The organism is Rhodococcus sp. NPDC079359 (genome assembly GCF_040702585.1).
Lineage (GTDB): Bacteria > Actinomycetota > Actinomycetes > Mycobacteriales > Mycobacteriaceae > Rhodococcoides.
Genome location: NZ_JBFBLH010000005.1, coordinates 173015 through 229495, shown reverse-complemented (window position 1 = coordinate 229495; position 56481 = coordinate 173015). Strand labels below are relative to the sequence as shown.

Sequence of the window (56481 nt, the reverse complement as noted above, 5' to 3'; positions counted from 1 at the left end):
AGGCCGGCGTCGACCACGTCTCGGCCTACGCGCTGATCGTCGAGGACGGCACCGCCATGGCCCGCAAGGTTCGCCGCGGTGAGTTGCCTGCACCCGACGACGACGTGCTGGCGAGCCGATACGAACGCATCGACACGGCGATGAACGCCGCAGGGCTGTCCTGGTACGAGGTGTCGAACTGGGCCACCGACGCCGACGCGCAGTGCCGCCACAACATCGGCTACTGGGACGGCGGCGACTGGTGGGGCGCTGGGCCCGGTGCACACAGCCACATCGGCGGCACCCGGTTCTGGAACGTCAAACACCCGGCCGCGTACGCCGATCGCCTTGCCGCAGGACACCTACCGGTGCACGGCAGCGAATTGCTCAGCGCCGAGGATCGACACCTGGAAGAGCTGATGTTGACCGTCCGTCTCCGCTCGGGAGTGCCGATGAGGTTGCTCGGGCCGGCCGAGCGCGCCGCTGCCGAACAGACCGTCGCAGACGGGTTGATGGTGCGCCGCGGAGAACGACTCGTGCTCACCGACCGGGGCCGATTGCTGGCCGACGCGGTGGTGCGCACCATCGCTGCCGCCTGAACAGTCTGTTTCAGGCTCCGAGGGCGTCGTAGTCGAACACCCTGGCGTGCAACACCGTTCGATTGCGCAGTGCCGCACGCACTGCGCGGTGCAAGCCGTCTTCGAGGTAGATGACGCCGCGGAACTGCACCGCGTGGGGGAACAGATCGCCGTAGAAGGTGGAGTCCTCGGACAGCAATCTGTCCAGCTCGAGCACCTTGGTGGTGGTGACGATCTCGTCCAGACGCAGCTGGCGTGGCGGGATTCTCGACCAGTCTCTGATGGACAGACCGTGCTCGGGGTACGGCTTTCCGTCACGAACACCCTTGAAGATCATCGCGAGCCTCGAGCCGCTGGACCGAATCGAAAGAACGTTTCCACTCGGACCACAGTAAGGCCTTGCACGAGCATGCGTTCGCCGGCTACTAGACTCGAGCGACGATTGGAAACGAGAACGGAGGTGGGCACCGATGTCGAGCACCGACGACAGGCGGTTCGAGGTTCTACGAGCGATCGTGGCGGACTACGTGTCCACCCAGGAACCCGTCGGTTCACGTGCCCTGGTCGAACGCCACAACCTGGGGGTGTCCAGTGCAACGGTGCGCAACGACATGGCCGTGCTCGAGGCCGAGGGATACATCGCGCAGCCGCACACCAGTTCCGGTCGGGTGCCGACCGACAAGGGCTATCGGCAGTTCGTCGACCGAATAGCGGACGTCAAGCCGCTGTCCGCGGCCGAACGCCGCGCCATCCTCGAGTTCCTCGAGAACGGCGTCGACCTGGACGACGTGCTGCGACGCGGCGTCCGCTTGTTGGCCCAGTTGACCCGGCAGGTTGCCGTGGTGCAGTACCCCACGCTGTCGGCGTCCTCGGTTCGCCACCTGGAAGTGGTGGCGCTCACTCCGGCCCGGCTGCTGCTGGTGCTCATCACCGACTCCGGGCGAGTCGATCAGCGCATCGTCGAACTCGGTGACGTCATCGACGACGAGAATCTTGCGCAGCTGCGGCGTCTTCTCGGCGGTGCACTCGAGGGCAAGCGTCTGGCGGCGGCATCGGCTGCGGTGGCCGAACTCGCCGAGAACGCTCCACCTGCGCTACGCGACGCGATGATTCGATCGGCCACGGTGCTGGTGGAATCGCTGGTGGAGCATCCCGAGGAACGCCTGGTTCTCGGCGGTACGGCGAACCTGACGCGCAATGCCGCCGATTTCGCCGGCGACGCGGGGTTTCCCGGATCGCTCAGGGCGGTACTCGAGGCGCTGGAAGAGCAAGTGGTCGTCCTCAAGCTGCTCGCAGTGACGCAGGACACCCGCACCGTCACGGTGCGGATCGGCGAGGAGACGCAGGTCGAGGAAATGCGCGGGACATCGGTGATTTCCACCGGGTACGGGTCGGCTGGCATGGTCCTCGGAGGAATGGGTGTTCTCGGGCCGACCCGAATGGACTACCCAGGAACAATTGCGTCGGTCGCCGCGGTTGCCAGGTACATCGGCGAGGTCCTGGCCGAGCGCTGAGACGAGCGAGAATCGATCGAACGCCGGCGGCGGGGGCACGGACGGCCGGCACACAGCTTCACCGAACGAGATTCATCTTCTAGGACGAAAGAGACGACGTGGCACGGGATTATTACGGGACTTTGGGCGTCGGCCAGCAGGCGACGGACCAGGAGATCAAGCGCGCCTACCGCAAGCTGGCGCGAGAGCTGCACCCGGACGTCAACCCGGACGAGGCCGCGCAGGCTCGGTTCAAGGACATCTCGACCGCATACGAGGTGCTCTCCGATCCGGAGAAGCGTCGCATCGTCGACCTCGGCGGCGACCCGCTGCAGCAGGGCGGCGGCGGAGGCGGCGGCGGTGGTGGATTCGGTGGAGCCGGATTCGGCGGCGGCCTGGGAGATGTGTTCGAGGCGTTCTTCGGCGGCGGCGCGGGCGGATCCCAGCGCGGGCCCAAGGGGCGCGTCCAGCCGGGAGCGGATTCGCTGTTGCGTACCAAGCTCACCCTCGACGAGTGCGCCACGGGCGTGACCAAGCACATCACCGTCGACACGGCGATTCTCTGCGACCTGTGCACGGGCTCGGGCACCAACGGTGACTCCAAGCCGGTTCGCTGCGATACCTGCGGCGGTGCCGGTGAAGTGCAGTCGGTGCAGCGCTCGTTCCTCGGCCAGGTCATGACCAGCCGTCCGTGTCCCACCTGCCGCGGCGCAGGCGAGACCATTCCCGACCCCTGCCGCAAGTGTGGCGGCGACGGTCGCGTCCGGTCGCGTCGCGACATCTCGGTCAAGGTGCCGGTCGGCGTGAGCAACGGCATGCGCATTCGACTGGCCTCTCAGGGCGAGGTCGGTCCCGGCGGCGGACCCGCGGGAGACCTGTACGTGGAGATCGTCGAACAGCAGCACGAGGTGTTCGTTCGCGACGGTGACGACCTGCACTGCACCGTCCGTGTTCCGATGGTCGACGCCGCTCTCGGCACCGCGGTCAACATCGACGCGATCATCGACGGACCCACCGAGATCTCGATCGAGCAAGGCACACAACCGAATTCGACGACGGTGCTGCGCGGTCACGGTATGCCCAAGCTGCGGTCCGGTATTCGCGGCGATCTGCACGCGCACCTCGAGGTCATCGTGCCGACCAAGCTCGACAGCAAGCAGACCCATCTGCTCGAACAGCTCAGGTCGATGCGCGACCGTGACTCGGCGGAGGTCGTCACCACCGGTTCGGCGCACAGCGGCGGCCTGTTCTCGCGGTTGCGGGAAGCGTTCAGCGGTCGCTGATCGATGGCCCCGACGGTCTTCTACCTCTCGCCTCTACCGAACGTCGGCGAGCTCGCGGTGCTCGACGGCAAGGAAGGGCACCACGCCGCGACGGTGAGGCGCATCCGGGTGGGCGAGCGGGTGTTGCTCGGTGACGGAGCGGGCGGCCTGGCCGACACGGTCGTGGCCGCAGCGGAGAAGAATCGGCTCGAACTGACCGTGCAATCGCGCAGTGAGATGCCGCGTCCCACTCCGGTGGTGACGCTGGTGCAGGCATTGCCGAAGGCGGACCGATCGGAGCTCGCCGTCGAGCTGGCCACGGAAGCGGGCGTCGATGCTGTGGTGCCCTGGCAGTCCGCGCGATGCGTCGCACGGTGGGAGGGCCCGAAGGCAGCCAAGGGCGTCGCGAAGTGGCGCAGCACCGCGGCGGAAGCCGCCAAGCAGTCGCGTCGGGCATTCATCCCCGAGGTGTCCGAGCTGCACGATTCGCGGGAGGTCGACACTTTCGTACGCGGCGTCGTGGAGCGCGGCGGAATCGTCGCCGTGCTGCACGAGGCGGCTACTTCGGCGTTCCGGGACCTGCCGTTCGACTCGGTTCCCGAGGTCGTGATCGTGGTCGGACCCGAGGGCGGTCTCGACGACAGGGAGGTCGCCGCTCTCACCGAGGCGGGTGCGACGCCGGTGGTGCTGGGCCCGACGGTGCTGCGGACCTCGACGGCAGGAGCTGTGGCTCTGGGCGCGCTGGGCGTCCTGACCTCGCGGTGGACCCAACTCCCGCCCGACTTCCAGAACGCATGAGCGCGCGGATCAAGATCGCGTACGGCGATCATCCGGAGCAGTTCGGCCACCTCTACCTGCCGGCGGAGCCGATGGATCACCGGACGCCGGTGGTCGTGGTGGTGCACGGCGGGTTCTGGAGCGGACAATACGGATCGAACCTGGGCACCCAGTTCGCTCGCGCAGTCGCCGGAGCCGGAGCGGTGGCGTGGAACATCGAGTACCGACGCGTCGGCGCAGGTGGGCACTGGCCGGAGATGCAGTCCGATGTGACTGCGGCACTCGACGTGGTTGCCGGGGAACTGCAGCAGCACGCCCCGGTCGGGATCGACGACGTCCGCGTCATCGGCCACTCCGCCGGCGGCCACCTGGCCGTGTGGCTCGGCGGCGAGACCGGCACGAAGGTCCGCCCGTCGCGCATCGTCTCGCAGGCCGGTGTACTCGATCTAGAGCCGCGCGGTGCGTCGGGACGGACGAATCCGGCGGTCGAGGCGCTGTTGCAGGCCCGATACGAGGACGACCCCGAGCTGTACCGGTCGGCCTCGCCTGCGGCACGCGCGCCCATCGGCATCCCGACGATCGCCCTGCACGGATCCGAGGACATCCAGGTGCCCGCGGCGCAGAGCGAGAGGTACGTAGCGCTGGCGCGCGCTGCCGGAGACGACGCCCGACTGACGACCGTGCCGGGGGAAGACCACTTCGCTTTCCTGAATCCCGATTCCCGGTGTTGGGCGCTCTCGCTCGACGCCGTGCTCGGTGCCACCAGCGAGTAATGGGAATGCGCATCGTTGCTGCGGCGTTAAACTCGATCCATACCAATTGCACGTCCGAGAAGCCGACACCAGAGAGCAGGCCATAGCCACCACGTGAGTGAACACAGCGAATTTCCCGCCGAGCGTGACGTTCGGTCCACCCTGGAACTCGCCCCCGAAGCAGTGATGCCACTGCTGGGACAGTCCGACGAGAACCTGCGGGCGCTCGAGCAGATGCTGACGGCAGATATCCACGTACGAGGAAACGCCGTGACGCTCACCGGAAAAGTGGCCGATGTGGCGCTGGCCGAACGGGTGATCTCCGAGTTGGCCGCGCTGGCCAAGCGCGCTCAGCCACTGACTCCCGATGCAGTGCGCCGATCGATCGCCATGCTCACCGAGGGCGTGTCGGATTCACCGGCCGAGGTGCTGAGCCTGGACATCCTCTCGCGCCGCGGCAAGACGATTCGGCCCAAGACGCTGAACCAGAAGCGCTATGTGGACGCGATCGACGCCAACACCATCGTGTTCGGCATCGGCCCGGCCGGTACCGGCAAGACGTACCTGGCGATGGCGAAGGCCGTGCAGGCATTGCAGACCAAGCAGGTCAGCCGCATCATCCTGACGCGTCCGGCAGTGGAGGCGGGGGAACGGCTCGGTTTCCTTCCCGGAACGCTGCACGAGAAGATCGACCCGTACCTGCGGCCGCTGCACGATGCGTTGCACGACATGATGGACGACGAGGCGATTCCGAAGCTGATGCAGGCCGGGGTCATCGAGGTCGCCCCACTCGCCTACATGCGCGGACGCACTCTCAACGATGCATTCATCATTCTCGACGAGGCGCAGAACACCACCGCCGAGCAGATGAAGATGTTCCTGACCCGACTCGGGTTCGGGTCGAAGATCGTCGTCACCGGCGACGTGACCCAGGTCGATCTTCCCGGAGGTGCGCGATCGGGGTTGCGGGCAGCCTCGGAGATCCTCACCGACGTGGACGACATCCACTTCGCGCAGCTCACCAGCAGCGACGTGGTGCGCCACCGCTTGGTCTCGGAGATCGTCGACGCGTACGAGCGGTTCGAGTCGACATCGGAAGGCGTCATTCCCAACAGGGCGCAACGCCGCACCGGTGGACCGCGTTCGGCGAGAAGATGATTCAGACATACGGACCGACAGATGCAGGCAACGAGAGCGTGGGTAGTGGCTAGATGAGTATCGAAGTGTCCAACGAGTCGGGGATGGACATCTCCGAACCCGAGCTGGTCTCGGTCGCGCGGTTCGCGATCGCCGGCATGGACGTGCATCCCGCTGCGGAACTGTCGATGGTGCTGGTGGATTCGGCAACGATGGCAGATCTGCACATGCGGTGGATGGATCTGCCCGGCCCGACCGACGTGATGTCGTTTCCGATGGACGAGCTCGAGCCGGGCGGTCGTCCCGATGCGCCCGAGCCCGGGCCGGCGATGCTCGGCGACATCGTGTTGTGCCCGTCGTTCGCCGCGGATCAGGCTGCCGCAGCGGGGCATTCGCTCGAACACGAGCTCGCGCTGCTGACCGTGCACGGTGTGCTGCACCTGCTGGGTTACGACCACGCCGAGCCGGACGAAGAGAAGGAAATGTTCGAGCTGCAGAACCGGCTGCTTGCCGAATGGTACGAGGACGCCAGGCGTGCGGAGGAGGCCGCCGAACAGGCCGCCCGCGACGCCAGGCTACTCGGCAAGGCCGGTTTCGTGGACGGACTCGACCGATGATCTGCGTCGTCGAACAGGTGCAAGTGTGGGGTCCTAGCGCGTGAGCAGTGCTGTTGCGCTCATCGTGTTCGCTGTCCTTCTCGTGCCTCTCGGCGGCCTGTTCGCTGCCGTCGATTCTGCGCTGAACACGGTCTCGCGTGCGCGAATCGACGACATGGTCAAGGACGAGCGCCCCGGTGCCACCGGCCTCGTCGTCGTGGTCGGTGACCGCCCGCGATACGTCAATCTGATGGTGCTGCTGCGCATTCTGTGCGAGATCGGCGGCACCGTGTTGCTCGCGGGTGGCCTGACGCAGTTGATCGACTCGACCACCGCATTGGTGATCAGCGCGGTGGCCATGGTGTTGGTCAGTTACGTCGTGATCGGTGTCGGTCCGCGAACCCTCGGTCGGCAGAACGCGTACTCGATCGCGTTGGCGGCCGCATTGCCCCTGCGTGCACTCGGGTGGCTCCTCGGACCGATCAGCAGACTGCTCATCCTCATCGGCAACGCGATCACCCCCGGTAAGGGATTTCGCAACGGCCCCTTCGCCTCCGAGATCGAACTCCGGGAACTGGTGGACATGGCCCGCGAGCGCGGCGTCGTGGCCGACGACGAACGGCGAATGATCCAATCGGTGTTCGAGCTGGGTGACACCTCCGCCCGCGAGGTCATGGTCCCGCGCCCCGAGATGGTGTGGATCGAGTCCGACAAATCAGCAGGACAGGCCACCTCGTTGGCTGTGCGCAGCGGCCACTCCCGCATTCCGGTGATCGGCGAGAACGTGGACGACATCGTCGGCGTCGTGTACCTCAAAGACCTTGTGCAGCAGACGTATTACTCCACCGACGGCGGCCGCGGAGTGCAGGTGTCCGACCTGATGCGTCCGGCCGTCTTCGTTCCCGACTCCAAGGCACTCGACAGTCTGCTCGCCGAGATGCAGCGCGATCGCAACCACATGGCCCTGCTCGTCGACGAGTACGGGGGCATCGCCGGGCTGGTGACCATCGAGGACGTGATCGAGGAGATCGTCGGCGAGATCGCCGACGAATACGATTCCGACGAAGTCGCGCCCATCGAGGAACTCGACGACGGACGCTATCGGCTGTCCTCGCGGGTACCGCTCGAGGACCTCGGCGAGATCTTCGGCATCGACATCGAATCCGAGGAAGTCGACACCGTCGGCGGACTCCTCGGTTACGAACTCGGCCGAGTACCGTTGCCCGGCTCGCAGGTGATCACCCACGGCCTGCTGCTGCGTGGAGAAGGTGGCGCAGATCCCAAGGGGCGCGTCCGCATCGCCACGGTCCTGGTCGAAAAGCTCGAACCCGAAGAAGATTCCACCGAGGACGACGACTCGTCCGAGGCCACTCGTCAACACTGAAATCTGGAGGTGCTCTTGTCCGAGCAGAACAACGGTGAGTTCCGATCCGGATTCGTCTGTTTCGTGGGCCGACCCAACACCGGCAAGTCCACGTTGACCAATGCGTTGGTGGGATCGAAGATCGCCATCACGTCTTCGCGTCCCCAGACGACGCGGCACACCATTCGCGGCATCGTGCACCGAGAGCACGCCCAGCTGATCCTGGTCGACACCCCCGGCCTGCACCGACCCAGAACGCTACTGGGGCAACGCCTCAACGACCTGGTGCAGGACACCTACTCCGAGGTCGACGTCATCGGACTCTGCATCCCTGCGGACGAGAAGATCGGGCCCGGCGACCGGTGGATCCTCGAACAGGTGCGGCACATCGCGCCCAAGACGACGCTCATCGGAATCATCACCAAGATCGACAAGGTCAAGAAGGAACGCGTCGTGCAGCAGTTGATGTCGCTGTCGAAGCTGCTCAGCGAGAATTCGCATGTCATCCCGGTGTCCGCCGAATCGGGCGAGCAGATCGAGAAGCTCGTCGACCTGTTGGCGTCGGAACTGCCACCGGGCCCGGCGTTCTACCCCGACGGTGAGCTCACCGACGAGCCCGAGGAAGTCCTCATGGCCGAACTCATCCGTGAGGCCGCGCTCGAAGGTGTCCGCGACGAGCTGCCGCACTCCCTTGCCGTCGTCATCGACGAGGTCTTGCCCCGTGAAGGCCACGACAACATGCTCGACGTGCACGCAATCCTCTACGTCGAGCGGTCGAGTCAGAAGGCCATCATCATCGGCAAGGGTGGCTCGCGACTCAAAGAGGTCGGCACCGCGTCGCGACTGCAGATCGAGAAGCTACTCGGTACCAGGATCTACCTGGACCTGCACGTCAAAATCGCCAAGGACTGGCAGACCGACCCGAAGCAAATGGGCAAGCTCGGGTTCTGACGTCACTGCTCTCACGTCACCGTGAGCGCGCTTGCAACCTCGGTTTAACACGAACGAAAGCGTCGGCCTGTTTACTGGAGTCAGTCCTCGACCTGCCCTGCGCAGGAGAACTTCAGCGGAAGGACGTGATTCATGTCTTTCGACATTGCTTCCATGGCGGCGGATCTGTCGTCACCGGTCGCCAAGCGTCGAATGGACGGGGCGATCGATTTCCTGAGATTCGAGGGCAAGTGCGACGGTTTTCTTTTTGCCTACAAGGATGACGTCGCCGGAAGGTTCGTCACCGTCGGACAGCGTGGATATGGAGACACCGTTGCTGATTTTCTGACCGGCAGCATCGATACGCGACCCGAATTCGAGAAGCAGTTCTCGAACCACGAGTTCATCTTCGATTGGACCGAGGTCCCCGGTTTCGCCACTTCGTACAGCGGGAGCCAAATACTGCGGCCTCAGGGCTTCAACAACGGCGTGCTGATGTTGCTGCACGACAACGCCGGCGACATCATCGGTATGTGCCACGGGAATGTGGAGAAAACGGACTTCCCCGGCACCGGCAAGGAACTACTCGAACGGATGCGGCCGGCATTCACCGGATACGCGCTGGACCGCCGCTCTGCGGCGCGCTTCCGGCTCACTCATCGTGAGTTGCAGATTCTCGACTGTGTTCGACGAGGAATGTCGAACTCCGAGATCGGCGAACAACTCTTCCTGTCGCCGCGAACGGTCACCACCCACGTCGAGAAGATTCTGCGCAAACTGGGCGTACCCAATCGCGTCCTCGCAGCTGTGTACGCCACCGAACTCGGTCTCGGTTCCGACGATCGGTCCGTCGATTCGCAGCACGCTTTCCTGCGCTGATCTGAAGCGCGACACAATCTGAAGCGCGACACAATCTGCAGCACAAAATGATTCGCAGTGCCATGGCGGCGTCGGTGACACCGACGCCGCTTTCGTGTTGCCGATCGACTCCGCACCGTAACAGCATCGAAACATGTTGTGCTGCAACGTAGATTCATGTGACTCAGCGGGCAAAGTATACGTATTTCGACGTATATGAAGTACAGGCCTGCACTGTCTACCGTTGATCATCCGCACAAGTTCGCCGTCGCACTACGCGGAATCCTCGACCCGTACTTCGCTTTCGGAGCCCGAATACGCGTCCCCACAGGCCGGTCAATCCTCAGATCGAAGGAACATGTCCCATGAAACTGGCTGTCAGAACGGCCACCGCATGAGCCCGCGCACGTCGTACCGGCGACGTCCGATATCGATCGTCGCCGCCATCGCTGTCGCGGCCCTCGCCATGAGCGCATTCACGGCGTGCGGTGCCAGCAGTGCCGCAGATGTCGAGACCGGCAACACATTTGTCGTGGCCATCGAATCCGAGGCCGACGTTCTCGACCCCCAAGTCGCCGGAGGTTGGGTCAGTTGGCGAATCAACCAGCAGATCTTCGAGCCCCTGGTGACCGAAGATCTCCGCACGCCGTCTTCGGAAGCGGCTGTACCCGCTCTCGAGCCCGGGCTGGCCGAGTCCTGGGACGTGTCCGAGGATGGACTGACGTACACGTTCGACATTCGTCGAGGGGTCTCGTTCCACGACGGAACGCCGCTCGATGCCGAGGCAGTCGAATACAACTTTCGTCGCATGTGGGACAAGAGCGCTCCGCAGTACTCCGCCAAGGCCGCGGGCCAGACGAACTTCATCTGGCAGAACACGGCCGATGTCCAGGCCGTCGACCAGTACACGCTCGTCGTGACCGAGTCCCAACCGTTCTCGCCCTTCCTTCGCATGCTCGCCCAGGGCGGAAACGGTTCGACGGCGATCATGAGCCCGGCCTCGATCGAAACCTACGGCGACGATGTCGGCGACCATCCTGTCGGTACCGGGCCGTTCGTCTTCGACGAGAGAATTCGCGGTGAGCGGATCAGCCTGGTGCGCAACGACAATTACTGGGGCACGAAACCCTCGATCTCGGGCGTGGTGTTCCGGCCTCTTCCCGACGCGTCGGCGCGGGTAGCCGCATTGCGCAGTGGTGACGTCGACATGATCGCGGTACCGAGCCCGGACAGTATCGACAACTTGGTGAGTGAGGGCTACCAGCTGTCGGAGGGGACGCCGCCGCACGTGTGGTACCTCTCGTTCAACATGCAGGACCCGAACATGGCGATCAAAGAAGTGCGGCAAGCGATCAATCTGGCCATCGATCGAGACGGGATGGCAGATGATCTTCTTCGCGGAAGTGTCAACCCCGCCTACGGTGTTCAAGCCCCGGCGAACGGCGCGTACGTCGAGAGGACCGATGCATACACGCGGGACATCGCCAAGGCGAAGGAGCTGCTGGCCTCGGTCGGCCTGCAGGGCGGCTTCACGACGACCTTGATCACCTCCGTGGACGGTTCGGGCCAGATCATTCCGACGCAGATGGCGGAATATCTGCAGCAGAATCTCGCCGAGATCGGAATCGACATGCAAATCCAGACGCAGGAATGGATTTCGTATCTCGGCACGTGGGCGCAGGGTATGAAGCCCGGTGTCGGTATGGCCCAGATGTCGTGGGGAATGACCACCCCGTACTGGCTTTACATCGTCACGTCCTCGAAGTTGCAGTCTCCCAACGGAGTCAACGTGGGGTACTACTCCAATCCCGACCTCGACTCGGTGATGGATCAGGCGATCCGAGCGACGGACGAAGACGTTGCGAACGACTACTGGCGTCAGGCGAACGACATCGTCACCGAGGACGCCGCGCTGGCACCTGTGGTCAACGACAAGGCTCCGTACGTGTTGGCCCCGTACGTATCCGGATTCGTTTCGCCCAGCGAGGAGTGGTACGACCTGAAAGAAGTGAGGCTCGAACAATGATACGTACGGTGGCACATCGCCTGCTGTCCACGATCCTGGTTCTGTTCGGAGTCAGCCTGATCGTCTTCATGTTGCTGCAGTTGGTCCCGGGAGATCCGGCACTGACCATTCTCGGATCCGGTGCGACCGCTGAGTCGGTTGCTGCCGTGCGAACCGAACTGGGTCTCGATCGCTCACTGCCGATCCAGTACCTCGACTACATGGGTGGCCTGCTGCAAGGTGATTTCGGTCGGTCGTTGACGGTGAACAAGCCGGTGTCGGAGATCATGCTGCCTCGGCTGTGGAACACGATCATTCTCACGTTCGCTGCTCTGCTGCTGTGTGTCGTCATCGGAGTTCCGCTCGGAATTGCGGCGGCCCGCAAGCAGAACAGTGTGTTCGACCGGATCGCGATGTTCGCCTCGCTCGCCGGAGCGAGTGTGCCCGTCTACTGGTTCGGGCTCGTGTTGATCGGCTTCTTCTCGATACGTCTCGGGGTGTTCCCGACCTCGGGAATGTACAACAGTCGGAGCCCGGGAGGTCTGGGGGACATGCTCATCCACCTCGTACTACCTGCGGTCGCGGCGGCACTGGTGCCGTTGGCGGTGATCGCCCGCATGTCACGTTCGGTGATGGTGGATGTGTTGCAGCAGGACTACATTCGCACACTCAGGGCGTCGGGACTGTCGGAGCAGTCGGTGCTGTGGCGACACGGACTTCGCAATGCGCTGCCGCCGATCGTCACCGTCATCGGTCTGCAGGTGGGCTACTTGCTCGGCGGGGTTGTCTTCGTCGAGGTCGTGTTCGGGTGGCCGGGCCTGGGGCAACAGCTCTACACATCCATCACGCAGCGAGACATCCCTGTTGTGCAAGCCGGGGTGCTCTTCATCGCGCTCGCATTCGTCGTCATCAATCTCGTCGCCGACACGGCGGTCGGGCTTCTCGATCCACGCTCACGGAAGAAGGTTTCGGCATGAACGTATCGGTCGGTGTCGATACTCGGTCGCGTCGCCGAGTGGCTCGAAGGCGATCGACAGCTCCGCCGACCACCGAGGCTGCAGTTCAGGCTTCGGCCCTGCGCCTCGGTCTGCGGGCATTCGGACGCGACAAGGTAGCGGTGGCGTCAGCGGTGTTCCTACTGCTGGTCGTCCTCGCATCGATCTGTGCGCCGCTGCTCACCCCGTACAGCCCGACCATGGGAGATCCGGTGAACAGGCTTGCCGGGATCGGCACCGAGGGACACCCACTGGGCCTCGACGGCCAGGGGCGGGACATTCTCTCCCGCCTGCTCTACGGCGGACGCAACTCCCTCGTCGTGGCAGTGGTGCCGGTGCTGGTGGTCTTTCCGATCGCGTTGATGATCGGACTGTTCGCCGGCTACAAGCGCAGCAGGGCAGGCGAACTGCTGATGCGCATCCTCGACGTCCTGTTCGCTTTCCCCCTCGTTCTGTTGGCAATTGCACTGTCGGCAGTGCTCGGGGCAGGACTGGGCAATGTGATGCTGTCCATCGGAATCACCCTTGTGCCGTACATGGCTCGGGTGGCGTACACCGCGACGGTGCAGGAATCGGGCAAGGAGTACATCGAGGCGGCGCGGGCATACGGCGCCAACGTCGGCCATCTCATGTTCAGAGAGCTTGCTCCCAACGTCATGGCCAACCTCACGGTGTACGCAACTACGTTGTGTGGCTTGATGATCGTCGTAGCGGCCGGCCTCAGCTTCCTCGGTGTCGGCGTCGTGCCACCCACCGCAGACTGGGGCATCATGACCTCCGACGGCTCCAGCGTGCTCCTCGAAGGTATCTATCACATCGCCACCATCCCAGGCATCGTCATCCTTCTCGTTGCCCTGTCGTTCAACCTCGTCGGCGACGGAATCCGTGACGCCCTCGATCCGAGAAAGCAGACGAGCTGATGACCGCACTGTTGAGCATCGAAGACCTCAGCGTCGACTTCCATACCGACGGTGGTGTGGTGCAGGCGGTCAAGAACGTCGACCTGTCGGTCGAACCGGGGGAGATCCGAGGGCTGGTCGGTGAGTCCGGATCCGGCAAGAGTGTCACCTCGCTCAGCGTCCTCGGCCTTCTCGGGTCAGGGCGAGCCCGAATCAGCAGTGGCCGCACCCTCTTTCGTGGGGAGAACGTGCTCGAGAAAGACGAGCGAGCCATGCGTGAGATTCGCGGTGGCCACATCGGATTGGTGTCGCAGAATGCGCTCAGCGCGCTCGACCCGTCGTTCACGATCGGTGCTCAACTGGTCGAGGTCATTCGCTTGCATCAGAAAGTCGATGCCAGGACAGCGCGCAGAACTGCGTTGGAAGCCCTGGAGCTGGTGGCACTGCCTGATGCGGTGAGAAGAATGAAGGCGTACCCGCACGAGCTCAGCGGTGGACAACGTCAGAGAGTCGTCATCGCAATAGCGCTGGCGTGCCGGCCCGAACTGCTGCTGGCGGACGAGCCGACCACTGCACTCGACGCCACGGTGCAGAAGCAGATCCTCGACCTACTTCTCGACATCAACCGTGAACTCGGTACGGCAATCCTGATCGTCACCCACGACTTCGGCGTCGTCGCCCATGTGTGTTCCGAGGTCACCGTCATGCGGCACGGACGAATCGTCGAAACCGGGACGCGTGCAGACATTCTCGAGCGACCCCAACATCCGTACACCCAGGGACTGATGAATGCCGTTCCCAAATTGCGCTTGTCGGCCGCAGAGCGAGCGATTCCGCGCTCGAGCCGTCGATTGTTCGAGTTCTCACACGATTCGATCTCCGAAGGGGGGAAGAACAATGTCTCAGCTTGATCATTCGACGTCGTCGGCAACCGCATCGGTTGGCAAACTGCCGCTGGTTTCACTGCGTGATCTGCGAAAGGTCTACCGCGTTCGAGGCGACGGCCGATCCATGACAGATTTCGTGGCCGTCGACGACGTCAGCTTCGATATCGGACGGGGTGAAACGTTCGGATTGATCGGTGAATCCGGCTCGGGCAAGACAACGACAGGCCGCATGGTGCTCGCCCTGGAGACGGTGAGCTCGGGCTCGGTGCTGTTCGACGGCAACGACATCGCAGCGCTCAGCCCGTTGGACATGCGTCGCTACCGCAAGAACATGCAGATCGTCTTCCAGGATTCGGGCTCCGCGTTCAATCCGCGTCGTAGCGTCGGCTCACAGGTCGGATATGCCCTCGAACGCTTTCAGCTCGCCGCCAAGAAGGACATCCGCGGCGCAGTGCTCGAGATGTTCGATCGAGTCGGCATGGAGCCATCGCACTACGACCGCTACATTCACGAATTCTCGGGCGGCCAGCGGCAACGTCTCGGAATCGCACGCGCTCTGATCACCGACCCCGACTTCGTCGTTCTCGACGAGCCGACCGCAGCTCTCGACGTGTCGGTCCAGGCTCAGATTCTGAACCTGCTCAAAGACTTACAGGCCGAACGCGGACTCACTCTGTTGCTCATCACACACAATCTTGCTCTGGTGGAGCACATGTGTGACCGCGCAGGAGTGCTCGACCGCGGACAGCTGGTCGAATCCGGACCCGTGGACGAGTTGCTGACGAATCCGCGGACCGACATCACCCGCACCCTCGTCGAGGCCGTACTGGAGCCCAAGATCGGGGTCACGCGATGACCGAGCATCGCTGGGCAGCAGCAGCCTTGGCAGCTCGCTCGGTGTCTGCGGAGCTCGCTGGCGGAACTCTGGCCGACGTCGCGGCATCGGCGGCGATCGAGTCGGCACATCGTCTCGCGACCGCACTGACCGTGGACACACCGCTACCGCTGCAGTTGACCATGGACAGGAGCTGTGATGAGTGCTGACAGTGCCCACGGCGATTTCGACCCACTCGCCGCGTCGGTGACCGCCATTCACCGCCGAGTCGAGTCCGGAGTTCTGGACCCGGTTGCCGTCGTCGATGCATACCTCGCCCGAATCGACGAGATGGACGACGAGCTGGAGTCGTTCGTCGTGGTGAACGCCTCGCAGGCCCGGGCGGTGGCCGAACGTCAACGCGATTCCATTCGGCGCGGGGAACCCGGAGGCCCGATGCGAGGCGTGCCCTTCGCCGTCAAGGATCTGTACGACGTCGAGGGAATCCCTACCCGATCGGGTTCGCTCGCCTCGTCGGATGCTCCGGCGCAGAAAGATTCGGAGACCGTTGCGCGTCTGCGTGCCGCCGATGGCATCGTGCTCGGCAAGACCACCACCCACGAATACGCGTACGGGGTCAACACTCCGCCGACGCGGAACCCGTGGGCGCTCGACCGGGTGCCCGGAGGGTCGAGCGGTGGCTCGGGTGCATCCGTTGCGGCTCGGCTCGTCCCGGCTGCGATGGGGACCGACACCGGTGGGTCGATTCGGATACCAGCAGCTCTGTGTGGGGTCACCGGAATGAAGGCCACCTACGGACGGATCAGCAAGCGCGGAGTCACGGTGTTGAGCTGGACACTCGATCATGCCGGTCCGCTGACGACGACGGTCGCCGACTGCGCGACGATGCTCGGTGTGTTGGCAGGGCATGACCCACTCGACCCGTACAGCACCGCGATCGAAGTGCCGGATTTCACCGCACAGCTCGACAGGGGAGTACGCGGCCTGCGGCTGGGGGTCAGCGAACGCTACTTCACCGACCGTCTCGATCCCGACGTGGCAGCGGCGTTCGACACTGCTGTGCGGGTACTCGAAATTGCCGGTGCCACCATCGTTCCGGTGCGCTTCGACGGCGTCGAGCTCTGCCCCGACATCGTCGGCGTCATCGCGTCCGTGGAGGCCGCATCGCTGCACCAGGCCCGTGCGAACGAACGCCCGGATCTGTTCGGGTCCGATGTGGTCGATGCTCTTCGGGTGGGTCACCTTCACAGCGGTGTCGCCTACGTCGACGCACAACGAGCACGGTCGGTCGTACTCGACGGAATGCATCGGATGTTCGGATCGGTGGACGCGTTGCTCTCACCGACCATCGCCACCACAGCACCACTGTTTGGCGCATCGCGAATGGCGTTGGCAGGCAGCGATATCGACATACTCAACGGCCTGAACGCCCTGACGGTCCCGGCGAACGTGACCGGGATGCCGGCGCTGACGGTACCGGCCGGGTTCGATTCCGCAGGATTGCCGATCGGACTGCAGATCATGACGCCACCGTTCGAGGAAGCACTCGCACTGGCTGTGGGCAACTCGTACCAGTCCCTGACCGACAGTGCCGCAGCGGTACCTGTCATCACCTCGAGAGAAAGAGTCGAACCATGAGCACACAGGATTTCGATCCCACCCGCGAACAATTGGCAGCAGTTTTCGAGTACGCGGGACTAGACATCGAGCCGGAGCGCCTCGAGGACAAATTCGAGGTCTATCGAAGCACGCTGGGACTCATTCGGAAGGCAAGCGTCACGGGCATCGGAGAGACCGTCCCTGCTGCGGCGTTCAAGGCCTCCTGGACCTGATCACCGCCACATCGGCATTCACTCGTCGTATGAAAGGACCACCGACATGCAGTTGTACGAACTCTCTCTCACCGAGGTAGCCGAGAAGATCCGCACCCGGGAAGTATCGCCAGTCGAAGTCACCCAGTCGTCCCTCGACCGTCTGGCCGAGGTGGAGCCTGCAATCACGGCCTTCGTCACGGTTACTGGCGACCAAGCGTTGGCGCGAGCAGCCGAGGCCGAGCGAGAGATCGCAGCCGGCCGGTACCGCGGTGCCCTACACGGCATTCCGCTCGGCGTCAAAGATCTGTACGACACCGCAGGGATCCTGACGACGTCCAGTTCCCAGCAGCGTGCCGCGAACGTGCCGACAGCCGACAGTGCGTCGGTAGCCAAGCTGAACGACGCAGGAATGATCGTGGTCGGCAAGACCCAGACACACGAATTCGCCTATGGAGCAACGACTCCGACCGCAGGGAATCCGTGGGACGTCACCCGCACACCCGGTGGCTCCAGCGGCGGTTCCGGTGCAGCGGTCGGCGCGGGAGTCGTGCACGTCGCGTTGGGAAGCGATACCGGTGGATCCATCAGAATCCCCGCGGGTGTCTGCGGGGTGGTCGGACTCAAGCCCACGTTCGGACGGGCATCCCGCGCTGGTGTCGCATCGCTGTCCTGGTCTTTGGATCACGTCGGACCGTTGACACGCAACGTCTCCGACGCGGGACTGGTGCTGGGCGCGATGTCGGGCTACGACCGACGCGACCCGGCGTCCGTCGACATGCCGGTTCCCGATTTTCTCGCGGGCATCACGGACGGAGTCGCCGGGACTCGAATCGGCATACCGTCGAACTTCTACACTCACAACGTTCAGCCGGAAGTCACCGAAGTTGCGCATCGCGCCGCAGAAGCGCTCGAACGACTCGGCGCGATCCTGGTGGAGGTCGAGGTACCGCTCGCAGAGTACGTCCTGCCGGTGGAGTGGGCGATTCTGACCGCCGAAGCCAGTGCCTATCACATGGATTCGACGCGGCAGTCGCCGGAGTTGTTCACCGACGAAGTGCGAACGTTGGTCGAAGCGGGCGAAGCAATTCTCGCGACCGATTACATCAATGCGGTCCGCCTGCGTACGCGAATTCAGGAGGCGTGGAGGAACATGTACTCGACGATCGACGTGTTGCTGGCCCCGACCGTTCCCGGTGTCGCATCGCTACGCAGCGATCCTTTCTTCCATTGGGAGGATGGAACAGTGGAGGGTTCGACCAGTGCGTATTCGCGAATGTCCGCCCCGGCGAACGTTACCGGTCTTCCCGCGCTGCAGGTACCCGCCGAGTTCTCGGCCGGGGGCTTGCCGATCGGCGTTCAGATCATCGGGAAGCCGTTCTGCGAGGCGGAGATACTGAGGGTGGGCTACGCGCTCGAGCAGTCAGCCGATGTGGTCGGGCGCATCGCGCCCGTCGTCACCGCAGGCAGCGCGGCTCTCTGACGTGTCGTCCCACGACATCGAGGGTCCGGTGATCGCGTCGATCGTCGGGCACGAGTCCGATCCGTCCCTGGCGGATCGGATTCACCGGCTACGGCACGACGGTTTAGTCGAATACGTACACATCCCGGCGGAGGACATGGATCGGACCCGACTTCGCGTGAGCTCCGATGCCGGGCGTGACTATCGCATCGCACTCGGTCGCGAGCATCGGGTGCAGGATGGCTCGGTGCTGCTGCTCGAGTCCGAGCGTGCCGTGGTGGTTCGCGCAAGCGAACCCCGAGTACTGGTGTTGCGCGCAACCTCCGTATCGGCGGCACTACGGCTCGGATTTCTCGCCGGCCACCTGCATTGGAAATCCTCCATGACCGACGATGTCGTCGAGGTGTCCATGGAAGGTGAGGTGGACGACTACCTGAACCGGATCGCGGAGCTCGTCGCCGACAGGTCGGTGGAAGTGCAGTCGCAGTGACGGTCTCCGAGATGCTGATGACGTTGCGGCTGGGCGACAGTGCATTTCCCTCGGGTGGATTCGCATTCTCGTCGGGACTCGAAGGTTCGTATCGCGACGGATTCGTGACCGACGAGTCGGGAATGAAGGAATTCACGCGTGAGCAGGTGATCGGGCGCTGGAACACCGTCGATCGCCGAGTGTTGAGTGCGGCGTGGCCTCACGGGGCTGCCGAGGTCGCCGACCGCCGATGCGAGGCGCACAGCATCATGTCGGTGCTGCGCGGAGCCTCGCGTCGGGCGGGGGCCGCTTTACTGGGAACGTTCGCCGCTCTCGGTCACGAGGAGGCGGCCGACTACCGTCGGTCCGTTCTCTCCGGGGCCGTTCCAGGTCATCTCCCGGTGGCCCAGGCGCTGTGCTTCCGCGCGGCGGGACTGTCGCAGACGTCGGCGGAAACGGTCAGTGTCTGGCAGGCCGTCTCGGGAATCGCCGGTGCGGGCTTGAGGCTGGGCATCGTGGGCCACCTCGGGGCCCAGCGCGTTCTGGCAGACCTCGAGCCGACGATTGCCGACGTGCTGAGCGACCGACCTCCCACCGACGCGGCGAATCTGCATTCCTTCAGTGCTTTCGCAGACATCTCGGCTCAGCGTCGCAGCGATGGCGCGCGGCTGTTCGCCAGTTGAGTCCGATACCCCTACACGAGAACGGAATTCGAACGTGTTCCTCACTCCTACCGAGAGCGAGCGGCTGACCATCTTCACTGCGGCCGAGTTCGCCCGGCGAAATCTCCGCGACGGTGTTCGGCTCTCGCATCCTGAGGCGGTGGCGTATCTGACCGACGAAATCCTGCTCGCTGCCCGCAAGGATCTGAGCTTCGAGGAGGTGATCGATCACGCCGGTCACCTGCTCACCGCGGCGCAGGTTCAGGACGGAGTTGCGGCCATGGTGGACATGATCATGGTGGACGCGCCGTTCGCCGAAGGCACGAAGCTGATCACCGTGGTCGACCCGATCGCGCCCACGGCGGACGATATCGTTCCCGGCGAGATCATCGTGGCCGAACAGGCCGTCGTACTGTTCAGCGGTTCCGAGATCACCAGGGTCACCGTCGTCAACAGAGGAGATCGCGACGTTCAAGTACGCAGTCAGACACACTTCTTCGAAGCCAACGAGTCCCTGGAATTCGATCGGCGCGCGGCATGGGGACGCAGGCTGGCAGTTGCCTCGGGCGCGGGTGTCAGATTCGAGCCCGGAATGTCCGTCGTCGCAAGCCTGGTTCCGATCTCGGGCGACCGAGTGGTGCACGGCTTCCGTGGTCTGGTCGACGGTCCGCTGGACTCGAACGAGGATGCGACGACGGGAGCTCCCTCGTGAACAACGACGACATCGCGATCGACCGGGCCTCGTATGTGCGGATGTTCGGCCCGACGGTCGGAGACAGGATACGGCTCGCAGATTCCTCTCTGTTCGTGGAGATCGAGCGTGATCTGACCACGCCCGGTTACGAGCTGCTGGCGGGGGCAGGAAAGAACGTGCGGGACGGGGAGGGGTACCGGCCTACGTCGACGGCATCGGACGGCGCACTCGATTACGTGTTCATCGGGGCTACGGTGATCGATGCGGTGCAGGGAGTCATCAAGGCCGACATCGGTATTCGCGGTGGCCTCATCGCCGGTATAGGCAAAGCCGGCAATCCAGATGTGATGCCCGATGTCACCGAGGGCATGGTCGTCGGACACATGACGACGCCGATACCGGCCGCGGGGATGATCGTTACGGCCGGAGCCATCGAAACCCACGCCCACTTGATCTCTCCCCAGCAGAGCGAACACGCGCTGGCTACCGGTACGACCACCCTGATCGGAGGTTCTCCCGGCCCGGCGTTCGAGGTGGGAACCGGAAGTGCGCGCAATCTCGGACTGTTTCTCCGAGGTGGTGAGCACACCCCGATGAACTTCGTCGCGTTCGGCAGAGGTGCGTCCGACGAGCGAGCGGTACTGGAATCGGTGGCAGCAGGTGCAGGTGCGGTCAAGATTCACGAAGACTTCGGCGCATCACCCGCAGTGATCGACAAGACCCTTCGCGCAGCAGATTCCGCGGACTTCGCCGTCCATTTGCATACCGACTCGATCAACGAGTTCGGGTTTGCCGAGACGACCATGAACACCATCGGCGACCGGACGATTCACATGTATCACGTCGAAGGTGCAGGTGGTGGACACGCGCCCGATCTCATCCGATGCGTCGGATACGACAACGTCATACCGGCATCGACGAATCCCACGAATCCTTACACCGCGTACGCCCTCGACGAGGGAATACCGATGACGATGGCCGCGCACAACATGAACTGGCAGGCACCGGAGGACGTGGCATTCGCCGAAGCGCGCATTCGTCCGCAGACGATGATCGCCGAGGACTTCTTGCACGACATGGGCGCGATCTCCATCTTCGGAAGCGACACTCAGGGAATGGGGCGCGTGGCCGAGAACATCGCCAACTGTTGGCAATTGGCGGATGTGATGAAGCAGCGGGTAGGGCGATTGCCGGAAGAGACGACCGAGGCGGCCGACAACGAGCGAGTCAAACGGTATATCGCGAAATTGACTGTCAATCCAGCTATCTCAATCGGCGCCGCCGGGTCCATCGGGTCCGTCGAAGTGGGAAAGGTTGCCGATCTGGTCCTGTGGTCACCGGCCTTCTTCGGCGTCAAACCCGAGGTGGTCATGAAGAACGGATTCGTCGCATGGGCCTCCCTCGGCGACGCGGCAGGTAGCATTTCGCGTTCACAACCGGTGGTGAGTCGGCCCAATTGGGGTGCGCTCGGGGCAGCATCCGCCGAACTCGGCATGGTCTTCATGTCCTCGCTCGCCGTCGACGCCGGCGTCGCGGAACAGCTGGGTCTGCGAAAACGCGTCGTCCCCATCGCGTCGGTCCGGGGCTTGCGCAAATCCGACATGGTGCGCAACTCGGCGCTTCCGCTGGTGGAGGTCGATCCACGAACCTTCGAGGTCAGGGCAGACGGAGTGCTGTTGACCGGCGAACCTGCGACCAGCGTCCCCTTCTCGAGGAGGTACCTGCTCCGATGAACAACCGTCGTGCAGCACGTATCGGGATAGGCGGGCCCGTCGGATCGGGAAAGACCGCCCTCGTCGAGCAGCTCGTAGCCGTCTTCGGCGCGGCAGATCGATCGGTCTCGGTCATCACGAACGATCTCGTCACGGCCGAGGACGCCGAACGAGTCAAGCGCAGCGGCCTGATCGACCCCGCGCGGGTACGTGCGGTGGAGGCGGGTGGATGTCCGCACACCGTGATTCGAGAGGACCCATCGCTCAACATCGCAGCCGCCGACGAGTTGGAGGCGCAGTTTCCGAACACCGAGGTGATCTTGCTCGAAAGTGGCGGTGACAATTTGGCGTCCACCTTCTCTCGGGATCTGGTCGACTACTGGATCTTCGTGATCGATGTGGCCGGCGGAGACGACATCCCCCGCAAACGAGGCCCCGGTGTGGTTCGGTGTGATCTGTTGGTGGTCAACAAGATCGATCTCGCCCCGTACGTCGGCGTGAATCTCGAGTTGCTACTGCACGAAGCGGATCTCGTGCGCAGCGGCAAGCCGATCGTGTCCACCAATGCTCGCACGGGCGATGGCATTGCCGCTGTAGTGGCGCAGCTCGATCGCGACGTGTTGTTCGTGTGATCTCGCGGTCTCTGGATCTGTCGTTCGAAGCGGTGCGCGGACAGACGGTGTTCGACAGGAAACGCTACCGCTGGCCGCAGTCGGTGGGGCGCATGTTTCCCGGTCCGCATCCCCGTTCAGGTTCGGTGATCGTTCAGAACTCGGGGGCATCGATCCACCCCGGCGACGTGATCGAGCAACGCGTGCACGTCGGCACGGGCGCGTACGTACAAATTCTCGGCCAGGGCGCGATGTTGGTGACGGGCAAGCCGGGCTGTGCAGCGGCGACCGAGTCGACGGTTCTGCGGTTGCGGGGCGACGGTCGGTTGATTCATTGCCCCGAGCCCAGAATCCTCACGAGGCATGCGCATTTCGTGCAACTGACCGACGTGGAGATCGGCGACGGTTCCGCCGTCGTCGTGGACGCTTTCGTGTTGCATCCCGAGCTGACCGCGAACGACGTCGGCAGTATCAGCTCCACCGTTCGGGTTCGGTGCGTCGAGGGTCAGGAACCCCTGATGGTCGATGCCCAGCTGCTCGACTCGAGCCTGTGGCCGCGCTCGCTTCGCGCGTTCGGCACCGTCTACGTCCTGGGTTCGGCCGCGACCGTGCCCGCGCTGTCGGACGTCGACGGTGTGCACCTGGCGGTCACGGAGCTTCCGAACGGCGTCGGTCATGCCGTGCGAATGGCCGCGGAGGAGGGTGGTGCGTTGCGGACGGCTCTCGAAAGGACGGTGCGGCTCGTCCGCTGATGATGTGCCCCGGCCGCTGTGCACGAAAGTTCGTAGTGGGCTACGAGGTTTCGCTCACCTGGGTCCACCAGGGATCGGGGCGCTTGCGATGCCACTGCAGCACGTTCTCGAGTTGAGCGGCAACCGAAACGAGCAGTGGCTCGGAGGATTCGTGGCCCATCAACTGCAGGCCGATGGGTAGGCCGGCGGCGGTGAATCCTGCGGGCACGTTGACGCTCGGCCACCCCAGCACGTTCCACGGCCAGGTGTAGGGGCAGTGCTCGGTGATGACCCGATCGGTGTCGGCGTTGGAGATGCCGTCGATGGCCTCGATCCGGGGCGGCGGGGTGGCGGTCGTCGGGGCGAGCACGATGTCGTACTCGTCGAAGAACCGGCCGACACGACGCCCGATGCGAGGTTCGGCGGCGCGTGCTGCGCGCAGCGGCGCTCCGGCCAGAGCCCGGCCGGTCTTGGCGTTGGCTCGGGTGCGTGGGTCGGCGAGAGACGGATCGGGGAGACGGTCGAGCCAGGTGGCCACACCCGCCAGCGAGCGGGGTAAGAAGTTGAGCCCCAACAACATTCCGTATGCCGGATCGTCGACGACCACTCGGTGCCCGAGTAGCCGCAGTACCGCGGCCATCCGATAAGCGGCACCGGCGATCTCCGGGTCCAGCGGGGCAGGCGTCGGAATGAACGGCTTACGCAGGCTCAGCGCGATCCGCAGCGAACCGGGGTTGCGTCCGACGGCGTCCGAGACCGTCAGCGGCGTCGGACGATGCAGATCTCCGTCGTGACTGCCCGAGACCACATCGAGGAGGAGTGCCGCGTCGGCCACGGTTCGCGCGAGCGGGCCGATGACGGTGATGCCGTTGAACGCCTCGGGCTCCGGCCACGACGATATGCGTCCGCGTTGCGGCTTGATCCCCACGAGATTGGTCCACGAGGCCGGAATCCGCACCGAGCCGGCACCGTCGGAACCCAGAGCGGCAGAAACCAATTCGGCAGCCACCGCGGCAGAACTGCCACCCGAGGAGCCGCCCGGGGTGCGCTCGCGGTCCCATGGGTTGCGGGTGTGCCCGAAGGTACCGCCGGTGAACGGCCACTGGCCGAGCTCCGGGCTGTTGGTCTTTCCGACGATGACGGCTCCGGCTGCACGCAGTCTGCGTACCACCTCCGAATCCGTGGTGGCAGATGGAAAGTTGCCCGCGCATCCGAAGGCGGTCGGTTCCCCGGTGACGTCCACGTCGTCCTTGACGGCGACGGGAACGCCGAGCAGGGGAGCGGTGGTGCCGGCGGCGCGCAGACGATCCGCTTCGGCCGCCTCGGCGAGGGCGGAGTCGCGGCGCACGATGCGGAACGCGTTGAGCGTGGGTTGGCTCTTCTCGATGCGATCGAGTGATTCGGAAACCGCCTGTACCGACGTGATGCGACCCGACGCGAGAGCGGCAGCCTGAGCAACGAGAGTCGACCGATGGAAATCCACGCCTGCACAGTATCGACTCCTCGTCAGCGCGGGAACGGTCACCGCCGCAGCCCGCGTGGGACACTGGATGACGTGAGGCCATACCGTGACAACGCAGTCGTCCTGCGCCAGCACAAGCTGGGTGAGGCCGATCGCATCGTCACGTTGTTGACCAGGGAGAACGGAATCGTGCGGGCCGTTGCCAAGGGAGTTCGCCGCACCAAATCCAAGTTCGGTGCGCGGCTGGAACCGTTTGCGCACATCGACGTTCTGCTCTATCCGGGACGCAACCTCGACATCGTCACCCAGGTGCACACGGTCGACGCGTTCGGCGGAGACATCGTGGCCGACTACGGTCGCTACACCACCGGTTGCGCGGTTCTCGAAACTGCCGAACGGCTGGCGGGTGAGGAGCATGCACCCGCACAGCGGCTGCATCAGTTGACCGTCGGTGCCCTGCGTGCCCTCGCGCAGCACGTCAGGCCCCCCGAGCTGGTGCTCGACGCGTACCTGCTGCGCGCGATGGGTTTCGCCGGATGGGCTCCCGCACTGACCGACTGCGCGCGGTGCGCAGCGGTGGGCCCACATCGAGCGTTCCATGTCGCGGCCGGTGGAGCCGTGTGTGTGCATTGCCGACCGCCGGGTTCGGCGACGCCGTCGACCGGAGTTCTCGATCTGATGGTTGCGCTCGAGCGGGGGGAGTGGGATTACACCGTCACCACTTCCGATGCGGTCCGCAAGCAGGCCAGTGGACTGGTGGCGGCTCATCTGCAATGGCATCTGGAACGACAGCTGCGCACGCTTCCGCTCATCGAACGCTCGCACCCGCATCAGGTACCGCTGGCGCAACCTGACTCCGTGTTCGCCGACACCGTCGGGCAGGATGGGGACCGTGATTCGACGACGAGAGCAGGGGCCTCGGCCTGACGAACAGTCGACGGTGCGCCCTCCCGATCCGCATCCGTCGGGCGCTCGTCCGCCGATCCTGCAGCCGGAACTGATTCCTCGCCATGTTGCGCTGGTGATGGACGGCAACGGTCGGTGGGCACAGGATCGCGGTCTGCCGCGCACCGCCGGGCACGAGCAGGGTGAAGCGGTGCTCATGGACACCGTGTGCGGGTGCATCGAGATCGGGGTGCAGTGGCTGTCCGCATATGCATTCTCGACGGAGAACTGGAAGCGCAGTCCCGACGAGGTCAAGTTCCTGATGGGCTTCAATCGTGACGTCATTCGTCGTCGACGCGACGAGATGAACGAGATGGGCGTCCGGGTTCGCTGGGCCGGCCGTCGACCGAGGTTGTGGGGCAGTGTCATCAAGGAACTCGAAGTCGCCGAGGAGTTGACCAAGCACAACACCGTGATGACATTGACGATGTGCGTCAACTACGGTGGCCGAGCCGAGATTGCCGATGCCACAAGGGAAATTGCTCGACAGGTGGCTGCGGGCAAGCTGAACCCCGAGAAGATCACCGAGGCCACCGTCGCCAAGTACCTCGACGAATCGGATATGCCCGACGTGGATCTGTTCCTGCGTCCGTCGGGGGAGCAGCGGACGTCGAACTTTCTGCTCTGGCAGTCGGCCTATGCGGAGTTCGTGTTCCAGAAGAAGCTCTTCCCGGATTTCGACCGACGGGATCTGTGGGAGGCGTGTATCGAATACGCCTCGCGGGACCGACGATTCGGTGGAGTCAAGTATGAGTGACAACGCGAACGGGACGCCGGACGAGGGGCTTTCGTTGCAGGCCCGTGCCCAGTTGGCGCTCTCGCAGTTCGCGACGGTCACACTCGGTGACGAGGGTTCTCTCGGTTTCGACTATGCGGGTGCTCTGTGCTCGCTGCGTGCCGTGCGACTCTCGCCCGAGCTCGAGGTGCTCTCGCTCACCGCGGTGTTGGCGTGGGACCGGCCGTTGAAGCCGGCTCTGCACAAGAAAGTCGCCGACCGCAATGCGGATTCGCAGTTCGGCGCGATCTCGGTCAATACTCACGACAAGCTCGCGGATGTGTTGCTGCGCTACACCTTTCCTGCGAACGGTCTGGACGACGAGGCGATGCTGACGATGCTCATCCTGGTGCTCGCCGGAGTCGAGAAGGCGCGCGAGGGTCTACTGCCCTGATCGGTCAGCTAAGGTTTGCCTGTACTTACTTCCCAGTAGAGGCGGATGCGATGACTGTGCGGTGGACCCGAATGCTCACGGCGGTGGTGGCGGTGATCGCCCTCGGTGTCGCCCTGACGGCTTGCTCGACTGCCGACACCGGCGACACGGCGACGCAATCGGCGGACGGGGTATTCCCGGTCGTCATCGATCACATCTACGGCAGCACGACCATCGCCGAGAAGCCCACGCGCATCGTCACGCTCGGGGTGTCCGACGCCGATGCCGTCATCGCGCTCGGCACAGTTCCCGTCGGCAACGCCGGGTACACGTTCTACGAGACCGGACTGGGTCCGTGGACCTACGAGTTGGTCGGTGATGCACCGTTGACGTTGCTGGGCTCCGAGTCCGAGCCGAACTTCGAGCTGATCGCCTCGCTGGCACCGGATCTGATCACCGGGCTCAACGCGGGCTTCGACGAGGCCACGTACACCAGGCTCAGTGACATCGCCCCGACGGTCGCTCGACCGGCCGGATCGGCCGCGTACGCCGTCAATCGTGAGGTGGCCACCGACACGATCGCTCGCGCGATGGGTGAGCGCGAACGCGGCGAGGAGCTGAACGCGCAGACCACCGCTGCGCTCGAACAGGTGCGAGCCGCACATCCCGAATTCGCGGGTAAGACTGCAGCCGTGGTGCTTCCGTACGACGGCCAATTCGGTGCATATCTGCCCGGTGATGCCCGCGGCACGTTCGTCACCTCGCTGGGCTTCGAGATTCCGGAACCGATTCTGGCCCAGGACGACGGGACCAACTTCTTCGTTCCGGTCTCGGCAGAGAACATCTCGCAGCTCGACGCCGACGTGGTGCTCTACCTCGGTACCGGCGACGACATCGACGTCGTGGCCGAGAACCCGATCTTCGGAACGCTGACAGCCGCCCGAAACGATGCCATCGTTCCGTTGTCCATCGATCAGCGTGGAGCGATCACGTACAACTCGGTGCTGTCGATTCCGTTCGCCATCGACGCGGTGGTGCCTCGCGTGGCAGAAGCCGTCGCCTGAGCGGATTCAGCGAGCGGCAGCGCTGCACTGACTGCAGGTGCCGAAAATCTCGATCGTGTGGCTGACGTCGCTGAAACCGTTGGATTCGGCGACGCTCTGCGACCACTTCTCGACAGTGGGACCTTCCACCTCGACGGTGAAACCGCACGAGCGGCACACCAGGTGATGGTGATGTCCCGAGGAGCAGCGCCGGTAGACCGACTCCCCGTTGTCGGTGCGCAGTACGTCGACCGTCCCGGCGTCCGCCAGGGTCTGAAGTGTGCGATACACCGTGGTGAGGCCGATACCCTCACCGCGCTTGCGTAATTCGTCGTGCAGATCCTGTGCGGACTTGAACTCTTCGATGGTGTCGAGCAGGTCCGAGATCGCGCTGCGCTGCTTGGTGGCTCGCACCCCGACGACGACGGGTCGTCTGGGGGTGGCGGTGTCGGTGGACTTGTCGGTCACAGGTTCCGGCCTTCCTCGGCGTGGGCCACGGCGTCGACGACGATGTGGGAGAGGTGATCGTCGACCAACCGGTACAGGACCTCGCGTCCGTTGCGTTCTCCGCGCACCACACCCGCTGCCTTCAGTACCCGAAGGTGCTGGCTGATCAACGGTTGCGTGACACCGAGGGCGACGACGAGTTCGTGGACGCACCGCTCGGACTCGCGCAGCTGCAGCACGATGGCGATGCGTACCGGGGCGGCCAGTGCCCGCAGGATGTCGCCCGCCGCAGCCAGAGTTTCCTTCGGCGGAATGTGAGCCGGGGGAGCGTCGGCGAACGGATCGCCGGAGTGCAACGGATGCTCGGGGTCTTGCCGGTGGGGCGAACTTGCTTCCACTGTCGAGTCCGTGGACACGGTTGCGGCTCCTTCGGCCGCCGGTTCGTTGCCGGCGGACTCTCCCTGCACGATCGACGTCATGGCACCAGGTTAGTGCAGTAGTTGTTATTGCAAATCGTATTCATTGTGATATGCACAAGTGCGCATGTCAACTTCCGCACCTGACCGCTGTTCGGATTCGACCGCCGAGCCAGATAGTCTGATCAGGGCGAAAACGCCCACGTCACCTCTTACACGATGTAACCGAAGATGGAGAGCTCCGCCAGTGGCACCCAAGTCCAAAGTCGAAACCGTCGCCAACCTCGCCAAGCGCAGAGGCCTCGTCTACCCGTGCGGCGAGATCTACGGCGGTACCAGGTCGGCCTGGGATTACGGTCCGTTGGGCGTCGAGCTCAAGGAGAACATCAAGAAGCAGTGGTGGCGCAACATGATCACCAGCCGTGACGACACCGTCGGGCTGGACTCCTCGGTGATCCTGCCGCGTGAGGTGTGGGAGGCGTCGGGCCACGTCGAGACGTTCTCCGACCCGCTGGTGGAGTCGCTGCACACGCACAAGCGGTACCGCGCCGACCACCTCATCGAGGCCTACGAGGAAAAGCACGGCCACCCGCCGGAGAACGGCCTCGCCGACATTCGCGATCCCGAAACCGGTGAGCCCGGCTCCTGGACCGAACCGCGTGCCTTCTCGGGCCTGCTCAAGACCTTCCTCGGCCCGGTCGACAACGAAGAGGGCCTGCACTACCTGCGTCCCGAGACCGCACAGGGCATCTTCGTCAACTTCGCCAACGTGCTGACCACCTCACGCAAGAAGCCGCCGTTCGGCATCGGCCAGATCGGCAAGAGCTTTCGTAACGAGATCACTCCCGGAAACTTCATCTTCCGCACCCGTGAGTTCGAGCAGATGGAGATGGAGTTCTTCGTCAAGCCCGGCGAGGACGACGAGTGGCATCAGTACTGGATCGACTACCGCATGAAGTGGTACACCGACCTCGGTATCGACCCGGAGAACCTGCGGCTCTACGAGCACGCCAAGGAAAAGCTGTCGCACTACTCCAAGCGCACCGTGGACATCGAGTACAAGTTCGGCTTCCAGGGCAGCGCGTGGGGTGAGCTCGAGGGCGTCGCGAACCGCACGGATTACGACCTCTCGGTGCATTCGAAGGCGTCGGGCCAGGATCTGAGCTACTACGAGCAGGCCACCGACACCCGCTACACCCCGTACGTCATCGAGCCTGCGGCCGGTCTGACGCGTTCGCTGATGGCGTTCCTCGTCGACGCGTACACCGAGGACGAGGCACCCAACGCCAAGGGTGGCGTCGACAAGCGCGTCGTGCTCAAGCTCGACCGTCGTCTGGCCCCGGTGAAGGTCGCGGTGCTCCCGCTCTCGCGTAACGCCGATCTGACGCCCAAGGCGAAAGATCTCGCGCAGCAACTGCGTCAGTACTGGAACGTCGAATTCGACGACGCCGGAGCAATCGGTCGCCGCTACCGTCGTCAGGACGAGATCGGCACCCCGTTCTGCATCACCGTCGACTTCGAGACTCTCGACGATCACGCCGTCACCATCCGCGAGCGCGACACCATGGCGCAGGAGCGTGTGGCACTCGATCAGGTCGAGGGCTACATCGCGTCTCGTCTGATCGGCGCGTAGGAACCTCACACACACGACAGGGCCCGATCTCGCGATGAGATCGGGCCCTGTCGTATGTCTGTCGAGAAACTAGAAGCGGCCGCCGCCACCGCCGAATCCGCCGCCACCACCGCCGCCGCCGAAGCCCCCGCCACCGCCGAATCCGCCACCGAATCCTCCGCCACCCCCACCACGCAGCACACTGTTGATCAGGATGCCGCCGAGGACTGCACCGGCGATGTTGCCGCCGCTACTGCCGCCGCGCGGACCGTGGCGATTCTCCCAGTTCTGCACGTCGGACTGGGCGATCTGCGATGCGCGCGAGGCCAATTGGCTCGCAGCGTGCGCGTGCTTGAGGGCCTCGTCCGGGTTCTCGGGTTCGAGCTGACGCGCCGCACCGAGGTGTCGTTCGGCCTCGGACAGGCGCGTTCTGGCGTCGGCACCCACTCCGCCGCGGCGCGTCGAGATGTAGTCCGCAGCGGCGGTGATCTGCGCCTGAGCGGCCGCGATGTCGCGATCCAGGCGGGCCCGAAGTTGGTCCTCGGCGGCCTTGTCCGCCGACGCCTCGTCGACGATCTTCTCGAGTTCGGCATCGGCTTCGGCGAGGGCGGTGTAGCTGCCGAGAGGGTCCGAGGACTGCGCCGTCTCCGCGTTCTTCAATGCCGTCTGTGCGGCTGTCATGGCTGCCTGCAGTTCGGCCCCGCCGTGTTCGGCCAATCCACGAGCCTGCTCGATGTCGCGTCTCACGTCCGCGATGGCGTCGGGCAGGGTTGCGATGGCATGCCTGATGTCGTCACGGGCATGGTCGACGCCGTCGAGCAGGGTCTTGGCCTGGTCGACGGCTCGCTCGGCCGTGCGAATCGCGGTGACCGCCGGCCCCTGCTTGCCGGGCGGGAGTGCCGCCGCCGAGCGTCCGGCCTCGATGTTCTCCTCGGCCAGCGCCATCCGCTCCTTGGCCATCGTGACGTTGTCGGCAATCGAGTTCAGCGCCGATTCGGAGAAGTCCGAATGCAGCTGAGCAAGAACCGATTCGGACTGCGGAATTCTCACCGTCAAGCCGACGACCGCCTGGGTCAGTTCGTCGAGGTGGGCGTCGGCGTTCATCACGAGATCGCGGAACCCGTCGAATTCCTCCACCCGCGAATCGAGTTCGCGATCGGCCTGGCCACAGGAGGAGATGATCTCGACGAGCATCGCCCGTCGCTGCTCGGGAGTTTCCGGAATGGCGTCGTCGAGGCGTTGACGGATCTCGAAGGCGGTTGCGAGAGCCTTCTTGGCGTTGTCGTGAGCAGTGATGAACGGCGCGGCGGCGGAATCTCCGAATTCTCCACGGGCGAGGTTCAATTCCTCTTCGCTGGCGCGCACCGCGTTGTCGGTCTCGATCAGGATTTCCTTGGCCCGCGTGTCGAGGACGTCGATGGGGAAGGCGGCCAGTGCGGCCGGGTCGCTCGGATCGATCTTCGCCACGGCCTCGACCTCTGCGGCGACTCGGGCCTTCTTGCGGCGCGACGAGTAGACGACGGCTCCGCCGCCTGCCACGGCCAGTGCGCCGACGCCGATCAGCAGCGGTGCCGACGAGCCACCGCTGCCGCTCGAGGCGTACGCGTCGCCGAGTGCACCGGCGGCCGCAATGGCCGCACCGGACCAATCTTCTTCGCGCAGTGCAGGTTCGACATCGTCGACACGGATCGAATCTTGTTCGGAGGTGGTGATCTGAGACAGGCCGGTGTTCACCGCGAGGTAGTACGAACGGTCCACGGTGGCCACGGCGAGCAGAACGTCGCGCTGGCCGAGGTCACTTCTCTGGTACGTCTGCTCGGCCCAGTTCGCCGCCGACATGTTGTCGAAGTCCGCGACATAGGTGACCCACAACCGAACCTGGCTGCTGCCGTAGAGATCGTCGATCGAGGTCTGCACCTCGGCGAGTGCATCCGGGTCGAGTGCCTGGACGTTGTCGGTGATCTGTGTGGCCAGCCGCGACGGAGCCTCGGCGGATGCAACTCCCGGCGCGAGCAGGACCGCGGCGAAGAGGGTCAGAGCACCCACGGCGGCGAGACGACGAAATCGGTGGATTGCTTCTCGAACGACTGGGGCGCTGGTGTGCCGCCGGTGCTGGACTGCCATGGCCTGAAATCTACCGGCTGCGCGCCCGTGAGATCGAGCAGGTCGATTCGGATGCATGACAGTTGTCACCTCGCAATCGTGACGCCCGAACGAGGTCGGAGTCGCTCGGCCGCAGCAGAGTGATTCCCATGACCACAACGAAAGCAGTCGAACTGCGCAGCGTCACCAAGACCTACGGCTCGGTCCGGGCGGTCGACGGGCTGAGCCTGTCCATCGAACCGGGCGAGGTCGTCGCATTTCTCGGGCCGAACGGAGCGGGAAAGACGACCACCATCGACATGATGCTCGGCCTGGCGACACCCACAACAGGTTCGGTGTCGGTGTTCGGTGGAACTCCCGCCGACGCGATCGCCCAGGGGCGCATCTCGGCCGTCATGCAGACCGGCGGTCTGCTTCGCGATCTGACCGTCCGCGAAACCGTCGAGCTGACCTCGGCACTGTTCGCCCACACCCGGTCGGTGAAGGAGGTACTGACCCGGGCCGGCATCGCCGATATCGGAGACCGTCGAGTGGCGAAATGCTCCGGCGGTCAGCAGCAAAGGCTTCGATTCGCGCTCGCTCTGCTGCCGGATCCGGATCTGCTGGTGCTGGACGAGCCGACCACCGGCATGGACGTCGAGGGGCGCCGCGACTTCTGGAACGCCATTCGCCAGGACGCCAGCACCGGCCGCACGGTGCTGTTCGCAACGCACTATCTGGACGAGGCCGACGCCTACGCGGACCGCATCGTGCTGGTGCGGCACGGCAAGATCGTCGCCGACGGCAGCGCCGCCGAGGTGAAGAACCTGGCCGCTGGGCGCACCGTCACCGCCACGCTGCCCGGCGTCGACCAGTCGGTGTTGCTGGCTCTGCCGGGGGTGGACCGCGTCGACACACGTGGCGATCGGGTGATCGTGCACGGACGCGACTCCGACGCCGTGGCCCGGTACCTACTCAACGATGCACACGCGACCGATCTGGAAATCGTCTCGCGCAACCTCGAAGACGCATTCCTCGCCCTGACCACCGATTCCGAAAACGACACAGCCGAAAACGACCTCGCCGGGAGCATTCGATGACCACGACCGCACACTCCGCAGCCACCCGTACCTCTGCCAGAGCCGTTGCCTGGGGCGGGTTTTCGCCGACCTTCCTCGGACTCGAGATCCGCAGGCTCTTCCGGAACAAGCGAACTCTGATCTTCACGTTGGTGATGCCGCCGGTGTTCTTCGTCATCTTCGGCACGCAGTCCGACTACCGGACCAACTACCCGTTCGCGCACGGCAACGTCACCGGTTACATCGCCATCAGCATGGCCGTCTACGGCGCGATGCTCGCGACCACGAGCGGGGGAGCGATGGTGTCGGTCGAACGGGCGCAGGGGTGGAGTAGGCAGCTCCGCCTGACGCCGTTGAAGCCCGTGGCCTACATCATCACCAAGGTTCTGGTGGCCATGACGATGGGTGCCGCTGCGATCGTCGTGGTGTTCGTCGTCGCGAAATTCTTCGGGGCGGACATGCCGATCTGGGTGTGGATCAGCTGCGGAGTGATCGCGTGGCTCGGCTCTGCAGTGTTCGCCGCGTTCGGGCTGTTCATGGGCTACCTGCTGCCCTCGGAGAACGTCATGCAGATCCTCGGACCGGTGCTGGCTTTCCTGGCGTTGGCCGGCGGACTGTTCGTCCCGCTCGGTGACAGCGGCTGGTTTCCGATGCTGGCCCAGTTCACCCCGCTCTACGGCCTGGCGACCGTATCCCGGGCACCGTTCACCTCCGCCGATGCGGGCACTCTGATGATCGCCGTGGTGAACCTGGTGGTGTGGGCGACGGTGTTCGTCGCCGGAGCGGCGCTGCTGTTCCGGAAAGACACCAAGCGTGCGTGAGACCGAAACCGCTGATCATGTCGTCCACAGAGATACCGTGGGCGACATGACCACGTTCACCGCCGACCTTCCCGAGGGACGGATCTGGCGGTTCGGCTGGATGTTCGGTGCCATCTGGTTGGTGTACCTGATCTATCCGTTGAACGACATCCTCGCTCTGGAATACACGCCGGCGAAGGTTGCCGGGGTCATGACGATCGTTGCCTTCGGTGCCGTGTTCACGTCCACCTTCTGGCGTTTTCGTAACGGACACCGCCGAGGAAAGCCGCTGCCGGTCTCGCAGGCGTGGATCGCGCTCGGAGTCATGATCACGCTGACCGTGTTCATGAGTGTGTGGATCGGAACCACCGCATTCGGCGCGACCGTCTACATCGCAGTACTGGCCATGATGACCCTGCCGGTCAGGCAAGCGTGGGTGTTGGTGTTGGTGATGGTCGCGCTCGTCGAAGCGGTGCCACGCTTCATCTCGTCCTGGGAGCCCGACACCTTCTTCGCATTTCAGCTGCTGATCAGCGCGGCCGCGGCGTGGGGGATCACGCAGGTCTTCCAGCGCAATCACGAATTGGCCGTGGCCAGGCAGCAATTGGCCGACCTGGCCATCGTGGCCGAACGCGAGCGCATGAGCCGGGACGTGCATGACATCCTGGGCCACTCGCTGACCGTCATCACCGTTAAGAGCGAACTGGCGGGCAGGCTCATCGAGATCGACCCCGCCCGCGCGGCCGTCGAGATCGCCGAGTTGGAAACCCTTGCTCGGCAAGCGCTCGCCGATGTGCGCAGTACCGTCGGGGGCATGCGTCAGGTCGACGTCGGATCCGAGTTGGCCAGTGCACGAACGGCTTTGACCGCTGCGGGGATCGAAGCAGATCTGCCCTGCGACGCCGACGTGGTGCCGCCGCGGCATCGAGAACTCTTCGGCTGGGTGCTCCGCGAAGCGGTGACCAACGTGGTTCGACACTCGCGTGCACGGCAGTGCAGGGTGACGCTGACGGCGTCGAGCATCTCCATCGTCGACGACGGGGTGGGACCGGCAGACCAGCAGTCCGGCGGCAATGGTCTGCGCGGTCTCGGTGAACGGGTGACGGCAGCGGGTGGTTCACTGACGATCGCCCGGGTGCCGACCGGTGGGTTCAGGGTGGAGGTACACGGTGAATAGGACGCAGGCGCGATGACCATCAGGTTGTTGTTGGCCGACGATCAGGCCCTGGTGCGCGGCGCACTTGCGGCCCTGCTGGGGCTCGAACACGATCTCGAGGTCGTCGCCGAGGTGGGACGTGGAGACGAGGTTGCCGCCGCCGTTCTCGAACATCGACCCGACGTCGTCCTGCTCGACGTCGAGATGCCCGGCAAGAACGGTATCGAGGTCACCGCCGAACTGGCGCTCGTGGCCCCGCAGTCGAGGGTGCTGATCGTCACCACGTTCGGGCGACCCGGCTACCTGCGACGCGCCATCGATGCGGGTGCGTCGGGTTTCGTGGTCAAGGACACTCCCGCCAAGCAGCTGGCCGACGCCGTTCGGCGCGTACACATGGGGCTTCGCGTCGTCGATCCGACGCTGGCGACCGAAACCCTCACCGATGGCGTCTCTCCACTGACGGCCCGAGAGCAGGAGGTTCTCCGCGCGGCTGCCAGGGGCGGGACCGCTGGGTCCATCGCTGCTCAGGTCCATCTCTCCGAGGGCACGGTGCGCAATCATCTGTCGTCGGCGATCGGAAAGACCGGCACCAGTACCAGGGCCGAGGCGGTCCGGGTGGCCGAGGATCGAGGGTGGCTGTAGGTCGTTCGAGGCGCGCCGTGACGGTTCCGATGCCTGGGCCTGGCAAACTCGAAGAGTGAATTCAACTCTCGACCGAGATTCGTACGGCGATCCGTACGACGACCGGTATGCCCCGGACCCAGGTCCCGAGCGCCTCGGCTTCTTCGGAACGCTCGGACGCTGGACCGGTCGGCTGGTCGCGGGAGTGGTACTGATGTCGTTGGTGCTGGTCGCGGGAACAGCGGTGCGGGTATGGCAGGTGGCGCGCATCGACGACTACTCCAAGGCCGACGCCATCGTCGTACTCGGCGCTGCTCAGTACAGCGGCACACCCTCGACGGTGTTCGAGGCACGACTGTCCCAGGCCGCGTCGCTGTACGAGCAGGGAATCGCCCCCGAGATCGTCACGGTCGGTGGCAAGCAGGAGGGCGACCTGTTCACCGAGGCCGCGTCGGGCCGCAACTATCTGATCGATCAGGGTGTTCCTGCCGACGCCATCATCGCCGTCGAGACCGGCTCGGACACCCTCGAGAGCATCGAGGCGGTGAGCAACACACTGCGTGAGCAGGGCAGTTCGTCGGTGGTGTTGGTCAGCGATCCGTGGCATTCACTACGCACCCGAACCATGGCGCGCGACGCCGGTCTCGATGCCTGGACTTCGCCCACGCGCACCGGGCCCGCGGTCTACACCAGAGAATCCCAGGCACACGGAATCGCCAGGGAGACAGGCGCTCTGCTGTGGTATCAGCTGACCCACTTCACCGCGGACTTCTCCTACACGGCGGGCCAGTAGATGACCGGCACGTACTCGGCGCACGACGTCGAACGATTCGTCACCGAACCCCCGAAGACCGCAGGACTGCGGTCCGGGGCAGACAACGCCTCGCATCGAAGCGCGTTCGCACGTGATCGAGCGCGCGTGTTGCATTGCGCCGCGTTGCGCAGGCTCGCCGACAAGACTCAGGTCACCGGTCCTCGAGACGGAGACACCCCGCGCACACGATTGACGCACTCGCTCGAAGTCGCGCAGATCGGCCGCAGTATCGCCGAGGGGCTCGGCAGCGATCCGGATCTGGTGGACCTCGCCGGGCTGGCGCACGACATCGGCCACCCGCCGTACGGACACAACGGTGAACGCGCCCTCGACGAAGTGGCTCAGGATTGCGGTGGGTTCGAAGGCAACGCGCAGAACCTGCGCATTCTGACCGGGCTCGAGCCGAAGATCCTCGACTCCGACGGCCGCAGCGCAGGACTCAACCTGACCCGGGCGTCGCTCGATGCCGCTACCAAGTACCCATGGATCAGGCCCGCCCCCGGCGCGAAGTTCGGTGCCTACGACGACGACTCCGCCATCTTGGGCTGGGTACGTGACGGCGCTCCGGACAAGCACAAGTGCCTCGAAGCGCAGAGTATGGACTGGTCCGACGACGTGGCGTACTCGGTGCACGACGTCGAGGACGGTGTGATCGACGCCCGCATCGACCTACGGGCGCTGTCCGATCCGATCGAGCGACGCGCCCTCGCCGAACTCGGCGTCTCGGAATTCCGCGGACTCGATGTGGAGGAACTGATCGAGGCCGCAGATCGACTGTCCAGGATGCCCGTCGTGGTCGCGGTCGGACGCTACGACGGCACTCTCGCCGCATCCGTGGCGCTCAAGCACATGACCAGCGAACTGGTAGGCCGCTTCGCCACCGCCGCCATCGAGGGCACCCACGAGAAGTACGGCACTGCGCCGCTGAGCCGATACGACGCCGATCTGGTGGTGCCGTCGATCGTCGGCTCGGAAGTTGCACTGCTCAAGACGATGGCGTTGCGGTACGTGATGTCCGATGCCGGACACAAGATCCGTCAGGAGCGCCAACGCGACCGGATCCACCGCGTCGCCGAGTGGTTGATGCGCTCTGCTCCTGGCGAACTGGACCCCATTCTGGTGCCCGCGTGGCAGCGGGCCGACAGCGATGCGGAACGGACTCGTGTGGTCGTCGACCAGATCGCCTCGTACACCGAAAGTCGACTCGAACTGATCGACAAGCGGTCACTCGGAGCTCAGGCCAGCTGGGGCTGATCGCTCCGCCGACCGAATGTGGGTAGGTCCGGATCGGGACTAGACTGCCCTTCGTGGCCGGCCGAATTCCTGAACGCGACATCGCCGCCATTCGCGAACGCACACGGATCGAGGACATAGTCGGCGACTACGTCTCGCTCAAGCGCGCGGGCGGCGACTCCATGAAGGGGCTGTGCCCCTTCCACGACGAGAAATCCCCGTCGTTCCATGTTCGCCCCAATCACGGTCACTATCACTGCTTCGGCTGCGGCGAGGGCGGTGACGCCTACTCCTTCCTGCAGAAGATCGAGCACATCTCGTTCGTCGAGGCCGTCGAGCAACTGGCCGACCGCCTTAACTATTCGATCTCCTACGAGGGCGGAGGCCCGTCGGTTCAGCGCGACCGCGGCACCCGTGCGCGACTGATCGCCGCCAACGCAGCAGCGCAGGAGTTCTACGCGGGCAGGCTCAGTGGCCCCGACGCACAGGCCGCGCGGGATTACCTGACCGAACGCAACTTCGACGGGCACGCTGCCCTTGCCTACGGCTGTGGGTACGCACCCGACGGCTGGGACACCCTCACCAAACACCTGCTGGGCAAGGGGTTCGAGGCCAAGGAGATCGTCGACGCGGGGCTGGCGACACCCGGCAAGCGCGGAACGCCCATCGACCGCTTCCGGCGCCGGTTGGTGTGGCCCATTCGCAGCCAGAGCGGCGACGTCATCGGCTTCGGTGCGCGCAAGTTGTTCGACGACGACACGATGCCGGGTAAGTACATCAACACCCCGGAAACCATGCTGTACAAGAAGTCTCAGGTGTTGTTCGGCCTCGATCTGGCGCGCAAGGAAATCGCGAAGTCCCATCAAGCCGTCATCGTGGAGGGCTACACCGACGTGATGGCGATGCATCTGGCAGGCGTCAAGACTGCGGTGGCGTCCTGTGGAACCGCATTCGGCGAGGACCACCTGGCGATGCTGCGTCGACTGATGATGGACGACAGCTACTTTCGCGGGGAAGTGATCTACACCTTCGACGGCGACGAAGCCGGCCAGGCCGCCGCGATGAAGGCGTTCGAGGGTGATCAGAAGATCGCGGGTCAGACGTTCGTAGCCGTGGCCCCGGACGGAATGGACCCGTGCGACCTACGACTGAAGTCCGGCGACAACGCCGTTCGCGATCTGGTCGCCAGGCGTACCCCGATGTTCGCCTTCGTGGTCAAATCACTTCTGCGAGAACATGATCTGGATACGCCTGAGGGTCGCGTCGAGGCACTGAAGCGAACCGTCCCGGTGGTTGCCCGCATCAAGGACGCGTCGTTGCGGGACGAGTACGCCCGGCAGTTGGCCGGGTGGACCGGCTGGGACGACACCGCGATGGTGCTCGCCCGAGTGCGCGACGAGGCGAAGAAGGGTGCCAGGGGCGACACGAGCGGCAAACGTGTCCCGTTCGAGAAGCGTCAGGCCGCTCCGGCACCGGTCCCTACGGGTCCTCCGCGTCCCAATCCCACCGATCCGACACTGTGGCCGCAGCGAGAAGCGCTCAAGGCGGTGCTGCAGATGCCTGCCGTGGCAGGCACGGTGTTCGATTCACTGCCGCCGGAGAGCTTCCACCATCCGGCGTATTCGGCCGTCCGCGACGCGGTGGCCGCTGCCGGCGGCACCGCTGCAGGCCTGGGCGGAGGGGAGTGGGTCGACGCCGTGGCCAAACAGGCCAAGGACGCCGTTGTCGTGTCGTTGGTCACCGAGTTGGCCGTCGACCCGATGCGCGTGGCCGACGACGCCCTCACCCGCTACATCTCGGGCGTACTCGCACGGCTGCAGGAGGTGTGGGTCGGCCAACAGGTGGCCGAACTGAAATCGAAACTGCAGCGCATGTCACCGGTGGAGAAGCCCGACGACTACAACGCGTTGTTCGGCGACCTCATCGCCCTCGAACAGTACCGCCGCAGTCTGCTCGAGCTCGCCGTCGGAAGTGTGGCCGAGGTCGGTTAGCGCCGCAGCTGATCGCGGGGAACGAAGACCTGGGTCTCGTCGTCGATCGGCTGCATCGGCTCGAGCCGCGGTTGCGTGTTCAGGGAATCGGACAGCTTCTGACGGCCGACCTCGATCGCCTTCTTGGTGGCGGGGCTCGACGCAACGGCGTTCGCAGTCTTGCGAATCTGCTCGTACCGGCCCCGTCCTGCCTTGGCGCCGAGCACATAAGCAGCTCCAGCCGCCAGTACCAAACGAATCATCAGTAGGTCCTTCCCTAGAGCGTGCGGCTGTTCTTCCATCTTGCCCGACGAACCTCGAGCAGGGCGATTTGGTACTCGGCAGGGGGTGTGCGCTATTGTTTCCAACGGCTCGCACGAGAGTGTGACGCCGCGAGGTAATCCCCCATAGCTCAATTGGCAGAGCATTCGACTGTTAATCGAAGGGTTCCTGGTTCGAGTCCAGGTGGGGGAGCGCAGTCCCCGTTCGGTTCGCCCGGGCGGGGATTTTTGCTGTCTGGAGTGAGCCGCACGAGGCCCCCGGCACCGCCTGTGAACGTATTGAAACAAGTGGTACCGAGAGTTCGAGTTAGTTAACAGATCGTGACGGTTATTTCTGTATATCGATTGAATGAATCCCTTCGACCGATGCCAGTTTTGTCGGTCTCCCGCGACATACTGAACGAGCGATCCCGGTGGCTCAACAGTGCTATAAAAAGCCGGGTCGGTCGGTTTTAAGGGGCTTCATGAGTTTGAGTTACGCAGCAACAGTTCCACGGCACCTCGTGCATCGGAGGTCGCCGGGCGACGTTCTGTTGACCGATTACGAGACCGTCGAGGGAACCCATCGGGCGGCCGTTCAGTTCCCCACGTCGCATCGCATGTTCGCGCCGGTGCGCCGAACCCACGACTCGTTGATGGTGGCCGAGGCTCTGCGCCAAGCGATCAGCCTCTTCTGCCACGTCAACCACGGGGTGCCACTCGATCACGTGGTGTTCATCGGGCACTCCCGTTTCGAGATCCTGGACCCGCTCTCGGTCGACGACATCGACGATTCGCTTGTCGCAGAGTCGATCACGACCGACGTGACGTTCGAGAACGAGTCGCTGGACAACATGAAGCTGTCTGCCCGACTCCTGAACGGCAGCCACCTCGTCGCGTCGGGGACGGCGTCGGTGCGGACCATCGGACCCGAGGTGTATTCGCAGTTCCGCAAGTCGACCGTGGCCGACCCCCACTTCCGTTTCCTGCCGGCCGGAACCGAGGTGGTCCCGGCGTCCTCCGTCGGCCGTCTCGATCCGTCCGACGTGGTGCTGGCACGGCACACATCCGACGGCACGATCGTCGTCGCGCCGGATCCGCGAAATTTGGCGATGTTCGACCATTCGGTCGAGTATCTGCCGGGAGTGACGATGCTCGAAGCGGCCCGTCAGGCTCTGCGTCTGGCGACCGAAACACCGACGTTGGATTTCACCTCCTGCGAGGTGAGATTCATGGGATTCGCCGAGTGGACCAACCCGTGCACGGTGATCGTCGACACGGACTCCACCGACGGCGTCTTTCGCATTCAGTTCGAGCACGACGGCGAGGTGCTGTCGGCGATGTCCGTCACGGTGACGTCCGAACCGTGGTTGGCCCCTACCGATCGCTCCAGTCGATAAGGGCGTCTTCGGCGACTGCCATCACGCGCGGGAGGCGTCGGCGCGGCACCACCGCGGGCAGCAACATCTGCCACATCTCGGTCAGCCGCTGCTGTAGATCGGCGCGTCCGGTCAACATCTCCGACACCGTCTGTACGCCGGTGAACGAGGCGACGATGTATCGACCGAGCGTGTGCGCGTCGATACCGTCGACGATGTCGCCCTCGGCCTGAGCACGTGCGGCCAGATCACCCATCTTGCCGATCCAGTCCTCGAACGCGCGCGCATTGGGGCTGTCCGCGATGGCCGACTCCAGCGTCAACCGCATACCCCCGCGGGCGATGGATTCGGTCTGCAGTTGGCGTCCCAATTCCTTGCTCACCAGGATCAAGGCATCCAAGGCCTTCGGCGTCCGCTCCATGATGAGGGCACTCGCGCTCGCCGCCATGGACAGTTGCGCGTCGATAACTGCCTGCGCCAAATCTTCCTTGGACGAGAAATGAAAGTACATCGCGCCTTTGCTGACCCCGGCATGGGCGATGATGGTGCTCAAACTTGCTGTGCCGTAACCGAACTTCTCGAAACTGGCGGCGGCTCCTTGGAGTACGGCCTGCCTGGTGGACGCTGCACGCTCCTGCATCGGTAGACAATAACTGTTACCCGGGTTCGCGGCACGACGGCGCGAAGGACTTCTCCCTCCGAATCGATGGCAGGCTGAGGCGATGGTCCACACCAGTGCAGGAATTCTGTTGTATCGCGTCGGTGTCGACGGTCCGGAAGTCCTGATCGCTCACCCCGGAGGACCGTTCTGGGCGCGTAAGGACGACGGAGCCTGGTCCATCGTCAAGGGGCTGATCACCGATGGTGAAGACCCCTGGACGGCGGCGCGACGGGAATTCCGAGAGGAAGTCGGTGTCGATGTGCCAGGCGGAGAACACATCGAACTCGGCACCGTCAGGCAGCGCGGCGGCAAGATCGTCATCGCGTTCGGCGTCGAGGCCGATCTGGATGTCTCGAATGCGGTGAGCAACACATTCGAGATCGAATGGCCGCCGAAATCCGGTCTCATGAAGTCGTTTCCCGAGGTCGATCGCGTCGAGTGGTTTCCGCTGGCGCAGGCGAGAACGAAACTGCTCGCCTCCCAGCACCCCTTTCTGGACGCGGTGGAGGCGGTTGTCGCAGCACCGTAGTTTCGGTGCGGGTTCCCGGGGTATCCACCGGCCGGAAATGGCGAGGGTCGCGGATGCAGAGTGGGAAACAGATCATGACACCTACGGGTACGGCAGGGGTGACCGCTCACGCGGAGACTGCTCTCGTGGAGACAGTGTGGGGCGGCCGGATAGTGGCATCGGGGTTCGTGGTTCTGGCCACAGGACTGTCGTGGGTCTTCGTCGCGTCGGCAATGATCGGACAGTGACCGAGAATCGGTCGGCCGATACTGCTCGGCGACAACGACGAAGGACAGCACTGTGACCGACAGCATTGCCTCAGCAACACCACCCTCGACGGAGGTGCCCGCACGCGCCTGGAAAGCGCTCGTGGTTCTGCTGCTGGGGATGTTCATGGCGTTGCTGGACACCACCATCGTCAACGTGGCATTGCCGACGATCAGCACCACGTTGGAAGCGTCGGAATCGGTTCTGTCGTGGATCATCTCGGGGTACGCACTTGCCTTTGGATTGGCTCTCATCCCGGCGGGCAAGGTAGGCGACCGCATCGGTCACAAGTGGGTCTTCTTCACCGGTCTGGCACTCTTCACCCTCGCGAGTTTCGCGTGCGGGCTGGCTCAGGACGATCTGCAACTGGTCGTCGCGCGAGTCGTTCAGGGCTTGGCGGGCGGCATGTTCGTTCCCGCCGTCACCGCGTTCATCCAGCTGTTGTTCCCAGGGCCGGTGCGAGGCAAGGCATTCGCCATCATGGGTGCCGTCATCGGAGTGTCGACCGCGCTCGGTCCCATCGCCGGCGGCCTGATCATCCAGGCTTTCGGCGACGAGAACGGCTGGCGGCTCGTGTTCTGGGTCAACCTGCCGATCGGGATCGTCGGTCTCGTCGCGGCTGCCGTGCTACTTCCGGGCAAGACCGATACCGAACCGGCTGCGCGCCCCGGAATCGACTGGCTCGGACTGGTGCTCATCTCCGCGGGTCTCATCGCGCTGCTCGTTCCGCTGATCGAGGGCCAGGAACTGGGCTGGCCCATGTGGACCTACCTGACGATCGCAGCGGGACTCGGTCTGATCGCGTTGTTCGGCTGGTGGGAAGTGATTCGGACGGGCCGCGGACAGAATCCGTTGGTACCACCGCGATTGTTCACCCGTCCGGCGTTCACCGGAGGCGTGATCCTCGCGCTCGTCTACTTCGCTGCCTTCACGAGCATCTTCTTCACCATCTCGCTGCTGTGGCAGACCGGACTCGGCAACACGGCACTGGCATCGGGCCTGGTGTCCATACCCTTCGCGATCGGCAGCATCATCGCCGCCTCGCAGAGCAACAGGCTGACGATCCGACTCGGGCGTACCGTTCTGATACTCGGCGCGTCCCTCGTCTCGATCGGGCTCATCTGGTTGTGGATCATCCTCGCGACCAGCTCCGCCGACACGATCTCGCACTGGACGCTGATGGTGCCACTGTTCATCGCGGGTCTCGGCAACGGTGCGTTCATCGCACCCAACGCGCAGTTCATCGTCGCGACCGTCGATCGCGACGACGCGGGAGCCGCGAGCGGCGTCATTTCCACGATGCAGCGCGTCGGCTCGGCGATCGGCATCGCAGTGATCGGCAGCGTGCTGTTCGGGTCGCTCGAGATCACCGGGCCGGACACCGTCGGGTCGGGCTTTCTGCACGGAGCAGCCATGGCAATGGCTGTCAGCGCAGCTTTCAGTGTGATTGCGCTGGCGTTGGTCTTCGCGCTTCCCAAGAAGGTTCAGGGCGCACACTGAGCGCTGCCGATCAGCCCTTCAGGCCTTTGCTGTGTCGCGCGACCACGGTGGACGCGAGATCGGCGATCTTGACGTTCAGATCTTGGGAAGACTTGCGCAACAGCGCGAACGCCTCGTCGCCGTTCACGTCGTGCAGGGCCATGATCAAGCCGATCGCCTTGCCGATCTCACGGTTGCTCTCGAGGCCGGCGCGCAGCGTCGACGCTTCTTCGCCGTTCATCACGGCGGCGACGGTGATCGAGGTGAAGGCCGTCAGAATGACTGCCTTGTCCACACTGTCCGAGCCGAAAACGCCGGGACGATCGGTGAACAGATTGAGCGCGCCCACCTTCTGTTCGTCGACCTTGAGTCGAAATCCCATCGCGCCTCGTACCGGCGTCCGGTTCAACACACCGCGAGCCATCGCCGGCCACTGGGTGGGAGTGCGGAAGTCGGCTTCGAGCTGGGCTGCCTCGCTGGTGATCGCGTCCAGGCACGGTCCTTCGCCGGTAGCGCGCTCGATATCGTCGACGACACGCGCGATGTCGTCCGAGGCTGCGACCGTGACAGCCTTCCCGTGGCGCATCAACATCAAGCTGGCGTGGTCACAATGCGGGACCAACAGCGTGGCTGCATTGCACAGTGCGGTGTAGACCTCTTCGGCGGTGGTGCCTCGGTACACGATGTCGGCCAGGGCCGCGAACACAGTAGCCGGGTCGGTGGACGGGGCGTCGAACTGTCGGTCGTCGTTCATTGCTTCTCCCGTCGCGTGTGGAACCGTCTCCCCGATAACCGGGCGTAGGTGCTCCTTACCGTACCGCCAGGCGGCTGGGGGTACGAACAGTCGGGTCTCGGCAGTAGCCTCAGGTCGTGAGCGATGCGCAGGAGTCCACCGGGTTCGAGTACGGCCACGACGGACCGAAATCGATCGTGGTGGGCGTCGACGGGTCCGATTCGTCCTGGCGTGCTGCTGCCTATGCGGCAGGGCTCGCCCGTAGGCAGCGGTCGCTGCTGGTGCTGGTGTACGTGCAACCCATTGCGACGGCCTCGTGGGGCCAGGCAGGCATTGCGCTCGTCGAAACCGGTCAAGAGATAGCCGATGAGCTGCTCGACTACATCAGAACGTCGGCTGCCCGGTTCGGGGATCGGGAGCACGTGCGGTGGGAGTTCCGAACCGCACAGGGTGACCCGTACAACGGGCTGCTCGCCGTGGCAGAGCAATTGCGTACCGACGCCGTCGTGGTGGGGGCGTCCGAGACTGCCGGACACCGAATCGCCGGCTCGGTGGCGGTGCGATTGGTCAAAGCGGGACGGTGGCCGGTGACCGTCGTGCCCTGAACACGGCGAAATCGAGCCGATCTGCGGTCTGCCCTGTAAAAATAGGCAGTCACCTCGTCGGATGCGAGGCGCACGTGGTGCCGTTTTCGGATCCGAGGAGTTCCATGACCGGGCTGTCGCGTAGACAATTCGTAGCGAGAGTGGGGACACTCGCGGCGGTGTGGGGGATCGCACCCCACGTGCTGGGTCAGGCTCTTGCGGCGCACGCCCAGCCCGTGGACGCGGGCGGAACCGGAACTCTCGCGCAGACGATCCTGCGATCCTCGACAGGGCCGGGGAAGTACCGCGTGCTCGGTGCCGGTCCGGGGGAGCCGTACGTCGCACGCGTCGACGTTCTCGGACGAGCGCCGAACCCGTCGAGGGTGCAGTCGCGACGGTCGCTGCTCTACCTCGGGCACCTGTCGGACATGCACGTCATCGACGCCCAATCGCCCGGCCGCATCGAGCCCATGATCGTCTCCGACCACGCCGCTTGGGGTTCGGCGTTCCATCCGCAGGACCCGCTGACCGTGCACGTCACCGCGGCGATGGTGAAGGCATTCGCGGACGCGCGGATCAGCCCGGTCACCGGCGCACCGATGGGGGCTGCCGTGGTCACCGGGGACAGTGCCGACATGCATTCGCACCTCGAATTGCGCTGGTACATCGACGTTCTCGACGGCGTACCGGTCCGGCCGACGAGTGGGGCCGCGGACATCTTCGAGGGTGTTCAGGCCTGGCCGGAGGCGCAGTGGGCCTACCGACCCGGTGACCCTTCGGGAGGGTCGTTCGGCGATTACGGATTCCCGACGCTTCCCGACCTTCTCACCCAGGCGATGTCGGGAACCGTCGAATCGGTGGGGCTGCCCGTGCCGTGGTACTCGGTCTACGGCAACCACGACACTCTGTTGCTCGGCACCTTCGACCTGTCCTCGCAGCTGCACGCGCTCGCCGTCGGGGGCCGCAAGTCGTACACCCTCGAGGCGACGGCCACCTCGGCCCTGGCCGGCTACGCGTCGACGGCCAGTCCACTGCAGAGAATGGTCGATGCGCTGGGCGTTGGATCCGGTGCGCGACCGGGGTTTCGCGCGGTGTCGGCCGACCCGGCACGGTACCTGTTCGAGCAACGCGAGTTCATGCAGGAGCACTTCGAGACCACCCCGACACCGGGACCGATCGGACACGGCTTCACCCAGCACAATCTCGACTCCGGTGAGACGTGGTGGGCGGCAGACCCCACCCCGAACATCCGAACGTTCGGACTCGACACCTGCAACGCCGTCGCCGGCCCCGACGGTGCGGTGCCCGAGAATCAATTCGACTGGCTCACCCAGCAATTGGAGAAAGCGCAGGCCGAGCGCAAGCTCGTGCTGATCTACACCCATCACAACAGTCTCACGCTGGAGAACCGAGCGCAGCGTCCGGGAGAATCGGGGAAGCTCTACGGCGCAGACGAATTCATCGATCTGCTGTTGAAGTATCCCGTGGTGATCGGCTGGCTCAACGGCCACACCCATCAGAACCAGATTCTGGCGCATTCGAGCGGCGGACGCGGGTTCTGGGAGATCACCACCGCATCGTGCATCGATTTCCCGCAGCAGCAGCAGGTGGTCGAGATCGTCGACAACCGGGACGGAACTTTGTCGCTGTTCACCACGGTGCTCGATCACGCGTCGCCGATCACACCGGGAAACAGCGGCAGCTACCTGGATCTGGCGTCCCGAAGCCGCGAACTGGCGGCCAACGACTGGGCCGAGAATCCGCTGATGCGTCGAGGGTCGCGCCTGGATCGCAACACCGAATTGCTCCTGCCTGCGCCGTTCGATCTGAATGCCATCACCGACGCCGCGCTCGAGCAGCAACACCTGGACGAGCACGCGAGACTGATCGCCTACGAGACGAGGCAGGGCCGATGAACGGAGTGTGCAGGAAGACTCTCCTGGTCGCCGCCGTGGTGGCGTGCGCGGGATGCTCGCAGACCGCTGCGCTCGCGCCGGTCGGCGGTGCCGAACTCGGGGACCTCCGCTACGCAGTGAACGACGTTCTGTTCGAGAAGGGAATCGAGATACTGGTCGCGCCGGTCTGCTCCGGTACCGGAGCAGACATCGAATGTCTCGGGGAGACAACCGACAACGAGGCGATCACAGGTTCCGCCACGTCGGACGACGCGAGCACCGTCGAGGTGAAGGTCGGTACGGAGGTTCTCTACTCGGGGTCTGTGCAGGACGTGCTCGACCGCAATTCGACGGTCGGTGCGCCGTGAGGGGGAGTGCGGTGCTCGCTGCCGTTGTGCTCGTGTCTGCGCTGATTCAGGCGCTGACAGTCCTGGGCGATCCCGTTCCAGAATCCTCCGTGGGGTTCGGTGGGCTGGTTGCGGCGTCTGCCGCGGCACTGGTGGTCGCCCTGTGGATCACCGCATCGACGGCACTCGATGTGGTCGACGGCAACGTCCGCGGTGCGCTGGGTCGGGCATGGCGGCGGCCGCGCGTCCTGGTGTGGTGTGTGGGCTCGACTCTGGTGGCCGTTGCGCTGGCGATTCTGTTCCCGCTGCTTCCGGTCATCGTGATTCTGGTTGTGCTGCTGGTGCTTCCGGCCGTGGCCGACGGGCAACGACATCCGTTCCGCGCTGCGTCGGCTACGGTCCGGCAGTCCCCGGGGCGGTACGCAGTCGCGGCAGTCGTCACGATTGTTGCCTACGTCCTCGCCTGGGTCGTGGCCCTGGTACTGGGCTTCTTCGTCACCGGCGTGGTGGCGGCGTTTCTCACGTGGGTGTGGTTCGGGGCGAATGCTGCTGTGCTGCTGGTGTATTGGTCGCGGCTGTACCGAAGAGCAGTGCTGACGTGACCTCGGTCGACGGCACTCAGCCGCGGGCTCGGCGACCGGCCGCGGCCTCCGCGACGACCTGAGTGATTCGACCTACGCGAGTGTCCTCTCGCACGGCGCTGACAATCCACCACAGCATCTGCTTGCGAGCACTGGGCGGAAAGCCGTCCCAATTGCTTCTAGCGCGTGGATCTCTGTCCAGCTCCGTCGCCAACGCGGGTGGTTCCACCAGGTCTTCGACTTGGTCGGCAATCGTCCACCAGCCGTTGGATTTCGCGGCAGCGATAGCGTGGCGACCCGCGTCGGTCATGAGACCACGGTCTTCCATATCGGCGGCGCGTTTCCGGTTCAGGCGGGTCCACTGGCTCTTGGGTCTGCGCGGCGTGAACATCTGCAGGCTGCGCTCGTCGTCGAGGACGCTGCTGGTGGAATCGATCCAACCGAAGCAGATGGCTTCCTCGACGGCATCGGGGTACGCGCAGCGGGATCGGGCGAGGGTGTTCCGCCAGGAGCACAGCCACACGCCTCGTGTCGAGCTGTGATTGTCCGCCAGCCAGGTGCGCCACTGCGTCCGAGTTTCGGCGTGAATGATCGGGTAGTCGAACTTCCACGTCGGTGGGTGAACAGATGCCGACCGCGACTCCGACGCAGTCACTTGCTTGCTCGTGGTGTTATCGCGCTGTGGTTGCACATCTCGTCAGTGTGCCCACCCTCGAGGACATCCTGCGTCCGCATTGGCCGATGTTCCGGTATGAACTGCCGAATTCGTGCAACAGTTTTATGGGAAGACCGCTGGAGTGGGGCGGGCGGGGCTCGAACCCGCGACCAATGGATTATGAGTCCACGGCTCTAACCGACTGAGCTACCGCCCCATGCCCGTACCAGGTACGAGCCTGCAGAATCGTACAGAATCGCGTCGCCTCGACGGTGCATCGGGGCAGCTATTTCGCTCGGACCTGCACCGGGACACCGTTGAGGATCGCATTGGCCGAGACGGCGTCGACGCGATTGGGGTCGGTGATGTCGTTGACGCTCGGCCCCTGCACCGTCGTGGCAACGGACAGATGCACTCCGGGGCGCTGATGACCGAACCCGTGCGGCATGCTCACCACGCCCCGCATCATCTTCTCCGACGCCGCTACCTCGATGTCGACGGTTCCGGCGGCGGAGGTGACCGACACCATCGACCCGTCCTCGATACCGCGATGCGCGAGATCCTCCGGATGCGCCAGAAGCTGATGTCGCGCTTTGCCTTTGGTGAGTCGGGCGGTGTTGTGCATCCACGAGTTGTTGCTGCGCAGGTGTCGCCGACCGATCATCAACAATTCGTCGCCGGACGGAACTGCGCTGGAATGCATCAGATCCACCAACGCGGGGAGCTCGGCAACAACGATGTCCTGAATCAGCTGTACTCGCTTGTCCCGAGTCTTCAGCTTCTGCGGGAAGCCGGGACGCAGCGGTCCGAGATCGACACCGTGTGGGTTGGCTCGAAGCTTTCTGAGCGACAGTCCTTTTCGTTGACTGCGGAGCAGGATGTCCAGGGTGCGGGCGGGGGACAGGCGCAGGCGTGCCTCGCTGATCATGCTCTTCGGAGTCACTCGCGACTTCAACCGACCGACCGTCGAACCGGCCATACGGCTCTTGTAGCGCAGCGACAGATCTCGGAAGATCTCCCAATCGTGCTTTGCGTCGGCTTGCTTGGGCAGAACTGCAGGCATGTACTTCGCTGTGTTGTGAACGGCGAAGGAGTTGAAGATCAGGTCGTAGTGGTCGCGTTCGAGCGACATCGTCGGCGGCAGAATCACGTGTGCGTGACGCGAGGTCTCGTTGATGTAGAAGTCGAACGACACCATGAAATCGAGACCCGCGAACGCGTCGTTCAGGGTGGTGCCGCCGGGCATCGACAACACCGGATTGCCGGACAGGACCGCCATCGCGCGGATCTGGTCCTTGCCCTCGGTGGTGATCTCGTCGACGAGCGTCGAACAGGGGTATTCGCCGGCGAACTCGGGCAGATTCCGAACGCGGCTGCGCCACTTGTCGAAATGGCCGCGGCCGACGATGCCCTGCTTGATCAGATCGATCGCGGGATCGGTCACCATGGCACCGCCCGGGCGGTCGAGATTGCCGGTGATGATGTTCAGTACCTGAATTGCCCACTGGCACACCGTGCCGAACTGCTGGGTCGAGACCCCCATTCGGCCGTACGCCACCGCGGACTTCGCCGAGGCGAAATCGCGCGCGAGGGTCGTGATCTCGTCCGCAGAAATACCGACGACCGGAGCGACGGATTCCGGCGTGAACTCGGCGACGAGATCTGCGAGTCGATCGGCCCCGTCGATGTAGTCGGCCACCCGTACCGTGCCGTCGGCGACGATGGTGTTGATCATCGCGAGCAGCAGCAGTGCGTCGGTGCCGGGGCGAACGAAGAAATGTGTGTCCGCGATGTCGGCGGTCTCGGTTTTGCGTGGATCGACCACGACCAGGCGGCCGCCGCGTTTACGCAGTGCGCGCGCTCTCTTGGCGAAATCGGGGACGGTCATCATGCTGCCGTTCGATGCCATCGGGTTGCCGCCGAGGACGAGGAAGAAGTCGGTTCGATCGATGTCCGGGATCGGCAGCAGCAGTTGGTGCCCGTACAGCAGGTGATCGACGAGCTGATGCGGGAGTTGATCCAACGAGGTGGCGGAGTATCGATTACGCGTCCGCAGGAGCGAGGTGAAAGGAATGCCATGGGTCATCGCGCCCATCGAGTGGACGTTGGGATTCCCCTGATAGATCCCGACTGCGTTGCGGCCGTACTTCTCACGCGTCGAGATCAAACCGTCGATCACGAGGTCGTATGCCTCGTCCCAGCCGATCTTCTCCCATTTCTCACCCACACGCTTTACCGGTGTGGTGAGTCGGTCCGTATCGGCGTGCAGATCGATCAGCGACAGGGCCTTCGGGCAGATGTGGCCGCGCGAGAGCGGGTCCTTCTCGTCACCGCGGATGGCCGTCACCGCATCGTTCTCCACCGTGAACTCGAGCCCACAGATCGCTTCGCACAGATTGCACGATCCATACACAACCGACATCGCATTCCTCCCACTCATGTGCTGCGAGCGTAGCCCGGCGGGGGACCGGGGCACCGTCGTCGACCGACAATTAGGCTCGTGAGTCGTGACCACCCTCGATCTCACGGCCTCCTGGCCCGTCGACCATGTCAGTGCAGCAGTCGTCACCGACTCCGGAGTTCGTGAGGAGGTCGGGGACACCGATCGCGTCTACGAGCTGGCCTCGGTCACCAAGCTGCTCAGTGCGTACGCAGTTCTCGTCGCCGTCGAGGAAGGTGCGGTGGAGCTCGATCAGCCTGCAGGACCGGAAGGGGCGACGGTTCGACACCTCCTGGCACACGCGTCGGGACTGGCGTTCGGTGACCGCACAGTGCAGGCACCGGCCGGTACCAAGCGGATCTACTCGAGCGCCGGGTTCGAGGTTCTGGCCGAACTGATCGAAACCGAGGCAGGCATTGCCTTCCCGGACTACCTCGACGAGGCCGTGTGCCGGCCACTGCAGATGACGAACACCGCACTACCGGGTTCGGCGGGCCACGGTGCCAGCTCAACCCTGGCGGACCTGACGAAATTCGCGGCGGAGCTGTTGCAGCCCACGCTCCTCGCTTCGCAGACATTCTCTGCGGCGACCGAGGTGCAGTTTTCCGGCCTGAACGGGATCGTGCCCGGATACGGATCGCACAAGCCCTGCGACTGGGGACTCGGGTTCGAGCTGCGCGACGGCAAGAGCCCGCACTGGACCGGGAGCGCCAACTCGTCGGCCACGTTCGGCCACTTCGGTCAGGCCGGAACGTTCCTGTGGGTGGATCCGGCAGTACGGACCGCGTGTGTGGTGTTGACCGATCGAGCCTTCGGAGACTGGGCGAAGCCGCTGTGGCCGGAGCTCTCCGACGCAGTGCTGGCCGGGTGAAACTCCATCGTTCACAGATTGCACTGGCGCAACAGGGGCAACTCGGGGCACACTAGTACACAGACGCATTGATTCACTGCAGCCAGCCGAAGCATGTCGAGGTCGTTGGGGAAGACGTCCCTCGTCGAAGCTGGAGGTAGTGCAATGCGTGGATCGAACCAATTCGCAGAAGCGACATCGGGTGTTGTGTACATCCACTCGTCGCCCGCTGCGTTGTGCCCGCATGTCGAATGGGCGTTGACCGACGCCCTCGATTGCCGTGCGAACTTGAAGTGGTCTGCGCAGCCCGCCTCCGATGGGCAGCTGCGCGCCACCACCGACTGGGTCGGCCCCGTCGGCACCGGAGCAAAGCTGGCCGGCATCCTGCGCTTGTGGCAGATGCTGCGGTTCGAGGTGACCGAGGACGCCAGCGAGGGCGTGGACGGCGAACGGTTCTCCCACGTGCCCGGTTTGGGGCTGTGGCGCGGAACGACGAGCGCGAACGGTGACGTGATGCTCGGCGAGATGCGGCTGCGCGCCCTGATGGAGAACAACCAGGGCAACTTCACCGCGGCCGTCGAGCAGGCTCTCGGATCGGACTGGGACGCAGCCCTGGAGCCGTACCGAACCGGCGGGGCCGGAGCCGAAGTGACGTGGTTGAGTCGCAACGTCGGCTAGGGGTTGCTGGGGGTTCTGGCTCGCGGTAGTTTGCGTCCGTGCCTGGGGTAGGCATGTGGGAACGACCGTGGAGTGGTGAGTTCGATGTTGTCGACCGGAAAAGTGATTCGATTCGACGAGTTCAAGGGGTACGGATTCGTAGCGCCGGACGAGGGCGGCGAGGACGTGTTCATTCACGTCAACGATCTGGACTTCGACAAACGACTGTTGGCACCGGGGGTTCGCGTCGAATACGTTGCCGTCGAGGGCGATCGAGGCCTCAAGGCCACCCAGGTGCAGATCATCGACACTCCCGCGTCGACCGCGCTGGTCACCCGGCGCAAGCCCGACGTGCCGTTCCACGACGTTCCGGTCAGCGAACACGAGCAGCTCGAAGATGTGATCTGCGACGTGCTCTCCGAGGCGGACTTCACCGCCGAAGTGACCGAGGCACTCCTCAAAGCCAACGGAACTGTCTCCGCAGCGCAGATCCTCGACATCCGATCGGCAATGTTGCGACTGGCTCACGACCACAAGTGGATCGAGAGCTGACGCTGTAGTTCGCCCGTCCGTTGTGGGGCCCGTTCGGTTCCGGATGAATGTGGCTTTGTTGCACTCGGAGCGCCTCGGAGTCGCATTGATCCCAACCGGGGCCGGGGGTGACACCACCCGAGGCGGCGGGGCACCCCATGACGATCAGAGCGGAATGTTCTTGTGGTTGCCGCGCGCCGCGGGGGCTGCCGCGAGAGCCTTGGCAACTGTGCTGCGGGTCTTGCTCGGCTCGATGACCTCGTCGACGACACCGATGGCCACGGCGCGCTCGACGCCACCGGCGATGCTTTCGTGCTCGACGGTGAGGCGATCGTGCAATGCCTCACGCTCCTCCTCGGGAGCGGCTGCGAGTGCCTTCTTGTGCAGGATGCCGACGGCGGCCTTCGCGCCCATCACGGCAACCTCGGAGCCGGGCCAGGCGTAGACCGCGGTGGCACCGAGTGCGCGGGCGTTCATCGCGATGTACGCGCCGCCGTAGATCTTGCGGGTCACCAGGGTGACGCGGGGGACCTTGGCTTCGGCGAAGGCGTGCAACAGCTTTGCTCCGCGACGGACGACGCCCTCCCATTCCATGCTGACGCCAGGGAGGTACCCGGGAACGTCGACGACCACGATCAGTGGGATGCCGAATGCGTCGCACAGTCGCACGAAACGGGCTGCCTTCTCGGCACTTTCGGAGTTGAGGCAACCGCCGAGTCGAATGGGGTTGTTGGCGATGACGCCGACGGTGCGGCCGCTGATGCGTCCGAGGCCGATGACGATGCTGCGGGCCCAGCCGCCCTGGAACTCCTCGAAGGTCGATTCCCCTTCGACGTTGTCCAGCAGCTCGTGCACGATCGGGTGCACATCGTATGCGCGACGGTTGGATTCGGGCATCAGAGCCCGAAGGTCGGTGTCGCCGTGCTCGGCGGCGGCGATGTCGAACTCGCCCTGCTCGCAGAACATGGACACCAGGCGGCGGGCGCGGGTGAACGCGTCCATCTCGCTGTCGGCGACGATGTGGCACACGCCGGACTTCTTGTGGTGGGTGTCGGGGCCGCCGAGCGAGGCCATGTCGACCTGCTCACCGGTGACGCTGCGGACGACATCGGGACCGGTGACGAACACGCGTCCCTCGGGAGCCATGATGACGACGTCGGTCAACGCAGGACCGTAGGCGGCGCCGCCGGCTGCGAAGCCGAGAACGACGGAAACTTGGGGGACGAGGCCGGACGCTCGGACCATGGCCTCGAAGACGAGTCCGACGGCATGGAGAGCTTCGACGCCCTCGGCGAGGCGCGCGCCGCCGGAATGCCAGACGCCGACGATCGGAGCGCGCTGCTCGATGGCCGTGTCGATGGCGGCGACGATGTGTTTGCAACCGTCCACGCCCATGGCACCGCCCATGACGGTGGCATCGGAGCAGTAAGCGATGGTGTGGACGCCGTCGATCTCGCCGGATGCTGCGAGGATGCCGGACTTGTCCCGATCGTGCAGGGGCACAGTGGTTCCGGCGTCGAACAGATTCTCGAGGCGGGCGAGTGGATCGCGGGGATCGGTGGAGGTACCGGATCGTGTGACGGGGGCCAGAATGGTCATCGCTTGTCCTTCTTCAGGGCCCCTGGGGGGCGAGGCCCGAACCGGGGCCGTTCACTGGGAACGGCCCCAGCCCGGATCATGCACTGCGAGAGCGGGATTCGCTGAGTCGAAAGAACGACTCAGTGCATCACGCCTTTCCGAAGGCGAGCGCTACGTTGTGCCCACCGAATCCGAACGAGTTGTTGATCGCGTAATCGATCTGTCCGACGCGGGGCTCGCCCTTGACGACGTCGAGATCGATCTGGGGATCTTGATTCTCCAAATTCAGTGTGGGAGGGATGATTCCCTCACGCACTGCCAGCACCGTCAGAACCGACTCGAGAGCGCCGACGGCACCGATCGAGTGGCCCAGAGCGGATTTCGGTGCGTACACGGCTGCGTGATTTCCGACGGCCTTGTTGATCGCGAGCGCTTCGGCAGTGTCTCCGATGGGAGTTGCCGTTGCGTGGGCGTTCACGTGGGTGATGTCGGACTTCTGCAGTCCTGCGGTCTCGATCGCACGCTTCATGGCGCGCGCGGCACCCGTGCCCTCCGGGTCGGGAGCCACGAGGTGGAACCCGTCGGAAGTGATTCCGGCACCGAGCAAGCGGGCGTGGATCGTTGCGCCGCGTGCCTTGGCGTGCTCCTCGGTCTCGATGACCATGAGCGCACCCGCTTCACCGAAGACGAAGCCGTCACGATCCTTGTCGAACGGACGTGACGCACCCTTCGGGTTGTCGTTGTTGGTGC

60 protein-coding genes and 2 tRNA genes (2 of these 62 only partly in view) are annotated in these 56481 nt (G+C 64.6%); 49 read left to right on the top strand and 13 right to left on the bottom strand.

What is annotated here, in order from left to right; translation table 11 throughout:
* Positions 1-578, top strand: partial view of a radical SAM family heme chaperone HemW gene (gene hemW, locus AB0362_RS14605; RefSeq protein WP_317808904.1) — the end only. Its footprint begins 634 nt before the window's first position; 578 of the gene's 1212 nt are visible here — the last part of the coding sequence; its start codon lies beyond the left edge, outside the window; it ends in the stop codon at positions 576-578.
* A gap of 10 nt (positions 579-588) precedes the next feature.
* Here hemW and AB0362_RS14600 read toward each other — a convergent pair whose 3' ends face one another.
* Positions 589-894, bottom strand: coding sequence for a type II toxin-antitoxin system VapB family antitoxin (locus AB0362_RS14600; RefSeq protein ID WP_008715485.1), 306 nt, complete (start codon positions 892-894; stop codon positions 589-591).
* A gap of 133 nt (positions 895-1027) precedes the next feature.
* Between AB0362_RS14600 and hrcA the strand changes: the two genes are divergently transcribed.
* The 24 genes from hrcA (at position 1028) to AB0362_RS14480 (ending at position 23519) form a co-directional block, all read left to right on the top strand.
* Positions 1028-2071 (top strand): heat-inducible transcriptional repressor HrcA, encoded by a 1044-nt coding sequence (gene hrcA / locus AB0362_RS14595; protein ID WP_027497502.1) that lies wholly within the window; start codon positions 1028-1030, stop codon positions 2069-2071.
* 98 nt (positions 2072-2169) lie between these two features.
* A complete protein-coding gene (gene dnaJ, locus AB0362_RS14590; protein WP_317808906.1) occupies positions 2170-3333 on the top strand; it encodes a molecular chaperone DnaJ in 1164 nt (387 codons plus the stop codon).
* Between the two features lie 3 nt (positions 3334-3336).
* On the top strand, positions 3337-4110 hold the full coding sequence (locus tag AB0362_RS14585; RefSeq protein ID WP_149406203.1) for a 16S rRNA (uracil(1498)-N(3))-methyltransferase: 774 nt from the start codon (positions 3337-3339) through the stop codon (positions 4108-4110).
* Positions 4107-4862 carry a prolyl oligopeptidase family serine peptidase gene (locus AB0362_RS14580; RefSeq protein WP_149406202.1) on the top strand — a complete coding sequence of 252 codons (756 nt, stop codon included), beginning with the start codon at positions 4107-4109 and terminating at the stop codon, positions 4860-4862. Before AB0362_RS14585 ends, AB0362_RS14580 begins: the two co-directional genes overlap by 4 nt.
* 93 nt (positions 4863-4955) lie before the next feature.
* A complete protein-coding gene (locus AB0362_RS14575; protein WP_032394544.1) occupies positions 4956-5999 on the top strand; it encodes a PhoH family protein in 1044 nt (347 codons plus the stop codon).
* A 53-nt stretch (positions 6000-6052) separates the two neighbouring features.
* Complete coding sequence (gene ybeY / locus AB0362_RS14570) at positions 6053-6595, top strand: rRNA maturation RNase YbeY (RefSeq protein WP_068052336.1); 543 nt, start codon at positions 6053-6055, stop codon at positions 6593-6595.
* A 40-nt stretch (positions 6596-6635) separates the two neighbouring features.
* Complete coding sequence (locus AB0362_RS14565; RefSeq protein ID WP_068052334.1) at positions 6636-7958, top strand: hemolysin family protein; 1323 nt, start codon at positions 6636-6638, stop codon at positions 7956-7958.
* A 15-nt stretch (positions 7959-7973) separates the two neighbouring features.
* Entirely contained in the window at positions 7974-8888 is a 915-nt protein-coding gene (gene era / locus AB0362_RS14560) for a GTPase Era (protein WP_317808907.1), read from the top strand.
* Between the two features lie 132 nt (positions 8889-9020).
* Positions 9021-9746 (top strand): response regulator transcription factor, encoded by a 726-nt coding sequence (locus AB0362_RS14555; protein WP_317784445.1) that lies wholly within the window; start codon positions 9021-9023, stop codon positions 9744-9746.
* A gap of 373 nt (positions 9747-10119) precedes the next feature.
* Complete coding sequence (locus AB0362_RS14550) at positions 10120-11751, top strand: ABC transporter substrate-binding protein (RefSeq protein ID WP_317784444.1); 1632 nt, start codon at positions 10120-10122, stop codon at positions 11749-11751.
* Entirely contained in the window at positions 11748-12707 is a 960-nt protein-coding gene (locus AB0362_RS14545) for an ABC transporter permease (RefSeq protein WP_366235737.1), read from the top strand. The genes AB0362_RS14550 and AB0362_RS14545 overlap by 4 nt, the downstream gene beginning before the upstream one ends.
* Entirely contained in the window at positions 12704-13645 is a 942-nt protein-coding gene (locus AB0362_RS14540) for an ABC transporter permease (protein WP_300519943.1), read from the top strand. Before AB0362_RS14545 ends, AB0362_RS14540 begins: the two co-directional genes overlap by 4 nt.
* Positions 13645-14535 carry an ABC transporter ATP-binding protein gene (locus tag AB0362_RS14535; protein WP_366235736.1) on the top strand — a complete coding sequence of 297 codons (891 nt, stop codon included), beginning with the start codon at positions 13645-13647 and terminating at the stop codon, positions 14533-14535. The genes AB0362_RS14540 and AB0362_RS14535 overlap by 1 nt, the downstream gene beginning before the upstream one ends.
* Positions 14522-15367: an ATP-binding cassette domain-containing protein gene (locus AB0362_RS14530; RefSeq protein WP_317808908.1), complete on the top strand. Its 846-nt coding sequence runs from the start codon at positions 14522-14524 to the stop codon at positions 15365-15367. Before AB0362_RS14535 ends, AB0362_RS14530 begins: the two co-directional genes overlap by 14 nt.
* Positions 15364-15555, top strand: coding sequence for a hypothetical protein (locus AB0362_RS14525; protein WP_317784439.1), 192 nt, complete (start codon positions 15364-15366; stop codon positions 15553-15555). Before AB0362_RS14530 ends, AB0362_RS14525 begins: the two co-directional genes overlap by 4 nt.
* Positions 15545-16984: an amidase gene (locus tag AB0362_RS14520; RefSeq protein WP_317784438.1), complete on the top strand. Its 1440-nt coding sequence runs from the start codon at positions 15545-15547 to the stop codon at positions 16982-16984. The genes AB0362_RS14525 and AB0362_RS14520 overlap by 11 nt, the downstream gene beginning before the upstream one ends.
* On the top strand, positions 16981-17178 hold the full coding sequence (locus AB0362_RS14515) for a hypothetical protein (protein ID WP_300519958.1): 198 nt from the start codon (positions 16981-16983) through the stop codon (positions 17176-17178). Before AB0362_RS14520 ends, AB0362_RS14515 begins: the two co-directional genes overlap by 4 nt.
* 46 nt (positions 17179-17224) lie before the next feature.
* Complete coding sequence (locus AB0362_RS14510) at positions 17225-18640, top strand: amidase (RefSeq protein ID WP_317784437.1); 1416 nt, start codon at positions 17225-17227, stop codon at positions 18638-18640.
* Between the two features lies 1 nt (position 18641).
* Complete coding sequence (locus AB0362_RS14505; RefSeq protein WP_317784436.1) at positions 18642-19109, top strand: urease accessory protein UreE; 468 nt, start codon at positions 18642-18644, stop codon at positions 19107-19109.
* A complete protein-coding gene (locus AB0362_RS14500) occupies positions 19106-19771 on the top strand; it encodes an urease accessory UreF family protein (protein ID WP_317784435.1) in 666 nt (221 codons plus the stop codon). The genes AB0362_RS14505 and AB0362_RS14500 overlap by 4 nt, the downstream gene beginning before the upstream one ends.
* A gap of 34 nt (positions 19772-19805) precedes the next feature.
* The gene (gene ureB, locus AB0362_RS14495) at positions 19806-20462 is read left to right on the top strand and encodes an urease subunit beta (RefSeq protein ID WP_317784434.1); all 657 of its coding nucleotides are present in this window, start codon (positions 19806-19808) and stop codon (positions 20460-20462) included.
* Positions 20459-22177, top strand: coding sequence for an urease subunit alpha (gene ureC, locus AB0362_RS14490; protein ID WP_317784433.1), 1719 nt, complete (start codon positions 20459-20461; stop codon positions 22175-22177). The genes ureB and ureC overlap by 4 nt, the downstream gene beginning before the upstream one ends.
* Positions 22174-22788 (top strand): urease accessory protein UreG, encoded by a 615-nt coding sequence (gene ureG, locus AB0362_RS14485; protein ID WP_317784432.1) that lies wholly within the window; start codon positions 22174-22176, stop codon positions 22786-22788. The genes ureC and ureG overlap by 4 nt, the downstream gene beginning before the upstream one ends.
* Positions 22785-23519, top strand: a complete 735-nt coding sequence (locus AB0362_RS14480) for an urease accessory protein UreD (protein WP_317784431.1) — start codon at positions 22785-22787, stop codon at positions 23517-23519. The genes ureG and AB0362_RS14480 overlap by 4 nt, the downstream gene beginning before the upstream one ends.
* A gap of 40 nt (positions 23520-23559) precedes the next feature.
* On the opposite strand, the gene AB0362_RS14475 is transcribed toward AB0362_RS14480, so the two are convergent.
* Positions 23560-24981, bottom strand: a complete 1422-nt coding sequence (locus tag AB0362_RS14475; RefSeq protein WP_317784430.1) for an amidase — start codon at positions 24979-24981, stop codon at positions 23560-23562.
* A 72-nt stretch (positions 24982-25053) separates the two neighbouring features.
* Between AB0362_RS14475 and recO the strand changes: the two genes are divergently transcribed.
* Genes recO through AB0362_RS14455 form a run of 4 tightly spaced genes read left to right on the top strand, consistent with a single transcriptional unit; the run spans position 25054 to position 28117 of the window.
* Positions 25054-25887, top strand: coding sequence for a DNA repair protein RecO (recO, locus tag AB0362_RS14470; RefSeq protein WP_068052329.1), 834 nt, complete (start codon positions 25054-25056; stop codon positions 25885-25887).
* On the top strand, positions 25844-26662 hold the full coding sequence (locus tag AB0362_RS14465) for an isoprenyl transferase (RefSeq protein ID WP_068052326.1): 819 nt from the start codon (positions 25844-25846) through the stop codon (positions 26660-26662). Before recO ends, AB0362_RS14465 begins: the two co-directional genes overlap by 44 nt.
* Entirely contained in the window at positions 26655-27074 is a 420-nt protein-coding gene (locus AB0362_RS14460) for a hypothetical protein (RefSeq protein WP_317548640.1), read from the top strand. Before AB0362_RS14465 ends, AB0362_RS14460 begins: the two co-directional genes overlap by 8 nt.
* 50 nt (positions 27075-27124) lie before the next feature.
* Positions 27125-28117: an iron-siderophore ABC transporter substrate-binding protein gene (locus AB0362_RS14455; RefSeq protein WP_317808909.1), complete on the top strand. Its 993-nt coding sequence runs from the start codon at positions 27125-27127 to the stop codon at positions 28115-28117.
* A 6-nt stretch (positions 28118-28123) separates the two neighbouring features.
* On the opposite strand, the gene AB0362_RS14450 is transcribed toward AB0362_RS14455, so the two are convergent.
* Together AB0362_RS14450 and AB0362_RS14445 are read right to left on the bottom strand one after the other, a co-directional pair.
* A complete protein-coding gene (locus AB0362_RS14450) occupies positions 28124-28564 on the bottom strand; it encodes a Fur family transcriptional regulator (RefSeq protein WP_037193030.1) in 441 nt (146 codons plus the stop codon).
* Positions 28561-29022, bottom strand: coding sequence for a metalloregulator ArsR/SmtB family transcription factor (locus AB0362_RS14445; protein WP_306437454.1), 462 nt, complete (start codon positions 29020-29022; stop codon positions 28561-28563). The genes AB0362_RS14450 and AB0362_RS14445 overlap by 4 nt, the downstream gene beginning before the upstream one ends.
* 184 nt (positions 29023-29206) lie before the next feature.
* Between AB0362_RS14445 and AB0362_RS14440 the strand changes: the two genes are divergently transcribed.
* A complete protein-coding gene (locus AB0362_RS14440) occupies positions 29207-30592 on the top strand; it encodes a glycine--tRNA ligase (protein WP_094640185.1) in 1386 nt (461 codons plus the stop codon).
* Between the two features lie 69 nt (positions 30593-30661).
* Here the strand turns inward: AB0362_RS14440 and AB0362_RS14435 are convergent, their stop codons facing one another.
* On the bottom strand, positions 30662-32695 hold the full coding sequence (locus AB0362_RS14435; protein ID WP_317548638.1) for a TPM domain-containing protein: 2034 nt from the start codon (positions 32693-32695) through the stop codon (positions 30662-30664).
* Between the two features lie 128 nt (positions 32696-32823).
* Here AB0362_RS14435 and AB0362_RS14430 point away from each other — a divergent pair, with 128 nt between their 5' ends.
* From AB0362_RS14430 to dnaG, 7 genes are read left to right on the top strand one after another with little or no spacing between them, the layout of a single operon-like run.
* A complete protein-coding gene (locus AB0362_RS14430) occupies positions 32824-33753 on the top strand; it encodes an ABC transporter ATP-binding protein (RefSeq protein ID WP_317784426.1) in 930 nt (309 codons plus the stop codon).
* Positions 33750-34553, top strand: a complete 804-nt coding sequence (locus tag AB0362_RS14425) for an ABC transporter permease (protein ID WP_317548636.1) — start codon at positions 33750-33752, stop codon at positions 34551-34553. Before AB0362_RS14430 ends, AB0362_RS14425 begins: the two co-directional genes overlap by 4 nt.
* A gap of 46 nt (positions 34554-34599) precedes the next feature.
* Positions 34600-35709 carry a sensor histidine kinase gene (locus tag AB0362_RS14420; protein WP_317808910.1) on the top strand — a complete coding sequence of 370 codons (1110 nt, stop codon included), beginning with the start codon at positions 34600-34602 and terminating at the stop codon, positions 35707-35709.
* A gap of 12 nt (positions 35710-35721) precedes the next feature.
* Positions 35722-36330 (top strand): response regulator transcription factor, encoded by a 609-nt coding sequence (locus AB0362_RS14415; protein WP_317548634.1) that lies wholly within the window; start codon positions 35722-35724, stop codon positions 36328-36330.
* Positions 36331-36385: 55 nt separating this feature from the next.
* Entirely contained in the window at positions 36386-37102 is a 717-nt protein-coding gene (locus tag AB0362_RS14410; protein ID WP_149406190.1) for a YdcF family protein, read from the top strand.
* A complete protein-coding gene (locus AB0362_RS14405) occupies positions 37103-38377 on the top strand; it encodes a deoxyguanosinetriphosphate triphosphohydrolase (protein ID WP_317548633.1) in 1275 nt (424 codons plus the stop codon). It begins immediately after the preceding gene.
* A gap of 53 nt (positions 38378-38430) precedes the next feature.
* Positions 38431-40347 (top strand): DNA primase, encoded by a 1917-nt coding sequence (dnaG, locus tag AB0362_RS14400; protein WP_317548632.1) that lies wholly within the window; start codon positions 38431-38433, stop codon positions 40345-40347.
* Here the strand turns inward: dnaG and AB0362_RS14395 are convergent.
* Entirely contained in the window at positions 40344-40589 is a 246-nt protein-coding gene (locus AB0362_RS14395) for a hypothetical protein (RefSeq protein ID WP_068052299.1), read from the bottom strand. The genes dnaG and AB0362_RS14395 overlap by 4 nt on opposite strands.
* A 138-nt stretch (positions 40590-40727) precedes the next feature.
* Here AB0362_RS14395 and AB0362_RS14390 point away from each other — a divergent pair.
* Positions 40728-40800 (top strand) — tRNA-Asn (locus tag AB0362_RS14390).
* 271 nt (positions 40801-41071) lie between these two features.
* Positions 41072-41986, top strand: a complete 915-nt coding sequence (locus AB0362_RS14385) for an AfsA-related hotdog domain-containing protein (RefSeq protein ID WP_317784425.1) — start codon at positions 41072-41074, stop codon at positions 41984-41986.
* On the opposite strand, the gene AB0362_RS14380 is transcribed toward AB0362_RS14385, so the two are convergent.
* Positions 41964-42605, bottom strand: a complete 642-nt coding sequence (locus tag AB0362_RS14380; RefSeq protein WP_317808912.1) for a ScbR family autoregulator-binding transcription factor — start codon at positions 42603-42605, stop codon at positions 41964-41966. The genes AB0362_RS14385 and AB0362_RS14380 overlap by 23 nt on opposite strands.
* A gap of 82 nt (positions 42606-42687) precedes the next feature.
* On the opposite strand from AB0362_RS14380, the gene AB0362_RS14375 reads away from it, so the two are divergent.
* The 3 genes from AB0362_RS14375 (at position 42688) to AB0362_RS14365 (ending at position 44901) form a co-directional block, all read left to right on the top strand.
* Entirely contained in the window at positions 42688-43155 is a 468-nt protein-coding gene (locus tag AB0362_RS14375; protein WP_317808913.1) for an NUDIX domain-containing protein, read from the top strand.
* Positions 43156-43229: 74 nt separating this feature from the next.
* Positions 43230-43382: a hypothetical protein gene (locus tag AB0362_RS14370; protein WP_156516304.1), complete on the top strand. Its 153-nt coding sequence runs from the start codon at positions 43230-43232 to the stop codon at positions 43380-43382.
* Positions 43383-43434: 52 nt separating this feature from the next.
* Positions 43435-44901 carry a DHA2 family efflux MFS transporter permease subunit gene (locus tag AB0362_RS14365; RefSeq protein WP_317808914.1) on the top strand — a complete coding sequence of 489 codons (1467 nt, stop codon included), beginning with the start codon at positions 43435-43437 and terminating at the stop codon, positions 44899-44901.
* A gap of 10 nt (positions 44902-44911) precedes the next feature.
* Here AB0362_RS14365 and AB0362_RS14360 read toward each other — a convergent pair whose 3' ends face one another.
* A complete protein-coding gene (locus AB0362_RS14360) occupies positions 44912-45634 on the bottom strand; it encodes a GAF and ANTAR domain-containing protein (protein ID WP_269593819.1) in 723 nt (240 codons plus the stop codon).
* Between the two features lie 116 nt (positions 45635-45750).
* Here AB0362_RS14360 and AB0362_RS14355 point away from each other — a divergent pair, with 116 nt between their 5' ends.
* The 4 genes from AB0362_RS14355 to AB0362_RS14340 all read left to right on the top strand — a co-directional run bounded on the left by AB0362_RS14355 (position 45751) and on the right by AB0362_RS14340 (position 49041).
* Complete coding sequence (locus AB0362_RS14355) at positions 45751-46218, top strand: universal stress protein (RefSeq protein WP_317784421.1); 468 nt, start codon at positions 45751-45753, stop codon at positions 46216-46218.
* A 104-nt stretch (positions 46219-46322) separates the two neighbouring features.
* Positions 46323-48113: a TIGR03767 family metallophosphoesterase gene (locus tag AB0362_RS14350; RefSeq protein WP_317808915.1), complete on the top strand. Its 1791-nt coding sequence runs from the start codon at positions 46323-46325 to the stop codon at positions 48111-48113.
* Entirely contained in the window at positions 48110-48460 is a 351-nt protein-coding gene (locus AB0362_RS14345; protein ID WP_317548618.1) for a hypothetical protein, read from the top strand. Before AB0362_RS14350 ends, AB0362_RS14345 begins: the two co-directional genes overlap by 4 nt.
* Positions 48461-48471: 11 nt before the next feature.
* On the top strand, positions 48472-49041 hold the full coding sequence (locus AB0362_RS14340) for a hypothetical protein (protein WP_366235735.1): 570 nt from the start codon (positions 48472-48474) through the stop codon (positions 49039-49041).
* A 16-nt stretch (positions 49042-49057) separates the two neighbouring features.
* Here the strand turns inward: AB0362_RS14340 and AB0362_RS14335 are convergent, their stop codons facing one another.
* The 3 genes from AB0362_RS14335 to AB0362_RS14325 all read right to left on the bottom strand — a co-directional run bounded on the left by AB0362_RS14335 (position 49058) and on the right by AB0362_RS14325 (position 52097).
* The gene (locus AB0362_RS14335) at positions 49058-49675 is read right to left on the bottom strand and encodes a YdeI/OmpD-associated family protein (RefSeq protein ID WP_317808919.1); all 618 of its coding nucleotides are present in this window, start codon (positions 49673-49675) and stop codon (positions 49058-49060) included.
* Between the two features lie 143 nt (positions 49676-49818).
* Positions 49819-49892 (bottom strand) — tRNA-Ile (locus AB0362_RS14330).
* 69 nt (positions 49893-49961) lie between these two features.
* Positions 49962-52097, bottom strand: coding sequence for a molybdopterin-dependent oxidoreductase (locus AB0362_RS14325; RefSeq protein ID WP_317808921.1), 2136 nt, complete (start codon positions 52095-52097; stop codon positions 49962-49964).
* A gap of 85 nt (positions 52098-52182) precedes the next feature.
* On the opposite strand from AB0362_RS14325, the gene AB0362_RS14320 reads away from it, so the two are divergent.
* The 3 genes from AB0362_RS14320 to AB0362_RS14310 all read left to right on the top strand — a co-directional run bounded on the left by AB0362_RS14320 (position 52183) and on the right by AB0362_RS14310 (position 54174).
* The gene (locus AB0362_RS14320; RefSeq protein ID WP_317548610.1) at positions 52183-52986 is read left to right on the top strand and encodes a serine hydrolase domain-containing protein; all 804 of its coding nucleotides are present in this window, start codon (positions 52183-52185) and stop codon (positions 52984-52986) included.
* A gap of 144 nt (positions 52987-53130) precedes the next feature.
* Positions 53131-53643, top strand: coding sequence for a DUF3145 domain-containing protein (locus AB0362_RS14315; RefSeq protein ID WP_317808923.1), 513 nt, complete (start codon positions 53131-53133; stop codon positions 53641-53643).
* 84 nt (positions 53644-53727) lie between these two features.
* Positions 53728-54174 (top strand): cold shock domain-containing protein, encoded by a 447-nt coding sequence (locus AB0362_RS14310; protein ID WP_317548776.1) that lies wholly within the window; start codon positions 53728-53730, stop codon positions 54172-54174.
* Between the two features lie 144 nt (positions 54175-54318).
* On the opposite strand, the gene AB0362_RS14305 is transcribed toward AB0362_RS14310, so the two are convergent.
* Entirely contained in the window at positions 54319-55752 is a 1434-nt protein-coding gene (locus AB0362_RS14305) for a carboxyl transferase domain-containing protein (protein WP_149406178.1), read from the bottom strand.
* 127 nt (positions 55753-55879) lie between these two features.
* On the bottom strand, positions 55880-56481 hold the final stretch of the coding sequence (locus AB0362_RS14300) for a KasA/KasB family beta-ketoacyl-ACP synthase (protein WP_068052249.1). It continues 649 nt past the right edge of the window; the window shows 602 of its 1251 coding nt (coding positions 650-1251); the start codon falls outside the window, past its right edge — the gene reads right to left on this strand; it ends in the stop codon at positions 55880-55882.

Bases quoted from the DNA above. Each gene is read 5' to 3' on its own strand.
- AB0362_RS14600 (WP_008715485.1), bottom strand. From the start codon at position 894: ATGATCTTCAAGGGTGTTCGTGACGGAAAGCCGTACCCCGAGCACGGT.
- hrcA (WP_027497502.1), top strand. From the start codon at position 1,028: ATGTCGAGCACCGACGACAGGCGGTTCGAGGTTCTACGAGCGATCGTG.
- AB0362_RS14585 (WP_149406203.1), top strand. From the start codon at position 3,337: ATGGCCCCGACGGTCTTCTACCTCTCGCCTCTACCGAACGTCGGCGAG.
- AB0362_RS14580 (WP_149406202.1), top strand. From the start codon at position 4,107: ATGAGCGCGCGGATCAAGATCGCGTACGGCGATCATCCGGAGCAGTTC.
- ybeY (WP_068052336.1), top strand. From the start codon at position 6,053: ATGAGTATCGAAGTGTCCAACGAGTCGGGGATGGACATCTCCGAACCC.
- AB0362_RS14555 (WP_317784445.1), top strand. From the start codon at position 9,021: ATGTCTTTCGACATTGCTTCCATGGCGGCGGATCTGTCGTCACCGGTC.
- AB0362_RS14550 (WP_317784444.1), top strand. From the start codon at position 10,120: ATGAGCCCGCGCACGTCGTACCGGCGACGTCCGATATCGATCGTCGCC.
- AB0362_RS14545 (WP_366235737.1), top strand. From the start codon at position 11,748: ATGATACGTACGGTGGCACATCGCCTGCTGTCCACGATCCTGGTTCTG.
- AB0362_RS14540 (WP_300519943.1), top strand. From the start codon at position 12,704: ATGAACGTATCGGTCGGTGTCGATACTCGGTCGCGTCGCCGAGTGGCT.
- AB0362_RS14535 (WP_366235736.1), top strand. From the start codon at position 13,645: ATGACCGCACTGTTGAGCATCGAAGACCTCAGCGTCGACTTCCATACC.
- AB0362_RS14530 (WP_317808908.1), top strand. From the start codon at position 14,522: ATGTCTCAGCTTGATCATTCGACGTCGTCGGCAACCGCATCGGTTGGC.
- AB0362_RS14525 (WP_317784439.1), top strand. From the start codon at position 15,364: ATGACCGAGCATCGCTGGGCAGCAGCAGCCTTGGCAGCTCGCTCGGTG.
- AB0362_RS14520 (WP_317784438.1), top strand. From the start codon at position 15,545: ATGAGTGCTGACAGTGCCCACGGCGATTTCGACCCACTCGCCGCGTCG.
- AB0362_RS14515 (WP_300519958.1), top strand. From the start codon at position 16,981: ATGAGCACACAGGATTTCGATCCCACCCGCGAACAATTGGCAGCAGTT.
- AB0362_RS14510 (WP_317784437.1), top strand. From the start codon at position 17,225: ATGCAGTTGTACGAACTCTCTCTCACCGAGGTAGCCGAGAAGATCCGC.
- ureG (WP_317784432.1), top strand. From the start codon at position 22,174: ATGAACAACCGTCGTGCAGCACGTATCGGGATAGGCGGGCCCGTCGGA.
- AB0362_RS14465 (WP_068052326.1), top strand. From the start codon at position 25,844: ATGGGGACCGTGATTCGACGACGAGAGCAGGGGCCTCGGCCTGACGAA.
- AB0362_RS14460 (WP_317548640.1), top strand. From the start codon at position 26,655: ATGAGTGACAACGCGAACGGGACGCCGGACGAGGGGCTTTCGTTGCAG.
- AB0362_RS14455 (WP_317808909.1), top strand. From the start codon at position 27,125: ATGACTGTGCGGTGGACCCGAATGCTCACGGCGGTGGTGGCGGTGATC.
- AB0362_RS14445 (WP_306437454.1), bottom strand. From the start codon at position 29,022: ATGACGTCGATCGTGCAGGGAGAGTCCGCCGGCAACGAACCGGCGGCC.
- AB0362_RS14435 (WP_317548638.1), bottom strand. From the start codon at position 32,695: ATGGCAGTCCAGCACCGGCGGCACACCAGCGCCCCAGTCGTTCGAGAA.
- AB0362_RS14430 (WP_317784426.1), top strand. From the start codon at position 32,824: ATGACCACAACGAAAGCAGTCGAACTGCGCAGCGTCACCAAGACCTAC.
- AB0362_RS14425 (WP_317548636.1), top strand. From the start codon at position 33,750: ATGACCACGACCGCACACTCCGCAGCCACCCGTACCTCTGCCAGAGCC.
- AB0362_RS14420 (WP_317808910.1), top strand. From the start codon at position 34,600: ATGACCACGTTCACCGCCGACCTTCCCGAGGGACGGATCTGGCGGTTC.
- AB0362_RS14415 (WP_317548634.1), top strand. From the start codon at position 35,722: ATGACCATCAGGTTGTTGTTGGCCGACGATCAGGCCCTGGTGCGCGGC.
- AB0362_RS14405 (WP_317548633.1), top strand. From the start codon at position 37,103: ATGACCGGCACGTACTCGGCGCACGACGTCGAACGATTCGTCACCGAA.
- AB0362_RS14395 (WP_068052299.1), bottom strand. From the start codon at position 40,589: ATGATTCGTTTGGTACTGGCGGCTGGAGCTGCTTATGTGCTCGGCGCC.
- AB0362_RS14385 (WP_317784425.1), top strand. From the start codon at position 41,072: ATGAGTTTGAGTTACGCAGCAACAGTTCCACGGCACCTCGTGCATCGG.
- AB0362_RS14380 (WP_317808912.1), bottom strand. From the start codon at position 42,605: ATGCAGGAGCGTGCAGCGTCCACCAGGCAGGCCGTACTCCAAGGAGCC.
- AB0362_RS14375 (WP_317808913.1), top strand. From the start codon at position 42,688: ATGGTCCACACCAGTGCAGGAATTCTGTTGTATCGCGTCGGTGTCGAC.
- AB0362_RS14370 (WP_156516304.1), top strand. From the start codon at position 43,230: ATGACACCTACGGGTACGGCAGGGGTGACCGCTCACGCGGAGACTGCT.
- AB0362_RS14360 (WP_269593819.1), bottom strand. From the start codon at position 45,634: ATGAACGACGACCGACAGTTCGACGCCCCGTCCACCGACCCGGCTACT.
- AB0362_RS14350 (WP_317808915.1), top strand. From the start codon at position 46,323: ATGACCGGGCTGTCGCGTAGACAATTCGTAGCGAGAGTGGGGACACTC.
- AB0362_RS14345 (WP_317548618.1), top strand. From the start codon at position 48,110: ATGAACGGAGTGTGCAGGAAGACTCTCCTGGTCGCCGCCGTGGTGGCG.
- AB0362_RS14325 (WP_317808921.1), bottom strand. From the start codon at position 52,097: ATGTCGGTTGTGTATGGATCGTGCAATCTGTGCGAAGCGATCTGTGGG.
- AB0362_RS14315 (WP_317808923.1), top strand. From the start codon at position 53,131: ATGCGTGGATCGAACCAATTCGCAGAAGCGACATCGGGTGTTGTGTAC.
- AB0362_RS14310 (WP_317548776.1), top strand. From the start codon at position 53,728: ATGTTGTCGACCGGAAAAGTGATTCGATTCGACGAGTTCAAGGGGTAC.
- AB0362_RS14305 (WP_149406178.1), bottom strand. From the start codon at position 55,752: ATGACCATTCTGGCCCCCGTCACACGATCCGGTACCTCCACCGATCCC.